The 56,382-nt window shown below is 65.3% G+C and carries 51 protein-coding genes, 1 other RNA gene and 1 pseudogene (1 of these 53 running past the window's edge); 33 read left to right on the plus strand and 20 right to left on the minus strand.

The window, feature by feature from the left end; genetic code table 11:
* The first annotated feature begins 261 nt into the window (after positions 1-261).
* Both FHT08_RS15165 and FHT08_RS15170 read left to right on the plus strand, forming a co-directional pair.
* Entirely contained in the window at positions 262-1,827 is a 1,566-nt protein-coding gene (locus FHT08_RS15165; RefSeq protein WP_065050423.1) for an oligopeptide:H+ symporter, read from the plus strand.
* Between the two features lie 7 nt (positions 1,828-1,834).
* The gene (locus tag FHT08_RS15170) at positions 1,835-2,443 is read left to right on the plus strand and encodes a rhomboid family intramembrane serine protease (RefSeq protein ID WP_039520379.1); all 609 of its coding nucleotides are present in this window, start codon (positions 1,835-1,837) and stop codon (positions 2,441-2,443) included.
* A 142-nt stretch (positions 2,444-2,585) separates the two neighbouring features.
* Here the strand turns inward: FHT08_RS15170 and FHT08_RS15175 are convergent, their stop codons facing one another.
* Positions 2,586-2,786: a hypothetical protein gene (locus FHT08_RS15175; protein WP_166775582.1), complete on the minus strand. Its 201-nt coding sequence runs from the start codon at positions 2,784-2,786 to the stop codon at positions 2,586-2,588.
* Between the two features lie 230 nt (positions 2,787-3,016).
* Here FHT08_RS15175 and FHT08_RS15180 point away from each other — a divergent pair, with 230 nt between their 5' ends.
* The 3 genes from FHT08_RS15180 (at position 3,017) to FHT08_RS15190 (ending at position 4,747) form a co-directional block, all read left to right on the plus strand.
* Positions 3,017-3,286 carry a GNAT family N-acetyltransferase gene (locus FHT08_RS15180; RefSeq protein WP_243849054.1) on the plus strand — a complete coding sequence of 90 codons (270 nt, stop codon included), beginning with the start codon at positions 3,017-3,019 and terminating at the stop codon, positions 3,284-3,286.
* Between the two features lie 48 nt (positions 3,287-3,334).
* Positions 3,335-4,180, plus strand: a complete 846-nt coding sequence (locus tag FHT08_RS15185) for a DUF3298 and DUF4163 domain-containing protein (RefSeq protein WP_166775583.1) — start codon at positions 3,335-3,337, stop codon at positions 4,178-4,180.
* Positions 4,181-4,246: 66 nt separating this feature from the next.
* Positions 4,247-4,747 (plus strand): MarR family transcriptional regulator, encoded by a 501-nt coding sequence (locus FHT08_RS15190; RefSeq protein ID WP_104605236.1) that lies wholly within the window; start codon positions 4,247-4,249, stop codon positions 4,745-4,747.
* Positions 4,748-4,844: 97 nt separating this feature from the next.
* Here the strand turns inward: FHT08_RS15190 and FHT08_RS15195 are convergent, their stop codons facing one another.
* Positions 4,845-7,043, minus strand: a complete 2,199-nt coding sequence (locus tag FHT08_RS15195; RefSeq protein WP_208409071.1) for a M3 family metallopeptidase — start codon at positions 7,041-7,043, stop codon at positions 4,845-4,847.
* A 440-nt stretch (positions 7,044-7,483) separates the two neighbouring features.
* On the opposite strand from FHT08_RS15195, the gene FHT08_RS15200 reads away from it, so the two are divergent.
* Positions 7,484-7,972 (plus strand): glutathione peroxidase, encoded by a 489-nt coding sequence (locus tag FHT08_RS15200; protein WP_166775584.1) that lies wholly within the window; start codon positions 7,484-7,486, stop codon positions 7,970-7,972.
* A 131-nt stretch (positions 7,973-8,103) separates the two neighbouring features.
* Here the strand turns inward: FHT08_RS15200 and FHT08_RS15205 are convergent, their stop codons facing one another.
* Together FHT08_RS15205 and FHT08_RS15210 are read right to left on the minus strand one after the other, a co-directional pair.
* Positions 8,104-8,883, minus strand: a complete 780-nt coding sequence (locus tag FHT08_RS15205; RefSeq protein WP_104538081.1) for a ferredoxin--NADP reductase — start codon at positions 8,881-8,883, stop codon at positions 8,104-8,106.
* 231 nt (positions 8,884-9,114) lie between these two features.
* Complete coding sequence (locus FHT08_RS15210) at positions 9,115-10,995, minus strand: ABC transporter ATP-binding protein (protein WP_166775585.1); 1,881 nt, start codon at positions 10,993-10,995, stop codon at positions 9,115-9,117.
* A gap of 265 nt (positions 10,996-11,260) precedes the next feature.
* Here FHT08_RS15210 and FHT08_RS15215 point away from each other — a divergent pair, with 265 nt between their 5' ends.
* Together FHT08_RS15215 and FHT08_RS15220 are read left to right on the plus strand one after the other, a co-directional pair.
* A complete protein-coding gene (locus FHT08_RS15215; RefSeq protein WP_166775586.1) occupies positions 11,261-12,778 on the plus strand; it encodes a fumarate hydratase in 1,518 nt (505 codons plus the stop codon).
* A gap of 387 nt (positions 12,779-13,165) precedes the next feature.
* Positions 13,166-13,801 carry a glutathione S-transferase family protein gene (locus FHT08_RS15220; protein ID WP_104538077.1) on the plus strand — a complete coding sequence of 212 codons (636 nt, stop codon included), beginning with the start codon at positions 13,166-13,168 and terminating at the stop codon, positions 13,799-13,801.
* A gap of 142 nt (positions 13,802-13,943) precedes the next feature.
* Here the strand turns inward: FHT08_RS15220 and FHT08_RS15225 are convergent, their stop codons facing one another.
* On the minus strand, positions 13,944-15,077 hold the full coding sequence (locus FHT08_RS15225) for a phospholipase A (RefSeq protein WP_166775587.1): 1,134 nt from the start codon (positions 15,075-15,077) through the stop codon (positions 13,944-13,946).
* Positions 15,078-15,317: 240 nt separating this feature from the next.
* Positions 15,318-15,803 (minus strand): DUF456 domain-containing protein, encoded by a 486-nt coding sequence (locus tag FHT08_RS15230; protein WP_104605250.1) that lies wholly within the window; start codon positions 15,801-15,803, stop codon positions 15,318-15,320.
* Between the two features lie 228 nt (positions 15,804-16,031).
* On the opposite strand from FHT08_RS15230, the gene FHT08_RS15235 reads away from it, so the two are divergent.
* On the plus strand, positions 16,032-16,247 hold the full coding sequence (locus FHT08_RS15235; RefSeq protein ID WP_003483561.1) for a cold-shock protein: 216 nt from the start codon (positions 16,032-16,034) through the stop codon (positions 16,245-16,247).
* A 224-nt stretch (positions 16,248-16,471) separates the two neighbouring features.
* Here FHT08_RS15235 and FHT08_RS15240 read toward each other — a convergent pair whose 3' ends face one another.
* Together FHT08_RS15240 and FHT08_RS15245 are read right to left on the minus strand one after the other, a co-directional pair.
* The gene (locus tag FHT08_RS15240; protein ID WP_016902706.1) at positions 16,472-16,954 is read right to left on the minus strand and encodes a glycine zipper 2TM domain-containing protein; all 483 of its coding nucleotides are present in this window, start codon (positions 16,952-16,954) and stop codon (positions 16,472-16,474) included.
* Between the two features lie 167 nt (positions 16,955-17,121).
* Positions 17,122-17,550 (minus strand): cytochrome c, encoded by a 429-nt coding sequence (locus FHT08_RS15245; RefSeq protein WP_166775588.1) that lies wholly within the window; start codon positions 17,548-17,550, stop codon positions 17,122-17,124.
* Between the two features lie 74 nt (positions 17,551-17,624).
* Here FHT08_RS15245 and FHT08_RS15250 point away from each other — a divergent pair, with 74 nt between their 5' ends.
* Positions 17,625-18,455, plus strand: a complete 831-nt coding sequence (locus FHT08_RS15250) for a tRNA threonylcarbamoyladenosine dehydratase (RefSeq protein ID WP_104538073.1) — start codon at positions 17,625-17,627, stop codon at positions 18,453-18,455.
* A 40-nt stretch (positions 18,456-18,495) separates the two neighbouring features.
* Here FHT08_RS15250 and FHT08_RS15255 read toward each other — a convergent pair whose 3' ends face one another.
* Together FHT08_RS15255 and FHT08_RS15260 are read right to left on the minus strand one after the other, a co-directional pair.
* The gene (locus FHT08_RS15255; RefSeq protein WP_166775589.1) at positions 18,496-19,263 is read right to left on the minus strand and encodes a TatD family hydrolase; all 768 of its coding nucleotides are present in this window, start codon (positions 19,261-19,263) and stop codon (positions 18,496-18,498) included.
* Positions 19,263-19,478: a DUF6116 family protein gene (locus tag FHT08_RS15260; protein ID WP_104538071.1), complete on the minus strand. Its 216-nt coding sequence runs from the start codon at positions 19,476-19,478 to the stop codon at positions 19,263-19,265. The genes FHT08_RS15255 and FHT08_RS15260 overlap by 1 nt, the downstream gene beginning before the upstream one ends.
* Before the next feature lie 145 nt (positions 19,479-19,623).
* Here FHT08_RS15260 and FHT08_RS15265 point away from each other — a divergent pair, with 145 nt between their 5' ends.
* From FHT08_RS15265 to FHT08_RS15305, 9 genes are all read left to right on the plus strand, one after another.
* A complete protein-coding gene (locus FHT08_RS15265; RefSeq protein WP_166775590.1) occupies positions 19,624-20,415 on the plus strand; it encodes a glycine zipper 2TM domain-containing protein in 792 nt (263 codons plus the stop codon).
* 160 nt (positions 20,416-20,575) lie between these two features.
* Positions 20,576-21,751: an acyl-CoA dehydrogenase family protein gene (locus tag FHT08_RS15270; RefSeq protein ID WP_181126400.1), complete on the plus strand. Its 1,176-nt coding sequence runs from the start codon at positions 20,576-20,578 to the stop codon at positions 21,749-21,751.
* A gap of 58 nt (positions 21,752-21,809) precedes the next feature.
* On the plus strand, positions 21,810-24,380 hold the full coding sequence (locus FHT08_RS15275) for a DUF3857 domain-containing protein (RefSeq protein WP_208409083.1): 2,571 nt from the start codon (positions 21,810-21,812) through the stop codon (positions 24,378-24,380).
* A gap of 124 nt (positions 24,381-24,504) precedes the next feature.
* Positions 24,505-25,149, plus strand: a complete 645-nt coding sequence (locus FHT08_RS15280; protein WP_166775591.1) for a glutathione S-transferase family protein — start codon at positions 24,505-24,507, stop codon at positions 25,147-25,149.
* A 31-nt stretch (positions 25,150-25,180) separates the two neighbouring features.
* Positions 25,181-27,121, plus strand: coding sequence for an asparagine synthase (glutamine-hydrolyzing) (gene asnB / locus FHT08_RS15285; RefSeq protein ID WP_104538070.1), 1,941 nt, complete (start codon positions 25,181-25,183; stop codon positions 27,119-27,121).
* 75 nt (positions 27,122-27,196) lie between these two features.
* Positions 27,197-27,751 carry an NADPH-dependent FMN reductase gene (locus FHT08_RS15290; RefSeq protein ID WP_104538069.1) on the plus strand — a complete coding sequence of 185 codons (555 nt, stop codon included), beginning with the start codon at positions 27,197-27,199 and terminating at the stop codon, positions 27,749-27,751.
* A gap of 222 nt (positions 27,752-27,973) precedes the next feature.
* Positions 27,974-29,404, plus strand: a complete 1,431-nt coding sequence (locus FHT08_RS15295) for a replicative DNA helicase (protein ID WP_047130779.1) — start codon at positions 27,974-27,976, stop codon at positions 29,402-29,404.
* Between the two features lie 102 nt (positions 29,405-29,506).
* Positions 29,507-30,925, plus strand: a complete 1,419-nt coding sequence (locus FHT08_RS15300; protein ID WP_166775592.1) for a deoxyribodipyrimidine photo-lyase — start codon at positions 29,507-29,509, stop codon at positions 30,923-30,925.
* Positions 30,926-31,217: 292 nt separating this feature from the next.
* On the plus strand, positions 31,218-31,943 hold the full coding sequence (locus FHT08_RS15305) for an OmpA family protein (RefSeq protein WP_016902719.1): 726 nt from the start codon (positions 31,218-31,220) through the stop codon (positions 31,941-31,943).
* Between the two features lie 1,130 nt (positions 31,944-33,073).
* On the opposite strand, the gene FHT08_RS15310 is transcribed toward FHT08_RS15305, so the two are convergent.
* Entirely contained in the window at positions 33,074-34,108 is a 1,035-nt protein-coding gene (locus FHT08_RS15310; RefSeq protein ID WP_102596357.1) for a LysR family transcriptional regulator, read from the minus strand.
* 129 nt (positions 34,109-34,237) lie between these two features.
* Here FHT08_RS15310 and FHT08_RS15315 point away from each other — a divergent pair, with 129 nt between their 5' ends.
* The 6 genes from FHT08_RS15315 to FHT08_RS15340 all read left to right on the plus strand — a co-directional run bounded on the left by FHT08_RS15315 (position 34,238) and on the right by FHT08_RS15340 (position 41,892).
* The gene (locus FHT08_RS15315) at positions 34,238-34,465 is read left to right on the plus strand and encodes a hypothetical protein (RefSeq protein WP_104605266.1); all 228 of its coding nucleotides are present in this window, start codon (positions 34,238-34,240) and stop codon (positions 34,463-34,465) included.
* Complete coding sequence (locus FHT08_RS15320; protein WP_166775593.1) at positions 34,462-35,235, plus strand: SDR family NAD(P)-dependent oxidoreductase; 774 nt, start codon at positions 34,462-34,464, stop codon at positions 35,233-35,235. Before FHT08_RS15315 ends, FHT08_RS15320 begins: the two co-directional genes overlap by 4 nt.
* Positions 35,232-36,422 (plus strand): efflux RND transporter periplasmic adaptor subunit, encoded by a 1,191-nt coding sequence (locus FHT08_RS15325; protein WP_166775594.1) that lies wholly within the window; start codon positions 35,232-35,234, stop codon positions 36,420-36,422. The genes FHT08_RS15320 and FHT08_RS15325 overlap by 4 nt, the downstream gene beginning before the upstream one ends.
* Before the next feature lie 105 nt (positions 36,423-36,527).
* Positions 36,528-39,698 carry an efflux RND transporter permease subunit gene (locus tag FHT08_RS15330; RefSeq protein ID WP_166775595.1) on the plus strand — a complete coding sequence of 1,057 codons (3,171 nt, stop codon included), beginning with the start codon at positions 36,528-36,530 and terminating at the stop codon, positions 39,696-39,698.
* A gap of 44 nt (positions 39,699-39,742) precedes the next feature.
* Positions 39,743-40,474 (plus strand): SDR family oxidoreductase, encoded by a 732-nt coding sequence (locus tag FHT08_RS15335; protein WP_047128481.1) that lies wholly within the window; start codon positions 39,743-39,745, stop codon positions 40,472-40,474.
* Complete coding sequence (locus tag FHT08_RS15340; RefSeq protein ID WP_166775596.1) at positions 40,468-41,892, plus strand: efflux transporter outer membrane subunit; 1,425 nt, start codon at positions 40,468-40,470, stop codon at positions 41,890-41,892. The genes FHT08_RS15335 and FHT08_RS15340 overlap by 7 nt, the downstream gene beginning before the upstream one ends.
* A 138-nt stretch (positions 41,893-42,030) precedes the next feature.
* On the opposite strand, the gene FHT08_RS15345 is transcribed toward FHT08_RS15340, so the two are convergent.
* Positions 42,031-43,005 carry a GGDEF domain-containing protein gene (locus tag FHT08_RS15345; protein WP_104538061.1) on the minus strand — a complete coding sequence of 325 codons (975 nt, stop codon included), beginning with the start codon at positions 43,003-43,005 and terminating at the stop codon, positions 42,031-42,033.
* A gap of 166 nt (positions 43,006-43,171) precedes the next feature.
* On the opposite strand from FHT08_RS15345, the gene FHT08_RS15350 reads away from it, so the two are divergent.
* Entirely contained in the window at positions 43,172-43,405 is a 234-nt protein-coding gene (locus FHT08_RS15350; RefSeq protein WP_104538060.1) for a hypothetical protein, read from the plus strand.
* 102 nt (positions 43,406-43,507) lie between these two features.
* On the opposite strand, the gene FHT08_RS15355 is transcribed toward FHT08_RS15350, so the two are convergent.
* The gene (locus tag FHT08_RS15355; protein ID WP_104538059.1) at positions 43,508-45,205 is read right to left on the minus strand and encodes a GGDEF domain-containing protein; all 1,698 of its coding nucleotides are present in this window, start codon (positions 45,203-45,205) and stop codon (positions 43,508-43,510) included.
* A gap of 154 nt (positions 45,206-45,359) precedes the next feature.
* On the opposite strand from FHT08_RS15355, the gene FHT08_RS15360 reads away from it, so the two are divergent.
* Together FHT08_RS15360 and FHT08_RS15365 are read left to right on the plus strand one after the other, a co-directional pair.
* Positions 45,360-45,608, plus strand: coding sequence for a hypothetical protein (locus tag FHT08_RS15360; protein ID WP_104538058.1), 249 nt, complete (start codon positions 45,360-45,362; stop codon positions 45,606-45,608).
* 123 nt (positions 45,609-45,731) lie between these two features.
* A complete protein-coding gene (locus FHT08_RS15365) occupies positions 45,732-45,902 on the plus strand; it encodes a hypothetical protein (protein ID WP_166775597.1) in 171 nt (56 codons plus the stop codon).
* A gap of 388 nt (positions 45,903-46,290) precedes the next feature.
* Here the strand turns inward: FHT08_RS15365 and FHT08_RS15370 are convergent, their stop codons facing one another.
* The 4 genes and pseudogenes from FHT08_RS15370 to ssrA all read right to left on the minus strand — a co-directional run bounded on the left by FHT08_RS15370 (position 46,291) and on the right by ssrA (position 48,741).
* Entirely contained in the window at positions 46,291-47,217 is a 927-nt protein-coding gene (locus tag FHT08_RS15370) for a type II CAAX endopeptidase family protein (RefSeq protein WP_104538057.1), read from the minus strand.
* A 22-nt stretch (positions 47,218-47,239) separates the two neighbouring features.
* A complete protein-coding gene (locus tag FHT08_RS15375) occupies positions 47,240-47,680 on the minus strand; it encodes a helix-turn-helix domain-containing protein (RefSeq protein WP_243849056.1) in 441 nt (146 codons plus the stop codon).
* A gap of 375 nt (positions 47,681-48,055) precedes the next feature.
* A pseudogene (locus FHT08_RS20070) lies at positions 48,056-48,238 on the minus strand (integrase); the annotation flags it as partial.
* Between the two features lie 106 nt (positions 48,239-48,344).
* Positions 48,345-48,741, minus strand: a transfer-messenger RNA (tmRNA) gene (gene ssrA, locus FHT08_RS15385).
* Between the two features lie 133 nt (positions 48,742-48,874).
* Here ssrA and FHT08_RS15390 point away from each other — a divergent pair.
* Complete coding sequence (locus tag FHT08_RS15390; RefSeq protein ID WP_166775598.1) at positions 48,875-51,331, plus strand: S8 family peptidase; 2,457 nt, start codon at positions 48,875-48,877, stop codon at positions 51,329-51,331.
* Positions 51,332-51,478: 147 nt separating this feature from the next.
* Here the strand turns inward: FHT08_RS15390 and smpB are convergent, their stop codons facing one another.
* Positions 51,479-51,982, minus strand: coding sequence for an SsrA-binding protein SmpB (gene smpB / locus FHT08_RS15395; protein WP_104538055.1), 504 nt, complete (start codon positions 51,980-51,982; stop codon positions 51,479-51,481).
* A gap of 60 nt (positions 51,983-52,042) precedes the next feature.
* On the opposite strand from smpB, the gene FHT08_RS15400 reads away from it, so the two are divergent.
* On the plus strand, positions 52,043-52,474 hold the full coding sequence (locus FHT08_RS15400; protein WP_104538054.1) for a type II toxin-antitoxin system RatA family toxin: 432 nt from the start codon (positions 52,043-52,045) through the stop codon (positions 52,472-52,474).
* A gap of 2 nt (positions 52,475-52,476) precedes the next feature.
* Complete coding sequence (locus FHT08_RS15405; protein ID WP_166775599.1) at positions 52,477-52,752, plus strand: RnfH family protein; 276 nt, start codon at positions 52,477-52,479, stop codon at positions 52,750-52,752.
* Between the two features lie 271 nt (positions 52,753-53,023).
* On the opposite strand, the gene bamE is transcribed toward FHT08_RS15405, so the two are convergent.
* Complete coding sequence (gene bamE, locus FHT08_RS15410; protein ID WP_104538052.1) at positions 53,024-53,419, minus strand: outer membrane protein assembly factor BamE; 396 nt, start codon at positions 53,417-53,419, stop codon at positions 53,024-53,026.
* 105 nt (positions 53,420-53,524) lie between these two features.
* On the opposite strand from bamE, the gene fur reads away from it, so the two are divergent.
* Positions 53,525-53,935, plus strand: a complete 411-nt coding sequence (fur, locus tag FHT08_RS15415) for a ferric iron uptake transcriptional regulator (RefSeq protein WP_166775600.1) — start codon at positions 53,525-53,527, stop codon at positions 53,933-53,935.
* A gap of 113 nt (positions 53,936-54,048) precedes the next feature.
* Here fur and recN read toward each other — a convergent pair whose 3' ends face one another.
* A complete protein-coding gene (gene recN / locus FHT08_RS15420; RefSeq protein WP_166775601.1) occupies positions 54,049-55,713 on the minus strand; it encodes a DNA repair protein RecN in 1,665 nt (554 codons plus the stop codon).
* Positions 55,714-55,829: 116 nt separating this feature from the next.
* Between recN and hrcA the strand changes: the two genes are divergently transcribed.
* Positions 55,830-56,382, plus strand: partial view of a heat-inducible transcriptional repressor HrcA gene (hrcA, locus tag FHT08_RS15425; RefSeq protein WP_104538049.1) — the 5' portion only. Its footprint extends 500 nt past the window's final position; the window shows 553 of its 1,053 coding nt (coding positions 1-553); it begins with the start codon at positions 55,830-55,832; its stop codon lies off the right edge, out of view.

Here is a 56,382-nt window from a genome sequence, read left to right on the forward strand (position 1 = left end):
CAATGTAGCCGAGCCGGCGCAGCAGGCCAATCTGCACTGCGTCATAACTTGCGCGCGATCGGCGTGGTTGTGGCGTACCGACAGCGGTTTTAGGCACGCCTGGGCCGAACGACGTGTCGGGTACACCGCAATGGCGGCCATAAGCGCAGCGGCGTCGCTGCATGCAGCGGCGCATCCTGGGCCTTATCCCATGGTCGCGATGGCGGCCAACCGGCGGCCGCCGGTACGATAGCGCGTGTTTTCTGCTCGACCGGACTGTCCTTGACCACTTCCACCTTGCCGGGCCCCACTGCCGGTGCGCGGCTGCCGCGCCAGATACCCTTCATCATCGGCAACGAAGCCTGCGAGCGTTTCAGCTTCTACGGGATGCGCAACATCCTGGTGCAGTTCCTGATCACCTCGCTGCTGTTGCAGGAGGTCAGCGGACCCGGCCGCGAGGCCGAGGCCAAGCACATCCTGCACAGCTTCATGATCGGGGTGTTTTTCTTCCCGCTGCTCGGCGGTTGGCTGGCCGATCGCTTCTTCGGCAAATACAACACCATTCTGTGGTTCAGCCTGGTGTATTGCGCCGGGCATGCCTGCCTGGCGCTGTTCGAAGGCAGCCGCAACGGATTCTTCCTCGGGCTGGGTCTGATTGCGCTGGGTGCGGGCGGCATCAAGCCGCTGGTGGCCTCGTTCATGGGCGACCAGTTCGACCAGTCCAACAAGCACCTGGCCAAGGTGGTGTTCGACGGCTTCTACTGGATCATCAACTTCGGCTCGTTGTTCGCCTCGTTGTTGATCCCGCTGGCGCTGAAGAATCTGGGCCCGGCGTGGGCATTCGGCATTCCGGGCATCCTGATGTTCGTGGCCACGCTGGTGTTCTGGCTGGGCCGCAGGCGCTATGTGCGGGTGCCGTTGCCGCCGAAGGACCCGCACGGCTTCGGTGCGGTGGTGCGCACCGCATTGCTGACACAGGCGCCGGGGCAGGGCCGTCCGGGACTGATGCTGGCAGTGGTCTCGGTGCTGCTGGCGCTGGCCTGCTTCGCGCTGGTCGACCAGCTCGGCATCGTCATCTGCCTGTGCATGGCGCTGGTGCTGTTGCTGGCCGGCATCGGCGGCGGCACCTGGTGGCAGCTGGAGCGTGCGCGCGGCATCCATCCCGATACCGCGGTCGAAGGCGTGCGCGCGCTGCTGCGGGTGTTGGTGATCTTCGCGCTCGTCACGCCATTCTTCTCGCTGTTTGACCAGAAAGCCTCGACCTGGGTCCTGCAGGGGCGCGAGATGACGATGCCGGCCTGGTTCACTGCCTCGCAGATGCAGGCGCTCAATCCGCTGCTGGTGATGCTGCTGATCCCGTTCAACAATCTGGTGCTGTATCCGCTGCTGCGACGTGGCGGCTGGGAGCCGACAGCGCTGCGCCGCATGACCTGCGGCATCGCCTTCGGCGGCCTGGCCTGGATTGCGGTCGGTGCCATCCAGATCAGCATGGACGGCGGCGAGCCGATGCATATCGCCTGGCAGATCCTGCCCTATGCGCTGCTGACCTTCGGCGAGGTGCTGGTGTCGGCCACCGGGATCGAGTTCGCCTACAGCCAGGCACCGCCGTCGATGAAGGGCGTGGTGATGAGCTTCTGGTATCTGACCACCACGGTGGGCAATCTATGGGTGCTGCTGTCGAACGTGGCGGTGCGCAACGCCACGGTGACCTCCCACATCGCCGATACTGGGCTCAGCGAAGCGGCATTTCTGATGTTCTTCTTCGCGGCCTTCGCGTTCCTGGCGGCACTGGCCTTCGGCCTGTACGCGCGCGGGTATCGCATGGTCGACAATTACCGTTCTGCCTGAGGTCCGCATGATTACCCTGATCCTGATCGCCATCACCGGCATCGTCTCGTGGATGGCGTTCAACAACCGCAAGCTGGCTGACCGCCTGATCCTGTGGCCGCCGGCGCTGGACAAGCACAAGCAGTACGACCGCCTGGTCACCTACGGTTTCATCCATGCCGATCTGGGCCACCTGGTCTTCAACATGATCACGCTGTTCTTCTTCGGCCGGGTGATCGAAAACGTGATGACCCAGCTGACCGGCAGCGTGCTGACCTACCCGCTGTTCTATCTGGCGGCGCTGGTGGTCTCGATCCTGCCCAGCTATCTGAAGAACCAGAAGAACCCGAACTATCTCAGCCTGGGCGCCTCCGGTGCGGTGTCGGCGGTGTTGTTCGCCTTCATCCTGCTGCAGCCGTGGACCATCATCCTGGTGCTGTTCATTCCGGCGCCGGCGATCATCTACGCGGTGTTCTATGTCGGCTACAGCCTGTGGATGGACCGCCGCGGCGGCGATCGCATCAACCACAGCGCGCACCTGGCCGGTGCCGCGTTCGGCGTGATGTTCATGCTGATCATGGAGCCGCGCGTGCTGCAGGTCTTCCTGGAGCAGCTATCCAATCCGCGTTTCGGCTGATCCCGGTTGGCAAACCGACCGCTGGCCGCCGGTGGGCACGCGCGGTAGGTCGAAAATGTCGGGAACAGCGGGTCGCCCCAGGCGACCGGACCAGGACCATCGCGCGTGCGCGAGCGGTCCTGGCGATGGACGCGATGCTGGCTCAGGCCGCGTCGCGTTTGTGGTCGCTACCGACGCTGCTGGTGGACACCGAACCGTAGGCCTGCTGCAGGCGCTGGTACACCGTGTCGTTGAGCTGCGCGAAGTCGGGGTTGTGGGTGTCGCCCTTGATGGCGAACTGGAACAGGCCTTCCAGCAGCGAGCTATCGCTGTCTGCGCTGTGTCCTGCCGAATCGTTGTTCATGCGGTGACTCCTCGTAGGTAAGGCGAAGGCATCGGCGGTCGCACAGGCCCGGGATGCAACGGGCGCCTTCGGCTGAGCTATCGGCGCGACACGAGCGAACTTAAGTGCCGGTTCGCAGGCTGCGCGCGCGGTCACCGCATCGATTCATTTTCACGCAGGCGCGGCGCTGCGCTGGTCACACTGATCGCCATCGTCACTGCCTCGTGCAGACCACCATGGAGGCAGCGACAATGCAGGCAGACCACGATTCCACGCAGCAGCTCTTCAGCGTAGACACCGATGGACAACGCGCCCAGCTGGCATACCGTGTGGAAGGTGAGCGCATGACCATCACCCACACGCACGTGCCCGACGCGATCGGTGGACGCGGCATCGCTGCGGTGCTGGTCGAGGCTGCCTTGGCCCATGCACGCCAGCAGGGCTACAGGGTCGTGCCTGCCTGCAGTTACGCCGAGGCGTATATCCGGCGGCACCAACAGTTTCAGGATCTGCTGGCCTGATCGCCGGCAGCGTGTCTTTGCGGATGTATCGATGGGGAGCAGGTGGGAATGGGGCGGTCGTCAGGAGTGAATGCAGTCCGGGGTTTGCTGATGTTGGCCGTATTGGCAGGATGTACGCAGCGCGAGCCGACGACGGCCCAATCGGCACAGCCGGCAGCTGACGCCAACGCTGCCGCGGCACCGCCGGCGGAGCCTGCGCCTGTGCAAAGCGGCCCGCTGGAGGATGTGATCGAGCAGGCGCCTGCCTATATGGTGGGTATCAGCTATCCGCGCGGGCTGGACGCGCTTCCCGAGCTGAGCGCGCTGATCCGCAGCTATGCGCAGGCAGCGCGTGCCGAGCTCATGGAAGCGGTGTCCGGGCTCGGCAACGACAGGCCCGCTGCCCCCTATGAATTATCGCTGGCGTTCGAGACCGTGGTGCAGACCCCGGACCTGATCGTCGTGTCCGCTGACGGCAGCCGCTATACCGGTGGTGCGCATGGCGAGCCGTTGGTGGCGCGCTTCGTCTGGCTGGTCAAGGAGCGCAGGCAATTGACCGCGCAGGCCTTGATTCCTGACCCGGCAGGCTGGGAAAAGATCGGGCGCGAGGTGGCCGTGCAATTGCACAATGCCGCCACCCAGCGCGTGGAAGCCGATCGTGTGCCGATCGAGGAGCGGGCCGACCAGGTGGCCTCGGCCGATCGCATGATTGCCGAAGGTACCGCTGCGCAGGTCGACAACTTTGCCCAGTTCGTGCCGGTGCTCAATCCGGCCGGGCAGATCACCGCGCTTCGGTTCGTGTTTCCGCCGTATCAGGTGGGGCCGTATTCGGATGGCACGCAAACGGCCGAGGTCGCCGCCTCGACATTGGTGGCGTGGGTCGCGCCGGATTATGTACATCTCTTCGCTCGCTGATGTGTCACCCCGCAGATGATGTGATTGAATGGCCCGGCCATTCAGTAATGTAATCAAACGGGTGATATGAGTAGTTTCGATCCGACCGCAAGTCGCGTGGACCACACCTGTGTGCGCTATCCGGCATTTCCGCGGGAGCCGGCCGTGCTGGTGCGGCTGATCAAGCATCTCTACAAGCGACTGCATACGCAGGGGTGTGCGCGATTGAAGCCATACGGCATCAGCCCGCCGGAGTACGAGATTCTGATGATGCTCTACGGCACCCCGGAGCAGGCGATCACGCCTACCGAGGTGGCCGAAGCCGCCAGCGAGAAGCCGGCCAACATCACCCGGCTCACCGACCAATTGTGCGAAAAGGGGTTGATTGCGCGTGGCAGCAGCCCGGACGATCGGCGCAAGATCATGCTGACCTTGCAGCCGGCAGGCCTGGCGTTGATCAACAGCCTGCTCCCCGACGCCTGCGCGCTGCTCAATGCAGAAACGTCCAGCCTCAGCGATGCCGAGCAGGTGCGGCTGGAAAAGTTGTTGCGGAAACTACTCGACGGCGTGGATTCGGTCGAACTCTGAGTGCGGTGTCTGCGGCTGCTGCAGCACGCTTCGTCGCGGTCATCAAGAACGCCGCCCGGATCGCTCCGGGCGGCGTCTTGGTTTCAACGCGTTGCGATTACGGCTTGGACTGCGGCGCTTCCGGCGTGGCGCCATCGCCCCCTTGCGCGCTCAGGCCGCGCTTCTCGAGCAGGGGCTCGATCTGCGGCGCATGGCCGGCAAAGTTCTGGAACAGTTCCATCGCATCGACACTGCCGCCGCGCGAGAGCAGGGTCTGACGGAAGCGGTCGCCGTTGGCGCGGCTCAGCCCGCCGTGCTGCTTGAACCACTGCTGGGTGTTGGCGTCGAGCACTTCCGACCAGATGTAGGCGTAATAGCCGGCCGCGTAACCGCCCATGATGTGGCTGAAATACGGGGTCTTGTAGCGCGGCGGCACCGGCGCGTAGGCGATGCCGTCCTGCTGCAGCGCCTTGGCTTCGAACGCCATCACGCCGGCGGCGTCGGGCACCTGGCTGGCGCTGATCTGGTGCCAGTTCTGATCGAGCATGGCCGCACCCAGATACTCGGTGGTGGCAAAGCCCTGGTTGAACTTGGAGGCGGCAATCACCTTGTCCAGCAGCGCCTGCGGCATCGGCGTGCCGTTCTGGTAGTGCTTGGCGTAGTTCTTCAGGATCGACGGCTCGTCGGCCCACATCTCGTTGACCTGCGAGGGGAACTCGACGAAGTCGCGCGGCACGCTGGTGCCTGAGAAATACGGGTACTTCACGTCCGAGAACATGCCGTGCAGCGCATGGCCGAATTCATGGAACATGGTGGTCACTTCATCCCAGGTCAGCAGCGTCGGCTGGCCGGCCGGCGGCTTGGGGATGTTGAGGTGGTTGGCGACCACCGGCTTGAAACCGGTCAGCGCCGACTGCGACACGTAGGAGTTCATCCAGGCGCCGCCACGCTTGGACTCGCGTGCGTACATGTCGGCGATGAAGATCGCCAGCTGCTTGCCGTCGGCGTCGAACACGTCATAGACGGTGATGTCGTCGCGATAGGTCGGCAGGTCGGTACGCTGCTTGAAGGTCAGGCCGTATTCCTGATTGGCCGCGTAGAACACGCCGTTTTCCAGCACGTTCTTCAGCTCGAAGTACGGCTTGAGCTGGGACTCGTCGAAGTTGTACTTGGCCTGGCGCACCTTCTCGCTGTAGTAGGCCCAGTCCCAGGCTTCGAGCTTGAAGCTCGGCTTGCGCGCGGCCTTCTGTTCCTTGTCGATCATCGCCTGCAGATCGGCCGCTTCGCGCTTGGCATTGGCCACTGCCGCTGGCGCCAGCTTGCCCAGCATCGCGTTGACTGCTTCCGGCGTCTTGGCGGTCTGGTTTTCCAGCGAATAGGCAGCGTAGGTCGGGAAGCCGAGCAGCTTGGCCTTGTCGGCGCGCAGCTTCATGATGCGCGCCACCAGTGCGGTGTTGTCGTACTGGCCGCCGTGGCTGCCACGCGACACCGAGGCGTCGTAGATCTTCTTGCGCAGTTCGCGATTCTTCAGCTGCGTCAGCGGCGGCTGGCCGGTCGTGTTGAGCAGCGCAATCACGTACTTGCCGTCGAGCTTGCGCGCCTTGGCCGCTTCGGCGGCAGCGGCGATCTGCTCGTCGGACAGGCCATCGAGCTGCTTGACGTCATCGACGACAACGGCGGCGGCATTCACTTCGGCCAGCACGTTCTGGCTGAAGGTGGTGCCCAGGTTGGCCAGCTCGGCATTCATCGCCTTGAGCGTGGTCTTGTCGGCCTCGGAGAGCTTGGCGCCGTCGCGTACGAAATCGCTGTAGTACTTCTCGACCAGGCGCACGCCCTGGGCGTCCAGGCCCAGCTTGCTGCGCTGGTCGTACAGGGTCTGGAGACGCGCGAACAGCTTGCCATTGAGCGAGATCGCGTCGCGGTGCGCGGCGAACTTGGCCGAATAGTCGGCCTGCAGTTTCTTGCGCGCGTCGTTGGTGTCGGCACCGACCAGGTTGAAGAACACCGTGGTGGCGCGATCCAGCGTGGCGCCGCTTTTTTCCAGCGCGATGAGGGTGTTGTCGAAGCTCGGCTTGGCCTTCTGGTTGGCGATCTTTTCCACTTCCTTCAACTGCTCGGTCATGCCGGCGTCGAAGGCGGGTGCGAAATCGCTGTCGGTGATCTTGTCGAACTGCGGGTAGTGCAGCGGCAGCGTGCTGTCGGCAAAGAAGGGGTTGGCTTGGGTGGCGGCGTGGGTCGTGGCGGGTGCGGCGATGCTGTAGGACGGCATGGCAAGTCCCAGGGAAGCGGCCAGGGCAAAGGCGAGACGGGTGGTCAAGAGGGTTGCTCCAGAGTGCGAACCGCCGAGGCTACCCCAGCCGGGCCGGACAGGCGTGTGACAAAAGGCATGGCTGCAGGGTCATTACGATGCCATCAGGCGGGCACGAGCGGTGCTGGTCTTGTGGGCACACGACCGATGACACCATGCGCGTGCCGCCGCCGGGCGGGCGCTGCCTGTATACGGTGCGGCGTGTTCCACCCGGCTGCATTCCGGCTGCTCGGCGGGCAGCGAGGTCTCGATCAGTCCGCCTGACGGATGCTGGCCGGTAGCGCGCCGTGTCAGCGGCCGGCAACGGGCGGACCAGCGGAAAGGGCCAGATGTCTGCGGCGACGCATCCGTTCAAAAACCGTCTTTCCTGGCTGGCGCGCTCGGCGACCGCGATGCGACGCTGCCGGCTGCTGGGTTACGCTGCCCGTCTCGCACACATCAGGGCAGCCATGAGCGACATCTCCACGTTCGAATTCACCGACCTGGAAGGTCGTCCCCAGTCGATGCGCGATTACGCCGGCAAGGTGGTGCTGGTGGTCAACGTCGCTTCGAAATGCGGCTTTACCCCGCAATACGCAGGCCTGCAGGCACTGTGGCAGCGCTATCGCGAGCGTGGTCTGGTGGTGATCGGGTTTCCCTGCGACCAGTTCGGTCATCAGGAGCCGGGCGATGCCGCACAGATCCGCCAGTTCTGCTCGCTCGACTACGCGGTGGATTTTCCGCTGGCCGAGAAGGTCGAGGTCAATGGCAGCGGCACGCATCCGCTATGGCAATGGCTCAAGCACCAACAGCGCGGCGTGCTGGGATCGGAAGCGATCAAGTGGAATTTCACCAAGTTCCTGATCGGCCGCGATGGCACGGTGCTGGAGCGTTACGCCCCGACCACCAAACCGGACGCCCTGGCTGCGGATATCGAGCGCGCGTTAGTTGAATCGTAGGAGCGCACCTGGGCGCGATGAGGCATTCCCGGGAACGCTTCATCGCGCCCAGGTGCGCTCCTACGACGGTGCATGCCGGCGTCGCGGTCTGCGTAAACGCCGCATCGCGCTGATGTCTCACGCGCGCCGTATCACTTCTCGACGAAGGCGCGCTCGAACACGTAATGCCCCGGCGTGCCGATGCGTGGCGAGGTTTGGAAGCCACGTGCATCCAGCAAGGTGCGCAGGTCGGCCAGCATTTGCGGGCTGCCGCAGATCATGAAGCGGTCGTTGGCCGGATCCAGCGGCGGCAACCCGAGCGTCTGTTGCATGCGGCCATCGGCCATCAGCTCGGTCAGGCGGCCCTGATTGGCGAATGCCTCACGCGTCACCGCCGGGTAGTACAGCAACTTCTCGCGCAGGAGGTCGCCGAGGAATTCGTGCTGCGGCAGCTCGCGCTCGAAGTAGTCGCGATAGGCCAGATCCTGCACGAAGCGCACGCCCTGGGTCAGGATCACCTTGTCGAAACGCTCGTAGGTTTCCGGGTCCTTGATCACCGACAGCCACGGCGCCAGACCGGTACCGGTGCCCAGCAGATACAGGTTGCGGCCCGGGTGCAGGTCGCTGATCAGCAGCGTGCCGGTGGGTTTCTTGCCGACCAGCACCTTGTCGCCCGGCTGGATGTGCTGCAGCCGTGAGGTCAGCGGACCGTCCGGCACCTTGATGCTGAAGAACTCCAGATGTTCTTCCCAATTGGCGCTGGCGATCGAGTACGCACGCAGCAGCGGACGCGTTTCGGTCTCCAGACCGATCATCACGAACTGCCCGTTCTCGAAGCGGAAACCGGCATCGCGGGTGGTGGTGAAGCTGAAGTAGGCATCGGTCCAGTGACGGACCTCAAGCACCGTTTCGGCGCCGAAAGCGGAAGACATACCAGTAAGTGTCGTGGGAAGAGTACCCGGCAATTCTACCTCAAGCCGGCCAAATGAGAGAGGCTCTCATTTGGCCGGGAATGGTGAATGGGGAATGGGGAATGGGGAATAGGGAATCGGTTCAGCTGCATAAGGATCCCGGATGCCCCCGGGGCAAGACGCTCAGCACCGATTAGACGCCGGGAACGCCGCCTTTAACGATTCCAGAATCCCTATTCCCGAATCCCAGCCTCATCGATACCCCGCCGCCTGCAACTCGAACAGCTCCGCGTACCGCCCGCCCTGGGCCATCAGCTCCGCATGCGTGCCGTTGGCCTCGATGCGGCCCGCGGCCAGCACCAGGATGCGGTCGGCCATGCGCACGCTGGAGAAGCGGTGCGAGATCAGCACCGCGGTACGGTTGTCCGACAGCTCCTTGAAGCGCTGGAACACCTCGAACTCGCTACGCGCATCCAGTGCGGCGGTGGGTTCGTCCAGGATCATCAGCTGCGCATCGCGCATGTAGGCGCGCGCGATGGCGACCTTCTGCCATTGCCCGCCGGACAGGTCCACGCTGTTCTTGAAGCGGCGCCCGACCAGCTGGTCGTAGCCGTCGGGCAGGCTGTCGATCAGCTCGCCGGCCATGGCACGCTGCGCAGCGGCACGGATGCGCGGCGCATTATCCATCGCATCCACCTGGCCGACGCCGATGTTCTCGCCCACGCTCAGGTGGTAGCGCACGAAGTCCTGAAAGATCACGCCCAGGTTGGCGCGCACATCGTCCAGATCGTAATCGCGCAGGTCGTGGCCATCGAGCAGGATGCGGCCCTCGTCCGGGTCGTACAGCCGCGCCAGCAGCTTGACCAGGGTGGTCTTGCCGGCACCGTTTTCGCCGACTAGGGCCAGCACTTCGCCGGCACGCAGTTCGAAATCCAGATGCCGCACCGTCCACTGCTCGGCATCCGGGTAGCGGAAGCCCACGTCCTCGAACACGAAGCCTTGGCGGATCGGTCGCGGCACCGGCAGCGCGTTCGGGCGCGAGCGGATCTCCGGCACAATGTTGAAGAACGAATACAGATCGTCCAGATACAAGGCCTGGCCGGCGACCTGCGAGAACCCGATCAGCAGGCCTTCGAGCAACTGGCGCAGGCGCAGGAAGCTGCCGGCCAGAAAGGTCAGGTCGCCGATGCTGAAATCGCCGCGCACGGTGCGCCAGGCGATGTAGCCATAGGCCGTGTAGTAGCCCAGGGTGCCCAGCGCAGCCAGCAGCGCGCCCCACAACGCACGCTTGCGCGCGAGTGCGCGATTGGCCTGGAAGAACTTGTCGGCCAGCCGCCGGTAACGCGCGATCAGGAAGCGGTGCAGGTTGAGGATCTTGACTTCCTTTGCGGTCTCGACGCTTGCGCCGACCTGGCGCAGGTAATCGAGCTGGCGCCGCTCCGGCGTCCACTGGAAGTTGAGCGAGTAGCCCAGCGCATTGAAATGCGCCTCGCCGATGAAGGCCGGGATCAGGGCGATCGCCAGCAGCAGGATCAACCACGGCGCATACACCACCAGGCCCACCGCCAGGCTGACCACGGTGATGGCGTCCTGCACCTGGCCGAACAGCTGGCTCATCAGGTTCATGCGGTTCATGGTCTGGCGCCGCGCACGATCCAGCTTGTCCTGCCGATCGGGATCTTCGAAGTCCTCCAGATCCAGCTGCGCGGCGTGCTCCATCAGGCGCACGCTGGCGGCGTTGTTGAACAGTTCCGACAACAACGCATCGGCGTAGCCGACCAGCCGGCCGAGCAGGTCCGAACCGATCGCCAGGGCCAGCTCCAGCGCCAGCAATTCCAGCAACCGGTTCAGTCGGCCGCTGCCCAGCGCCTGCGCCAGCGAGTCGAAGGCTGGCGGTTGACCGACCAGGTGGATCGCCTCGTCGATGATCAGCTTGCCGATATACAACGAGGCCACCGGCATCAACGCGCGCAGCACGCGCAAGCCGATGCTGCTGGCGCTCAGCCAGCGGCTGGTCTGCCAGATCTGGCGCAGGAACGGCGGGAGGTTGCGCAGCGCATCCAGGCGCTCGCGCAGGGTAGGGCCGGTACGGGGAGCGGCAGGCGCAGAAGCGCCGGAACGGGAGGCTGACATCGCCTCAGTGTGCAGCGCCACGCGTGGGCGTGGGGTGTTGGAGGCGCACCGGCGGGTCCTGCGGCATTGGCACGCGGTCGCCGTGGCACCGCCGACTGCACGCTTGCACGGCTGTGCGGCCGACGTCCTGCAGCACACCCGTCCCGTAGACCCGACCCGGCGCGATCGGCGGCCCGATCAATCGCGTCGATTGATGCAACGTCCGGGTGCGCCGGAAGTTTCGACTAAAATGGCCGGATTGCCCCCGCCAGCCTTAGAGCCAGCCGTGACCTCGATCAAGCAGGAAGACCTCATCCAGTCCGTCGCCGACGCGCTGCAGTACATCAGCTACTACCACCCGGTCGACTACATCAGGAATCTGTCCGCTGCCTACGAGCGCGAAGAGTCGCCGGCGGCCAAGGACGCCATTGCCCAGATCCTGATCAACTCGCGCATGTGCGCCGAAGGCCATCGCCCGATCTGCCAGGACACCGGCATCGTCACCGTGTTCCTGGAGATCGGCATGCAGGTGCGTTGGGACGACGCCACGATGGGTGTGGAAGACATGGTCAACGAAGGCGTGCGCCGCGCCTACAACCACCCCGACAACAAGCTGCGCGCCAGCGTGCTGGCCGACCCGGCCGGCAAGCGCACCAACACCCGCGACAACACCCCGGCGGTGGTCAACACCAAGATCGTGCCCGGCCACCATGTCGACGTGATCGTTGCGGCCAAGGGCGGCGGCTCGGAAGCCAAGAGCAAGTTCGCCATGCTCAACCCGTCCGACTCCATCGTCGACTGGGTGCTCAAGACCGTGCCGACCATGGGCGCCGGCTGGTGCCCGCCGGGCATGCTCGGCATCGGCATCGGCGGCACGGCCGAAAAGGCCATGCTGCTGGCCAAGGAAGCGTTGATGGAGCCGATCGACATCGTCGACCTGCAGGCACGCGGCGCGTCCAACCGCGCCGAAGAGCTGCGGCTGGAACTCTACGAAAAGGTCAACGCGCTCGGCATCGGTGCGCAAGGCCTGGGCGGCCTGACCACGGTGCTGGACATCAAGGTCAAGGATTACCCGACCCATGCCGCCAACCTGCCGGTGGCGTTGATTCCCAACTGCGCGGCCACCCGCCATGCGCACTTCACCCTGGACGGCAGCGGCCCGGTGATGCTGGACCCGCCCTCGCTGGAAGACTGGCCCAAGCTCACCTACAACCCGACCAACGCGCGTCGGGTCAACCTGGATACGATCTCCCGCGAGGAAGTCGCCAGCTTCAAGCCGGGCGAGGTGGTGCTGCTCAACGGCAAGCTGCTGACCGGCCGCGACGCCGCGCACAAGCGCATGATCGACATGCTCAACAAGGGCGAGACATTGCCGGTCGACTTCACCAACCGATTCATCTACTACGTCGGCCCGGTCGATCCGGTGCGCGATGAAGTGGTCGGCCCGGCCGGCCCGACCACCGCCACGCGCATGGACAAGTTCACCCGCCAGATGCTGGAGCAGACCGGCCTGCTGGGCATGGTCGGCAAGTCCGAGCGCGGCGATGCGGCGATCGAGGCGATCCGCGACAACAAGGCGGTGTACCTGATGGCGGTCGGCGGCTCGGCCTATCTGGTGTCCAAGGCGATCAAGGCCGCACGCGTGCTCGCATTCGAAGACCTGGGCATGGAGGCGATCTACGAGTTCGAGGTCAAGGACATGCCGGTCACCGTGGCGGTGGATTGCACCGGCGAATCGGTGCACAAGACCGGTCCGCGGCAGTGGCAATCGCGCATCGGCAAGATTCCGGTCGTGGTGGAATAAGTCACCCTGGAACGGCGACGCACTTGCACTGCGTCGCCGTTTTCAGTTTGGGCGCTGCGCGTGCCCGCCGTTCGCACGCGCTGCCTATGTACTGGAAAAAACGCCTGCATGCGTGTCTCACCTAGGGTGGCGGGACGGCCCAACAGGAACGGGCTATGCTCGGTGCGTCCATGCCGGCACCCTCAGGAGAACAGGAATGCTCCGTCTCATTTGCCTCGCCGTCCTGGTGTGCGCCGGCCTGCCTTTGGCAGCGCAACAAAAGACCGGCGCAGCGGGCCAATTGCATGGCCCAGGTGTTCGATTGCACGCAGCAGAGCGATGTCAATCGCTGTGAACCCCACAAGCTCGCCTGCTTGCGTTCCTGTACCAACTGACGAAGGAATTTGCATGACCACGACGCTGTACCACGCCCCCAGCACTGCCGCACTGGTCGTGCATTGGCTGCTGATCGAACTCGATGTGCCGCACGTACTGCATCCGCTGGATTTCGAGCGCGCCGAGCAGAAATCGCCGCAGTATCTGGCGCTCAATCCGGCCGGCGTGGTGCCGACGCTGGTGTTCGACGGACACGTGCTGACCGAGGCGGCCGCAATCGTGCTGCATCTGGCCGACCTGCATCCGCAGGCCGGGCTGGCACCACCGCTCGGCAGCCCCGAACGGGCGGCGTACTACCAGTGGATGTTCTTCTGCGCCAACACCTTGCAGCCGGCATACCGGGCCTGGTTCTATCCAGACGAGCCGGCCGGCGCCGCACACGGCGATGCCGCGCAATCCCAGGCGCGCGCCAGACTGGAGGCGGCCTGGGCACGGGTCGATGCGCATCTGCAGGCCAATGGTCCGTATTTGCTGGGCCAGACCCTGTCGGCGGCCGATTTCATGCTGACCATGATGATGCGTTGGTCGCGCAACATGCCCCGGCCCAGTGATGCCTGGCCGGCGCTGCAGGCGCATGCGCAGCGAATGAAAGCCCGCCCGGCATTTCAGGAAACCTATCGCCGCGAAGGCCTGACGGACTGGACCTGAACCCAGGGGCGCAAACCGACCCACAAGGGCTGCTTGCTAGGTTTTGCTGCTCAAGGCTATAAGCCCACGAAAAAAGCCGGCATACGCACATGCCGGCTTTTTTATGGGTTTCGACGTTACTCAATGCGCTGGCGCGATGTACTTAGAACCACTCCAGCAACGACACGCCCAGGCCGATGTAGGTGGCCTTGTGGTTGTAGTCGATCAGGCTTTCGCCATAGCCGTCGAACACCTGCACGTGGCCGCGCAGCAGGTTGGTGATCGGGAAGCCGTAATCCAGCTGCACCGAGCCGTGGGAGCGGTCGCCGCCGCGCAACGAATGCCGCGCGATCAATGCCACTTCGTGCCCGTCCTTGTTGTAGACCAGGGTGGCGTCGCCACGGCCCATGTAATCCTCGATATCGGGATTATTGTCGTCGGCACGATCTTCCTTGATGCGGAACCACGGGCGTAGCGTCAGTGCCCAGTTCTCGCGATCCAGCCCGATGTTGAGAATGACCCGGTTCCAGGAGCGCGACAGCGGATCTTCGCGGCCATTGGACATGTGGTTGATGCTGATGCCGCTCATGCGGCCCTTCCAGCCGAACAGGCTGTAGTTGTTGCGGAACACCAGCATCGCTTCCGGTTCGTAATTGGTTTCGCGGAACGGACGCGAGGCATCGGTGTTGTAGGCCTGCCAGCGCGAACTCTGGGTGTAGCCCATCCAGATGTCGCCGTTGTCGCCGAACAGATCCTCGACCACCTTGGTCTTGAAGCTGAGCTGGAACTTCAGTTCGGTGCTGTCCAGTTGCTGCGGGGTGGACACCGAGTTGGCCGGATTCGGCGACTGCGGGGTGCGGTTGGAGTCGCTGGTCCAGAACGCCGGCAACAGATAGACCGGCTTGTAGCCGCGCAACTGGAAGGTGCCGAGCTTGGAATCCTTGGCCAGCTCCCAGCGGCGGTCCAGCAGCGAGCCGCGGCCGGCATTGGCGACCGCCTCGGCCTTGGGCTGATCCTGGCCATCGGCGCGGAAGAAGTCGCCGACACGGCTGATGGCACGCTCGTCCTGCGGCTTGGACTCTGTCTGCTTGGCGATCTGCGCGGCGGCATCGGCCTCGGCGGTGACCTGCGGGGTATAGCCCAGCGCCTGGTCGTAGCACGCCAGCCGGGCCGCATCCGAGGTGACGGAGGTACAGGCCTGCGGCGAAGCGGGGGTAGGAGCGATTTCCTGTGCGTGCGCCAGCGGCGCAGCCGCCAGGGCAATCAGTAGCAAGGGACGAGTGCAGTGCTTGGACATGGGCAGTCTGGCCGAATGAAGGCGCCAGGCAGGCGCGTCGGATGCGAAGCTTAACGGTCGCGCCTGCATGCGCGGTGTGTACACGGTGGCATAACATCCAAGCAGTGCCCTGCAATCCGCGTCCCGACCGTTACCGGCCGACGACACGTCGACATTCGCCAGCGGCCGAGTGTGTGCTTGGCGCTGTCAGCGTCCTGCCGGGCAGCCCACCCAATCAACCTCAGTGAGCGCTGGAATCCGCTAGAACAACCAGGCGATGGCAAACACGCCCAACATGCACAGGCCGAGTGCCAGCTTGGTCGCGGTGCCGAACACGATGCCCAGCCAGGTGCCGAAGCCGACCTTGGTGGCCTGGTCGGACTTGCGGGTCTGCCAGTATTCGCCGATCCACGCGCCGGCGAACGGGCCGACGAACAAGCCGATCGGCATGAAGAAGATGCCGACGACCGAGCCGATCACCGAGCCCCACAGTGCCGCCTTGCTGGCACCGACCCGCTGGGCGCCGTACACGGTGGCGAAGAAGTCGATCGCAAACGACAACGCCGTCATCAGGCCCAGGATCAGCAGCGCCACCCAGCCGACGTGGGCAAAGCCATCGGCCCAGGCGGCCACCAGCAGTCCCGCAAACACCAGCGGCAGACCCGGCAGCGCCGGCAGGACGACCCCCGCAAGGCCGATCAGTACCAGCACGCCAGCCAGGATGTAATAGAGGACGTTGGTATCCATGATCGTTGAAAATATCCCGTTTCAGGTTTGACAAAATTGCGCAAGGCTTGCTTGAAAATTCGTTTGGCGCGGGTTAAGTTGCCAACGCTGCTGTTTGCAACGGTCACCGTGAATCGTGGCCTGATGCGGCAGATCGTTCGATCCGCTACATCCTTGTACCTCGCTTCCTCCTTGCAAATCACAGCCACCACCGTCAGTCCATCACAGTGTCGTAGGGAGTCAGTCGAGATGTCCAATATCGAACGCGAGAATGGTGTCGTGAAGTGGTTCAACGATGCCAAGGGCTTTGGCTTCATCAGTCGCGAAAACGGCGAGGACGTCTTCGTCCATTTCCGTGCGATCCAGATCCAGGGCTTCAAGAGCCTCAAGGAAGGCCAGAAGGTCAGCTTCACCGTCGTGCAAGGACAAAAAGGCCTGCAGGCCGATGCGGTGCAGGTGGTCTGAGCGCGGCGCAACACGGCGGGCCATCGTGCAGACAGCAGAAAGGCCCGTCGCCGGGCCTTTCTGTCATCTCGCCAACACTGGCGAATCGAACGTAGCGAGCAGTCGCAGGCGGGCCTGGAAGCGTTGGAAGGCATGCGTGATACATGCCGATTCCGGTTACCGATTGCGCCGGCCTGACGGCAGGCACAGTGGTTTTTATTGGCCGCTGCTGGTGCGTGCGCCGATCAGCGCAGCACGACCTTGCCGTTGACCACGCGCACGTAGGCATTTTCGCGCACGCCGGCCAGATCGCGCTGGTTCACCACGATGACACGGCCGTCGTCCATGCGCACCTGCACATCGAAGCTGTCGCTGGTGACGTTGTTCTGGATCGCATTGCCCGCGAGTGCGCCGGCGGCGGCACCGGCTACGGCCGAGACATTCTTGTTGCCCTTGCTGCCACCGGTCTCCTTGGAGATCTGGCGCCCGGCCACTGCGCCGACGATGCCGCCGAGCACCGCACCGGTGCCGGTGGGAGCGCTGCGGGTCGGGCCGACTTCATCGATGCGGGTCACAATGCCGCAATCCACGCAGCGTGCCTGCGGCTGCGAATAGCCCTGGTCGTAACCGCGGTCGCCGCGATAGCTGCCGTACTGGGGCTGGGAGGTGGCGCAGCCAACCAGTGTCGCGGTTGCAGCCAGGCCAATGACGAGCAGTCGGGTCTTCATGAAGTCTCTCCGGGGTGGTTCGAAAAAGCGGTCAGGGCCGCGGCGACGTCATCCTGTGTTGGTCCGGGTGAACGGTCTGCCAACTGGATCACTCCAGGCTTAACGAAACCCGAGCGTCCTGTTCACCACCACTGTCGTGCGCATCGATGCAGCGGCGCGCTGCCAGGTCACCGGAAGTCGCGATGGCAGGCCTCGCAGGCGTCGTTGATCTGGGTCCTGACTGCAGCAAGCGCGGCGCAATCGGCTGGGGGCGTGTGCCGTGCCTGGTCCAGGACGGTGCGCAGGTCGCTGGCGTGCTCGCCGAAGCGGCGGTCTTCGCCGATGTCCCGAAAGGCCGGCTCCAGTTCGTCGGCCAGCAGGCGCAACGATTGCAGTCGCGCTCGCTGCCGTACGGGGTTGCAGCCGCCATCGGCATCGGGTTGCAGGGCGCGTAGATGGTAAGCCATTACCTGCATCAAGCTGTCCGGCACCGGGTTGCGTCTGGCCTGCAGCACGCGCGCCACCATCACCGTGCACACCAGCCCGATCAGGATGCCCAGCACCAGGAGGAAGGCATAGCGGGACGCGCGCGATTGTTCTGTGGGCGGGGCGGGCATGGACGGAATTCCGGTGGACGCAGGCATCAATACGTCGGTGGGCGCGCGCTGAGCGGCGCGCGTAAAATAGGCCGATGAGAGCACAATGGCGTGAACGCTTTGCCGGTATCGACCGGCTGTACGGAGCCGGCACGGTGGAGCGGCTGGCGGCCTGCCGCGTGGCGGTGGTCGGGATGGGCGGCGTGGGCTCGTGGGTGGTCGAGGCGCTGGCGCGTACCGGCGTCGGGCACATCCGCCTGATCGATGCCGACGACCTGTGCGTGTCCAACACCAACCGGCAGCTGCCGGCGCTGGCCGGGCAGTACGGACGCAACAAGGCGCGCGCGATGGCCGAACGCTGCCTGGCGATCAACCCGGAGATCCAGGCCGATGCGGTGGAGGCGTTTCTCACCGCCGGCAATATCGAACAACTGCTCGGTGATGCGTTCGACCTGGTGATCGATGCCTGCGACAGCTTCCGGGTGAAAGTGGAAACCATCGCCTGGTGCCGCCGACGCAAGCTGCCGCTGCTCACCGTAGGTGCCGCTGGCGGACGCACCGATCCCACCCTGGTGCGAGTACGCGATGTCTCGCGCACCGAACACGACGCGATGCTGGCGCTGATCCGCAAGAAGCTGCGCAGCGAGTTCAACTTCCCCAAGAATCCGCAGCGCTATTTCGGCGTGCCGGCGGTGTACTCGCTGGAGAACGTCAAATATCCGCAGGCCGATGGCAGCGTCTGCGGCATCCGCCCGCAGCTGGATGCCGACGCCACGCTCAAGCTGGATTGCGGGGCCGGGCTGGGCGCAGCCACGCATATCACCGGCACCTTCGCGTTTGTCGCGGTGGGCAAGGCGCTGGAGATGTTGCTCAAGCCGAAGGTGGCCGCAGCCAAGCCTGTTGCCGAGGCTGCCTCGGCGGCGTGAGTGCGCGTGTCGCTGCGTCATGTGGCAACAGGCAATCCGATCAGCCAGGCAAGCCGAACAACCGCCGCGCATTGGCGGTGGTCTGCGCGGCGATGTGCTCGGCCGCCTCGTCGCGTAGCTGTGCAATGCAGTCCAGCACCGTGCACAAGTAGGCCGGCTCGTTGCGTTGGCCGCGGATGCTGGCATCGGGCTGGTCCGGCGCATCGGTTTCCAGCAGCAGCCACTCCAGCGGCATCGTTGCTGCAAGGCCGCGCAGGCGGTTGGCACGCGGGTAGGTCACCGGGCCGCCCAGGCCGATCATGAAATCTAGCTTCCACAATTGCTGCGCCTGTTCGGGGCTGCCGGCGAAGCTGTGCACCACACCGCGCAGGCCGCCCACGGCCTTGATGCGGGCGATGACTTCTTCGGTGGCGCGCCGCGCATGCACGATCAGCGGCAGCTCGAAGCGCTTGGCCAGTTGCAGTTGTCCGTCGAAATAATCGCGCTGTGCGCGCGCGTCCAGCCCGTCCAGATAGAAGTCCAGCCCGCACTCGCCGATGGCGCAGGGCCGCTCGCGCTCGATCCAGTCGGCCAGCAGCTCCAGATGTTCGGGGCGGTGCTGATCCAGAAAGATCGGGTGCAGTCCGTAGGCGGGGTGCAACCCGGGTGCCTGGGTGCAGACGCTGCGCAGATCCGGCCAGCTGGCGGCGGTGATCGCCGGGATCACCTGTTGCACGACACCGGCTGCCTGCGCGCGCGCGATCACCTCGGCGCGGTCGTGGTCGAACTCGCCGGCATCCAGATGGCAGTGGCTATCGACCAGCTGCATCAATCGCGGCGGACCGGGGCAGGCAGCGGCGCCTTGCGCGTCTTCCAGTTGGCGAGCAGCAATGTGGTCAGGCCGAACAGCAGCTCGTCCAGGAACGGGATCGGATCCGGGATCACCAGGTCGACCAGAAACAACGCGGCCGCCAGCTTGAACAAGGTGGGGTAGCGCAGCTTGCTGGCCCACTGCAGGGCGCGCGAGGTGACGGGATTGCGCATGCGAATGCTCCGGCTGTTAGAAGTGCATGAAATAACCGCTAGCTGAACTTAACTGCGGCGTTCATGAGCGAGCGCGTTTTTGTTCAGGGTTCGCGTGCTGGAATCACGCCGTCAACAACGCGGCGTGTCCGCACGGAGCTGGATCATGAAGAGCAATACGACAACTATACTGGTCGCTGCGGGTGCGTTGCTGGTCGGAGGCGTGGCCACTGCCGCCTTCATGAACAATCGCCCGTCGTCCGGCGATTTCGTCGCCAACGGCGAGCCGGCACCGCGTGGTCTGGAATACGCCGACGTGGTCAAGGTCGCACCGATCACCGAGCGCGAGCCGCAGTACGCGCAGGTCGTCAACAGCGCGGCCATCCGCGAAACCACCACCAGCCCCTCGCCGCGCGAAGTCTGCCGCGACGTGGTGGTGCAGGAACGTCTGCCCGAGCGCGATGGCAACGTCGGCGGCACCGTTGCCGGTGCGGTGATCGGCGGTCTGCTCGGCAACCAGGTCGGCGGCGGCAACGGGCGCAAGCTGGCCACCGTGGCCGGTGCGGTCGGTGGCGGCATGGTCGGTAACCGTGTGGACCGCAATCATGTCGGCGGCCGCGTGGTGGATCGCACCGAGCGCCAGTGCCACACCGAAAATGCCAATTCGCAGTCCTCGCGCGTGGTCGGCTACGACGTGACCTACCGCAATGCCGACGGCACCACCGGCACCATGCGCATGGACAGCAAGCCGGGCGAGCGCATCTCGCTTGGCGATGCCGACAACGTGGTGGCCTACGACGTGACCTACCGCTACGACGGTTTCGAGAAGACCGTGCGCATGAACGACAAGCCGGCCAGCGATCGCCTGCCGGTGGTGGACGGTCAGCTGGTGACCCAGACCGCTTCGACGGCTGGCGACAGGAGCGTTCGTGTGGATGCGGGCAGCACGCGCCAGTAAGTCACTTGCGGCGATCCGCCCAGGATCGCTGCGTTAGCGCGAAAGGAGCCGGCATTGCCGGCTCTTTTCGTTTCCAGGCGCTGGGGACGGCCTCCGCGCGTTGAACACCTCGCCGCCATGTTCGGCCGGCAACTGGCTGATAATCATCGCTTCTCCTGGAGTGGAAGCCGACATGCCGGTGCGCACCGATGATCTGTTCGATGTACGCGGGCTGCTGACCGACGAAGAGCGGGCAGTCCAGGATGCGGTGGCGCGCTTTACCGATACGCGGGTACTCCCGGCGATCGGCGATGCCTTCGACGCAGGGCGCTTCCCGCGCGAATGGGTGCCGGAACTGGCGGATCTCGGCCTGCTCGGCGCCAGTCTGCCGGTCCGCGATGGCGGCGCGGGCCTGGGCGCGGTGGCGTACGGATTGATCTGCCAGGAACTGGAGCGTGGCGACAGCGGCCTGCGCAGCTTCGTCAGCGTGCAGTCCTCGCTGTGCATGTACCCGATCTATGCCTACGGCAGCGACGAGCAACGCCAGCGCTGGTTGCCGGCGATGGCAGCCGGCCGTCTGATCGGCTGTTTCGGGCTGAGCGAAGCGCAGGGCGGCTCGGATCCGGCCGCGATGACCACGCGCGCGGTACGGCAGGGCGACGGCTGGCGCTTGAACGGGGCCAAGATGTGGATCACCAACGGCAGCATTGCCGGCCTGGCGATCATCTGGGCGCATACCGACGACGGCGTATGCGGCTTTCTGGTGGAGACCGGCAGCGCCGGCTTCAGTGCGCAGGACATCGCGCACAAGATGAGCCTGCGCGCATCGGTGACCTCGGGCTTGTTCCTGGACAACGTCTACGTGCCGGAGCAGATGCGCCTGCCGAACGCGGCCGGTCTGAAGGCGCCGCTGGGGTGCCTCAACCAGGCGCGCTACGGCATCGCCTGGGGCGCGATCGGCGCGGCGGTGGCCTGTCTGCGCGAGGCGCTGGCCTATAGCGGGCAGCGCATCCTGTTCGGCCGGCCGCTGGCGGCCACGCAGAGCGCGCAGATCAAGCTGGCCGACATGGCGCGGCGGATTTCCACCGCGCAGCTGCTGGCGCTGCAGCTCGGGCGGCTGAAGCAGGCCGGCCAGCTGCGGCCGGAACAGATCTCGCTGGCAAAGTGGAATAATTGCCGCATGGCCCTGGATGTGGCGCGCGAGTGCCGCGATCTGCTGGGCGCGGCCGGCATCACCACCGAACATGTGGCGATCCGGCATGCGCTGAACCTGGAATCGGTGATCACCTACGAGGGCACCGAGACCGTGCATCAGTTGGTGGTCGGGCGTGCGCTGACGGGACTCAATGCGTTTTGACGAGGAGTGGGTGTTGATCGACAGGGATGGGAGGCGACGCCTGCGTGGCGTGTTCTGGATGCGCTGCGTGCTGGCCGTGGTTGCGAGCGTGATCGCACCGGCACAGGCCAGCGAGGCGCCGCGCATGGCGCCGCCACCGGCCTGGGTCATCGCCGATGCAGTGCCCGACAAGGTGCCCGGTGCCAGCGGGCTGCGCTATGAGCTGGTCTCCGATCAGGTCGATCTGACCGGCGCGGCGCCGCAGGCGTATCGCCGCCTCAGTTACACCGTGCAGCGTGCGAAAAGTCTGGACGAAGCCGGACAGATCTCCATCGATTACCAGCCGCAGTATCAGCAGCTGGCGCTCAACAGCCTGGAGGTGTGGCGCGACGGCAAGCGCATCGACATGCGCAAGCAGGCGCACTACGCCCGGTTGCGCCGCGAAAGCGGACTGGAAGACGGTTTGATCGATGGCGCGCTGACGCTGTCGATCACCTTGCCGGATCTGCGCGTGGGCGACCGGGTCGATTACGGCGTGACCATCACCGGCAGCAATCCGGTGTTCGGCAAGGGCTATTACGACGTGTTCGATGCGCGCTACGGCGTGCCGCTGGGCGAGCGCCGGGTGCGCGTGCGGCATCCGGCCGGCATGGCATTGCAGTGGCGGGTGACTGCGCCCGGCTTCAGCCGCGATATCAGCCGCACCGGCGATGTGGCGACACTGGACATCGCCGCACGCGACCTTGCCGCCGTGCAGGAGGAAAAGGACACCCCGGAGGATGTCGATCCGTATGGCCGGATCGAAGTCTCCACTGCCGGCAACTGGGCGACGGTGGCGGCGTGGGCAGCGCAGCTGTATCCGCGCGCGTTCAAGGACGCGCGTGTTGCCGACGGGATGGCGCAGAACCTGCAGTTGCGCCGCGACGACCCGCTGGGCGCACTGCTGCGTGCAGTGGCCTTCGTGCAGGGCGAGATCCGCTACGTCGGCCTGGACATGGGCGAGAATTCGCACGCGCCGCATACGCCGGAAGTAACGCTGCGCAACCGCTACGGCGACTGCAAGGACAAGGCGACGCTGTTGATCGCGCTGCTGCAGCTGGCCGGCATCCGCGCCGAGCCGGTGCTGGTCAACAGCGACAAGGGCCATGGGCTGGAGCTGCGCTTGCCCAGTCCCTATGCGTTCGACCATGTGGTGGTGCGCGCGCACCTGCCGCAGGGCGAGGTATGGGTGGATGCCACGCGCGATCGCGAAGACGGCCCGCTTGCGCAACGCCGGCCGTTGCCGTTCGTGCGCGGTCTGCCGGTCGTGGCCGGGCAGCGCGATCTGGTGGCTGTGCCATCGCCGATGCCGACGCTGCCGCAGATCGAGGTGGACGAGGAGATCGTGATCTCGCTGCGCAAACCGCAGCGCGTGGCGACCTTCACCGTGGACACGACGTACCGCCAGGGACGCGGCGAGCGCGTGGCGACCAGCTTCGAGGACAACGGTGCGCAGGCGGTCGGCGAGCACTACCTGGAATTCATGCAGCAGTACTACACCGCGCTGACGCAGGGCGGGGCGCCGACCATCGACGCGACCGATGGGTTGAACGTGCGCACGCACGAGGCCTACCGCTTGGAGTGGCCGACCGAGGAGGGCGACGAGCTTGGCTTCCCGCTGTTCCAGCTCGGCGAATGGATGGACGCCTTGCCCACTGCGACGCGCAAGAGCCCGCTGGCGCTCGGCGGCCCGCGGCTGGCGCGGCAGACCGTGCGGGTGCGGGTCGACCCGGTGGTGCGAGTGGAAGCCGATACGCAGGTGGTCGCCAACCCGTGGTTCCGGTTCTCGCGCACGGTCTCCATGCATGAGGGACGCACCGTCATCGTGGGCGAGTGGCAGCGCCTGTCCGACCGCATTCCCGCCAGCGGCGTGAAGCGTGCAGCCGCCGACATGCAGCGTGCCCGCGACCTCTTGTATTTCAATCACGACCTCAAGCCGCAACCGCGCAAGCAGCCGCTGGACGTCCATGCATTGGCCTATCCGCTGGCCGCGCTGCTGGCGCTGATCGTGCTGGTGCTGGCATGCCTGGCCTGGTGGCGCGGCGGTGGCTTGGGCGGGATGTTGTTCGATCCGCATACCGTTGCGCAGCGCCTGCACACGCAGGCCGGCGCGCGCTGGAGCGCGTGGTGCGTGTTCGGCCTGATCCTGGTGCTCTCGAGCTGGATGTGGGTGTCTGCGCAGCCGCTGTGGGTGCACGCCATCGCCGTGGCGATCATGCTGGCCATCGCGCTGGTGGGCTGCGTACTGTTGCAACGGATGCTGCGCTGGATGGGCGGCGCTGCGCAGTTCGGTCCGTTGCTGCCGGCGTTGTTGGGCAGCACCTTGCCATGGCTGGTCTGCCTGCTGGCGGCGCTGGCCGCACTCGGGGGCGATATCGTCCTGTTGGGGACCGGTGTGCATGATCAAGCCGGACTGGCGCAAGTGGCCATGGCAGTGCTGCTGACGCTGCTGGGCGGGCTGTGGTGGTCGATCGCTGCGGTGCAGGCGGTTGCCGGTGCGACCGGCTGCACACGGGCGCGTGCCTTCGGTGCGCTGGCATTGACGTTGTCGCTGCTGGGCATGCTGGTCGCCGTGCTGGGTGTGCCGGTGGCGCTGGTGGTGATGCGCTGAGGCGTGCTGGCCGCAGCGTACGCAATTGCGGCCACGCCTTGCGGCAGAATCGGTGCAGGGCTTTGCAAAGACCCGCGGGGCTGTGACACTGCCAGCCCCTCGTTGCTGCCGCGGAGCCAGCTTGATGTCGACCGTGCGTCCCCCGTTGACCGTCCATGGCATGTCCAGTTCCGGCAACTGCTACAAGGTGCGCCTGCTGCTGGAGCAATTGGGCAGCCGCTATCACTGGGTCGAGGTCGACAGTGCCGCGGGCGAAACCCGCACGCCCGCGTACCTTGCCAAGAATCCCAACGGCAAGGTGCCGATGGTGGAGCGCGACGACGGCCGCGTGCTGACCGAATCCAACGCGATCCTGTTCTGGCTGTCCGAAGGTACCCCGTATCTGCCCACCGACGCGTGGCATCGCGCGCAGGCCTTGAGCTGGATGTTCTTCGAGCAGTACAGCCATGAGCCGTATGTCGCGGTGGCGCGTTTCATCAGCCTGTGGACGCCGCGCGATGCCGCGCGCCGCGCCGACCTGCCGCAGCTGCGCGCCCGCGGCGAGCAGGCGCTGGCCGTGATGGAACAGCATCTGCAGCAGCACCGCTGGTTTACCGGCAGCGACTACGGCATCGCCGATATCGCGCTGTTTGCCTACACCCATTGCGCCGAGGACGGCGGCTTCGATCTGGAGCGCTGGCCGGCGATCGGTGCCTGGCTGCAGCGCGTGCAGGCAGTACCCGGTTTTATCGCAATGCCGGCGCCTGCAGCCGGCGCGGTGACGGCATGAGCGGCATGCGCTGCCGGCAGGAGCACTGACGATGTGCGGATTGGCTGGACTGCTGCTGGCCTCGCCCCGCATGCATGGCGAACAACTCGATGCGCTGGTGCGGCCGATGGGCGCCGCCTTGCGTCATCGCGGCCCCGACGATGCCGGCAGCTGGTGCGATGCGCAGGCCGGCGTGGCGCTGGCGCATCAGCGCTTGAGCATTCTGGATCTGTCGCCGCTGGGTCATCAGCCGATGCGCTCGGCCGATGGCCGTTATGTGCTGGCCTACAACGGCGAGATCTACAACTTCGCGCAGCTGCGCGCGGCGCTGTCCGCACTCGGGCACCGCTTCCGTGGTCATTCCGATACCGAAGTGCTGTTGGCGGCGGTGGTGGAGTGGGGGCTGGACGACACCTTGACCCGCTGCAACGGCATGTTCGCGCTGGCGTTGTGGGACGAGCGCGACAATTGCCTGTATCTTGCCCGCGACCGCGTCGGCAAGAAGCCGCTGTACTACGGCTGGGCCGGCGACACCCTGGTGTTCGGCTCCGAACTCAAGGCGCTGTGGCAGCATCCGGACTTCGATAACGGGGTCGATCGCAATGCGCTGACCTTGCTGCTGCGGCTGGGCTACATCCCGGCGCCGGCCTGCATCCACGAGCGCACCTTCAAGTTGATGCCCGGGCGGGTGCTGCGGCTGGATGCGCAGATGGTGGCGGCCGGCGCGGCGGCACATCGGCCGGACCAGGCGCAGCAGCCGTTCTGGAACGCGCGCGAGGCGATGCAGCGCGCGCTGGCGGCGCCGTTCACCGGCAGCGATGCACAGGCCGAGGAACAGCTCGATGCAGTGCTGCGCGATGCGGTGGCGCTGCGCATGGTGGCCGACGTGCCGGTGGGCGTGTTCCTGTCCGGCGGCACCGATTCGTCAATCGTCACCGCGATGATGCAGGCGCAGAGTGCCCAGCCGGTGCATACCTTCAGTATCGGCTTCGACGGTTCGCATCACGACGAAGCGCCGCTGGCGCGCGAGGTGGCCACGCACCTGCACACCGACCACACCGAGCTGTATGTCAGCGGCGCCGACGCGCTGGCGGTGGTGCCGACCCTGCCGGACATGTTCGACGAGCCCTTCGCCGATGCCTCGCAGGTGCCGACCGCGCTGGTTGCCCGGCTGGCGCGTGGCGGGGTGACGGTGGCGCTGTCCGGCGATGGCGGCGACGAGTTGTTCTTCGGCTACGGTCGCTACCAGCGTGCGCTGCGCAACTGGCGCATGCATGGGCTGGTGCCGGGGCCGCTGCGGCGGTTGATGGCGCTGGCGGCGCGCCGTAACGGCGAATCCTCGCGCACCGGCGGCCTGGCCGCGCTGGTGGCCGAGGCCGGCGCACGCGGTGTCGGCGACATCTACCGCAACCGCATTTCGCGCTGGCGCGATCCGGCCGCGGTGGTGCTGGGCGCGACCGAGCCCGACAGTTTCTACAGCCTTGCCGACCCGCTGCACGGTTCCGGCACGCCGGCCGACGCGATGATGCTGGCCGACTTTGCCGCCTATCTGCCCGACGATCTGCTGTGCAAGGTGGACCGCACCACCATGGCGGTGGGGCTGGAAGCGCGCGCGCCGTTGCTGGACTGGCGGGTGGCCGAGTTCGCCTGGTCGCTGCCGCTGTCGCTGAAGTACCGCGACGGGGTCAGCAAGTACCTGCTCAAGCGCGTGCTGTGCCGCTATCTGCCCGACCCGATGGTCTACCGCGGCAAGCGCGGCTTTGGCGCGCCGGTCAGCGCCTGGCTGCGTGGCGACCTGCACGGCTGGGCAGACGATCTGCTGGCGCACGCCACGCTGGAGCGCGACGGCGTGTTCGCCGCCGACACCGTGGCCGGGCTGTGGCGGGACTTCAACGGCGGCGAGCGCAAATGGCATACGCACCTGTGGACGGTGCTGATGTTCCAGGCCTGGCAGGTGCATTGGCGTGCCCAACGCGCCGCGATCGGCCGCTGAGGCAGCCGCGCTTCACCGGGTCTGAGCGCCGAGCTGACTAGAGTCGGGCGCTGATTCCCCAATGGAGCGTTCCCCATGAGCAAGATCACCATCGCCGTGCTGGTCGGCAGCCTGCGTGCAGCGTCCTACAACCGCCAACTGGCGCGGGCGCTGGAGCATCTGGCCGGCGACAAGGCGGTGTTCGAGTATGTGGAGATCGGCGACATCCCCTTGTACAACCAGGACCGCGACGGCGATTACCCGGCAGAGGGCACGCGGCTGAAGCAGCAGATCCGGTCGGCCGACGCGGTGCTGTTCGTCACCCCCGAGTACAACCGCTCGATTCCCGGCGTGCTCAAGAACGCCCTCGATACCGGCTCGCGCCCCTACGGCGACAGCGCGTTTGCGGGCAAGCCGGCCGCCGTGGTCGGCATCTCGGTCGGGGCGATCGGCACCGCCACCGCGCAGCAGCACCTGCGCAATGTGCTGTCGTATCTGGACATGCGGGTGCTCGGCCAGCCGGAAGTCTTCCTGCAGTACAAGGACGGCCTGTTCGGTGCCGACGACCAGGTCGCCAACGCCGACAGCCGCAAGTTTCTGCAGGGCTTTGTCGATGCCTTCCTGGGCCTGGTCGAACAGTCCAAACGTTGAGTTGACCACAGCAGCGTCGGGCCTGAAGACCGCTGCCAGCCGGTGCCGGTGATGCGGCGCAAACCCAGTGTCAGCGGGCGTCTCGGCGGTTGCGACGGCCGGCGCGTAGAACGGTGATGCACCGGCTGTCCACCAGTTATCCACAGAGTTGTGCATGGTCGTCGGCGCCGCCGATGACTATGCTTCCTGCCCTCGTCTCCCTCGTGTCAGGTCCGTTTGTCCATGTCCGCTCGTCCTGGTTTCCGTTCCAAGCGCAATCGCGATCGCGACGACGACGATTACGATCGTCCCGAGCCGCGGCTTGACCAGTTGCGGGTACCGCCGCATTCGGTCGAGGCCGAGCAGGCCGTGCTGGGCGGGTTGATGCTGGCGCCGGACGCGTTCGATCGGGTCAACGACCAGCTGACCGAAAACGACTTTTACCGCCGCGATCATCGGCTGATCTACCGCGCGATCCGCGAACTGAACGAGAAGGACCGCCCCTTCGATGCGGTGACCCTGGGCGAGTGGTTCGAATCGCAGGGCAAGCTGGAGCAGGTCGGCGATGGCGCGTACCTGATCGAGCTGGCCAGCACCACGCCCTCGGCAGCCAATATCGCCGCGTACGCGGAGATCGTGCGCGACAAGGCGGTGTTGCGGCAGCTGATCGAAGTGGGCACCACCATCGTCAACGACGGCTTCCAGCCCGAGGGCCGCGACAGCGTGGAGTTGCTGTCGTCGGCGGAAAAGGCGGTGTTCAAGATCGCCGAGGCCGGCGCGCGCGGGCGTACCGACTTCGTGGCGATGCCGGGCGCATTGAAGGACGCCTTCGAGGAATTGCGCAGCCGTTTCGAAAACGGCGGCAACATCACCGGCCTGCCGACCGGCTACAACGATTTCGACGCGATGACCTCGGGCCTGCAGCCGACCGACCTGATCATCCTGGCCGCGCGTCCGGCCATGGGCAAGACCACGTTTGCGCTGAATATCGCCGAGTACGCCGCGATCAAATCCAAGAAGGGCGTGGCGGTGTTCTCGATGGAAATGTCGGCATCGCAGCTGGCGATGCGCCTGATCTCGTCCAATGGCCGCATCAACGCGCAACGCTTGCGTACCGGCGCGCTGGAAGACGAGGACTGGGCGCGCGTGACCGGCGCGATCAAGATGCTGAAGGAAACCAAGATCTTCATCGACGACACGCCGGGCGTGTCGCCGGAAGTGCTGCGCTCCAAGTGCCGCCGACTCAAGCGCGAGCACGACCTGGGCCTGATCGTCATCGACTACCTGCAGCTGATGTCGGTGCCGGGCAACAGCGAAAACCGCGCGACCGAAATCTCGGAAATCTCGCGTTCGCTCAAGGGCCTGGCCAAGGAGCTCAACGTGCCGGTGATCGCGTTGTCCCAGCTCAACCGCTCGCTGGAAACGCGTACCGACAAGCGCCCGGTGATGGCCGACTTGCGCGAATCGGGCGCGATCGAGCAGGACGCGGACATGATCGTGTTCATTTACCGCGACGACTATTACAACAAGGAAAACTCGCCGGACAAGGGCCTGGCCGAGATCATCATCGGCAAGCACCGCGGTGGGCCGACCGGTTCGTGCAAACTCAAGTTCTTCGGCGAATACACCCGTTTCGACAATCTGGCCCACGATTCGGTGGGAAGTTTCGAATAAACCTCCTGTGTGATGCCGCGCGGCAATCCGTCGCCGCGGCATCGCGCCATCCTTGCATCTGCTGGCTTATGCTGCGCGCCTCATCGTCGCTGCCGAGCTTGTATGTCCTACGCCATCGTCTGGTTCCGTCGCGATCTGCGCCTGGAAGACAATCCGGCCTTGCAGGCTGCGCTGGATGCGGGGCACCAGCCGATTCCGCTGTATATCGATGCGCCGCACGAAGAGGGCGAGTGGACGCCGGGCGCTGCCTCGCGGAGCTGGCGGCATCGCTCGCTCGCGGCGCTGGATGCGGCCCTGCGCGCGCTGGGCAGCGGCCTGGTGATGCGCGCCGGTAACAGCGCGCAGGTGCTGGATGAGGTGATCGCGCAGACCAAGGCGGTGGCGGTGTACTGGAACCGCAAGTACGAGCCGGCCACGCAGCCGCGCGATGCGCAGATCAAGCGCAGCCTGCGCGAGCGCGGGATCGAAGTGCAGAGCTGCAACTCCGCGCTGATGTTCGAACCATGGCAGTTGACGACGCAGCAGGGCGGCCCGTACAAGGTGTTCACCCCGTTCTGGCGCAATGCGCTCACGCAGCTGCAATTGCCGGCTGCCGTGCCGGCACCGCGCAGCCTGCCGCCGCTGCCTGCGCAATTGAAGAGCGCTGCGCTGGACACGCTCGGTCTGCTGCCGGCGCTGGATTGGGATCGAGGCTTCTGGGAGCACTGGCAGCCTGGCGAGGCCGGCGCGCACGAGATGCTGGAGATCTTCATCGATGGCGCGCTGTCCGGTTATCGCGAAAACCGCGACCGGCCCGACCGGGTCGGCACCTCGCAACTGTCGCCGCATCTGCACTTCGGCGAGATCGCGCCGTGGCGGATCGCCAGCACGCTGGAAGCCAATCGCAACGCACGCAACGGTGCCGAGATCGACGGCTATATCCGCCAGCTGGGTTGGCGCGATTTTGCGTACCACCTGTTGCACCATTTTCCCGACACCACCAACCAGAATCTCAACCCGCGCTTTGCAGGCTTCGACTGGGCCGAGGTGGACCCGGTCGCATTGCAGGCCTGGCAGCGGGGCCGTACCGGCATTCCGATCGTCGATGCGGGCATGCGCCAGCTCTGGCACACCGGCTGGATGCACAACCGCGTGCGCATGATCGTGGCGAGCCTGCTGTGCAAGCATCTGCGCGTGCACTGGATCGAAGGCGCGCGCTGGTTCTGGGACACCTTGGTGGATGCGGATCTGGCCAACAACACGCTTGGCTGGCAGTGGGTGGCCGGTACCGGCGCTGATGCGGCGCCGTATTTCCGCGTGTTCAATCCGGTCACGCAGGCAGAGAAGTTCGATCCACAGGCCGCCTACATCACGCGTTGGGTACCGGAGCTCGGCAAGCTTGCGGTCAAGGAACGCTTCGCGCCGTGGCTGCATCCGTTGTCGCTGGCGCGCCTGGCACCGGAGTATCCGCGTACGCCGGTCATCGGCCTGGCCGAAGGCCGCGATGCGGCGCTGGCGGCGTATGCGAAGACGCGTGGCTAGACGCGCGCGCCAGCGCGAGCAACAGCTGGATTGCGTGGTCACCTGATGCGCGCTTCTGCGTGTTCTCTATTGCAGGCCTGAAGCGCTGCATGCGTGCGCTGCGACGCCTGGTTTGTCCATCAGTGAATGCATTACGCGCAAGCATGTGGCTGTGCCAGCAGAAAACGTTTTCCTGAATGCAGCAGTAGCTGCGTGCGATTGCAGGTCGGTTTCATCATGCGCCAGTCGCGTTGGCCTGTTTATCCTCGCCGACACGATTGAGTGCCGGATGGTCCGGCCATAGGAGAACACCATGTCCCCAGCAGCCACCAAGAGTCTTGCCGTTGCCCTGGCCAGCGCCATTGCGTTGTCCGCCTGCGCCACCGGCGGCTCGTATGTGCAGCGCGACCAGTACGGCGAGCAGACCCAGCAGCAGAACCGCACCGGCCGCAACGCGCTGATCGGCACCGCGATCGGCGTGGCCGCTGGTCTGCTGACCGGCGACAGCGCCACCGAGCGCCGTCAGCATGCGATGGTCGGTGCCGGCATCGGCGCGCTCAGTGGCGCGGCGGTTGGCCAGTATCAGGATCGCCAGGAGCGCGCACTGCGCGAGCGCACCGCCAACACCGGGATCGAAGTGCAGCGCCAGGGCGACAACATCACCCTGAACCTGCCCGACGGCATCACCTTCGACTTCGGCAAGTCTGCGTTGAAGCCGCAGTTCTACAGCGCGCTCAATGGTGTGGCATCCACGTTGCGCGAGTACAACCAGACCATGGTGGAAGTGGTCGGTCATACCGACAGCGTCGGCAGCGATGCGGTCAACCAGCGTCTGTCCGAAGAACGCGCCGGCGCAGTCGCGCAGTATCTGACCGCACAAGGCGTGCAGCGCGAGCGCATGGAAACCATGGGCGCCGGCAAGCGTTACCCGATCGCTGACAACAGCACCGATGCCGGCCGCGCGCAAAACCGCCGCGTCGAAATCCGCCTGATCCCGCTGCGCTCGGAGGGTGCCGGGAACAACACGGGCATGCGTTGAGTTTGCCGCATTGAATCGTGACGAGTCGATTGACGCGCCGCGATGAGTAACCAAAACGGGCCGCGAAAGCGGCCTGTTTTTTGCGCTGCGAATCGTTGTGATCACGAGCGGCGCTCAATCTCTTGAGTGCTGTCTTGGCAGGCGTAGTCCCTTGCGGTTTTGCGGAAGCCATGGGGCGCCATGGAGCCTTGCATGGATGGATTCATGGAGTGCAGGAAAAAAACGGGGGAGAGCTTCGCGACCTTGGTCAGCCGGCATCAAACATTCCATCACCGCAAAAGCTCGGGTTTTGGTCGCCTTTGTGGTGATTGAACGGTGGGGATGCGTCGGGTGCGAAGCTGCCGATCTGCGGGTTTTCTGCAGGGCCTTGCCCGCCCACCATCGCGGGACACGCCGCAAGTACGTCCCTGTAGGCTCTGGCGCGGCATCCATGCCGCTCAAGGTCCCGCGATGGTGGGCGGGCAAGGACCAGTCGAGATAGTCGGTGTGCATGTTTGCAAACAAGAGCATGAGGTGCGCTGGGCGGATCACTCTGGGTTCCACCAGCTTTTTATCGCCTTCCCATCGCGAGCGGAGTAGCCGACAGGCTTTCACCACGTCACCTGCAAACTTCTCATCTGCCTAGCGCAAGCCGAGCGACATGCCTTCAAGAAAGCAACCGACCAACTCTCTGGTGCGGTGTCCTTACCGGTTGCGGGACCCTTGGCGGCATGGATGCCGCCAAGGAGCCTCCACGGACGGATTCACGGCGTGTCCCACGAGCAGTGAGGGCACCGCGCACTCGACCAACCGAACTTCTGACTTACAGCTGGGCTTTATCGCTAGGCGTTGACCAACGCAGCTTCGGATCTCCTGACCACGCTAAAACCCACGCTCTCAGTCGCTTCAAGATTGCATCAGGCGACAGCGGTTTGCTGCCTTAGCCAAGACAAAAGTTACCGGCACCGGAAAATTACCGGCACCGGAAGGCATGGAAGCTCCTGGAGCGATTCAGGGGTCGGGAACCGAAAATGGAGGTGTGTAGCGGTCAACAAGTTTTCACCGGTAAGTGCAAACGTCTCCTCGTCCGCCATTCGGACATTCTCCCGAGGGGAGAAGCGTGCTCCGTTGGGCGAATACCAGAGTGCGGACTACGCCGTGACGTTTTCCAGGATGCGCTTGCCTTCTGCACGCAGTTTCGCGTCTGCGCCGACCTCGATCTTTGCATCGTTGTCGGCCTTTTGCGCGGCCAGACGCGCAGGGCACTGCGCCATCATGTAGTCCGCATCGAAGTTCATCCGCGTCACCAGGAAGTCCACGAAGGCGCGTACTTTCGGCGAGACCAGGCGGCCGCCGGCGAACACCGCATTGAAGTCGACCTCCGGCCCGGTCCAACCCGCGAGCACCCGGCGGACCAGACCCGATTGCACGAACGGCTTGGCCATCACATCGCCGGTCAGCAGCAAGCCTTCGCCGCACAACACCGCGCCATTGAGCGCGGCCGGATCGTTGGCCACCATCAATGGATTGACCGGGAAATCGCGCACATCGCTGCCGTCGCTGAGCGACCAGAAAAAGCGATTGTTGTGCACGTTGCGGTTCTTGCGCAGCGCCAGCGTGCGATGGAACTGCAGCTCGTCCGGATGCAGCGGCTCGCCATAGCGCTCGATGTAGGACGGGCTGGCGAAGACCTGCGTGCGCAGGCTGCCGAGCTTGCGCGCCACCAGATTGGAATCGGGCAGGGCGCCGACGCGCAGTGCCAGATCGGCTTCGCCGCCGATCAGGTCCAACTTCTCGTTGCCCAGGTGCATGTCCAGCTGGATTTCCGGGTACTGCGCATGGAACTCGCCCAGCAACGGCGCGATCCAGGTGATGCCCAGCGAGTAGGGCACCGTGAAGCGCAGCCAGCCGCGTGGGCCGGACTGCAATTGCCCGACGGCGCTCTCGGCCTCTTCCAGTTCGCGTGCGATGCGCTGGCAATGTTCGTGGTAGACCGAACCGGCTTCGGTCAGGCCGATGCGGCGCGTGGTCCGGTGCAGCAGGCGGGCGCCCAGGCGGGTTTCCAGTTCCTGCACCTTGCGGCTGACGGTGGTCTTGGGCAGGCCAAGCGCGTTGGCGGCGGCGATGAAGCTGCCTTGTTCGACCACCTTGACGAAGATCAGGGTGTCGTTGAGATCGTGAGTCATGGGACTGCCTTCCGAGGGTCAGGAGGGATTAGACCGCTTACGGGACGATTATTCCCCTAAATCCGGACTAATCAAGTGCTGGTTTGGGGCCTAACTTATGCGGCATCCCCTCCATCCAGGAGCACGGCCATGTGGTTGTGCAATGTTTTCGGCTTGTCGTCGACATCGCGTAGCGCCATCGAAGGTGCCTTCGATCCAGTGGTTTCCACGGCGAGAAGCCCACGTGCCGGCATTTCGCGCACATTTTCGGCATCGCCCTGGCGTCAGGCCGGCGGCGCACCGGCGCAGCGGACTGGACTGTCGGCGCGTCTGGCGCAGCGCGGAATTGTCCCGATGTCGGGAGTGAAAGTCCCATGACCGGGATGGTCCAACCCGAGACGGCCGTCATCGGCGGCGCGGGCAATGTCGGCGCCGGCATCGTCGCCGCCTTGCTCGATGCCGGGATGCCGGTGCTGGTGATTGGACGCGATGCCGCCAAGCTCGACACGCTGCGCGTGCAGCATGGCAATACACCGCTGCTGGAGACCTTGCAGGGGTCGGTGGCCGACGACGCTTCGGCGCAGGCGCTGGCCAGCGAACTGGCCCAGCGCCCGCGTCCGCTGGGGGCGGTGATCGCCAGCGTGGGCAGCCCGCTCAAGGCCGGCCGCCTGCTTGATCGCCCGGTCGCTGCGCTGCGTCGCCGCCTCGAGCGCGATGTGCTGCCGCACCTGGCGGCCGCGCGGCATCTGCTGCCGCTGCTGGCCGAAGCCGATGGCGGCGGGCGCTACCTGCTGCTGGGCAGCCCCTGCGCGCTGCGTGCCTGGGCCGCGCACGGCGACACCTCGATTGCCGCCGCCGCCACCCGCATGCTCGCCCAGGTCCTGCACGAGGAAGCCAAGCCGCTCGGTATCCGCGTGCACCTGCTGTCGGTCGAGCAGCCGGTGTGCACGCCGGGCCGTGCCAAGGACGCGTGTCCGGAATGGATCCGCGCCGTGGATGTCGGCCGTGCCGCGGTCTCGCTGATCGCCGGGCCTGGCCAGCCCGGGCAAGCCATCGTGACCGTCAGCCGTCGCCTGCACGCCGCTCCATCGGCCGACCGGCTCGCCGGTCTGCATTTCCCCATCCCCACCCGAGAGATTTCCCCATGACCCCGAACGCCACCCCGTTCCGTTTTCCCTTGCGTACTGTATTGACGGGCGCCGTACTCGCGGTTGTGCTGGCCGGTTGCGGCAGCAAGGCTGCCGAGACCGGCGCGCCGCCGCCGCCCAGCGTCAGCGTCGCCCCGGTGTTGCTGAAGGAGATCAGCCAGTGGGACGAATTCAGCGGCCGCATCGAGCCGGTGGAAAGCGTCGAACTGCGCCCGCGCGTGTCCGGCTACATCGACAAGGTCAACTACGTCGAAGGTGCCGAAGTGAAGAAGGGCGATGTGCTCTTCAGCATCGACGACCGCAGCTACCGTGCCGAATTCGCGCGCGCCAACGCAGCGCTGGTGCGTGCACGCACGCAGTCCACGCTGGCCCGCAGCGAAGCGGCACGCGCCCGCAAATTGTCCGACCAGCAGGCCATCTCGACCGAAACCTGGGAGCAGCGTCGCGCTGCCGCCGATCAGGCCGATGCCGATCTGCTGGCCGCGCAGGCCGCGCTGGATACCGCCAAGCTCAATCTGGACTGGACCCGCGTGCGTGCGCCGATCGATGGCCGCGCCGGACGTGCGATGGTCACCGCCGGTAATCTGGTCACCGCCAGCGACAGCGCCAGCGTGCTGACCACGCTGGTGTCGCTGGACAAGGTATTCGTGTACTTCGACGCCGACGAAGGCACCTTCCTGCGTTACGCGCAGATGGCGCGCAACGGCGAGCGCCCGGATGCGCGCGGCGGCGAGTTGCCGGTGCGCATCGGCCTGGTCGGCGAGCAGGGGTTCCCGCACACCGGGCGCGTGGATTTCCTGGATAACCAGGTGACCCGCAGCACCGGCACCATCCGCGTGCGCGCGGTGCTGGACAACGCGCAGCGCCGGTTCACGCCGGGCCTGTACGCGCATGTGCAGTTGCTGGGGAGCGGCCAGTTCAAGGCCATGCTGGTCGACGAAAAGGCCGTGCTGACCGATCAGGACCGCAAGTACGTGTACGTGGTCGACAAGGACGGCAAGGCGCAGCGGCGCGACATCGAGCTTGGCCGCAATGCCGACGGTCTGCGCATCGTGCGCAAGGGACTGGCCGCCGGCGACCGGGTGGTGGTCGATGGCGTGCAGAAGATCTTCATGCCAGGCATGCCGGTCGATGCCAAGCCCGTTGCCATGACCACGGCGCCGGACAAGCGCACCGCGTCGAACTGATTCATCGCTGCATCGCGCCCGTGACCACCGGCCTTGAAACAAGGCCGGTTCGGGGCCGCCGTGCCGCGCCGCCACCCGGCGGCAACCTCTTTCAGGACCATCCCAATGGACTTTTCCCGTTTTTTCATCGACCGGCCGATCTTTGCCGCGGTGCTGTCGATCATCATCTTCGCTGCCGGCCTGATCGCCATGCCGCTGCTGCCCATCAGCGAGTACCCGGAAGTGGTGCCGCCGAGCGTGCAGGTGCGTGCGGTGTATCCGGGCGCCAATCCCAAGGTCATCGCCGAGACCGTCGCCACGCCGCTTGAGGAAGCGATCAACGGCGTGGAAGACATGATGTACATGAAGTCGGTCGCCGGCTCCGATGGCGTGCTGGTGGTCACCGTGACCTTCAAGCCGGGCACCGATCCGGACCAGGCGCAGGTGCAGGTGCAGAACCGCGTCAGTCAGGCGCAGGCGCGCCTGCCCGAGGACGTGCGGCGCCAGGGCGTGACCACCCAGAAGCAGTCGCCGACGCTGACCATGGTGGTGCATCTGACCTCGCCCAAGGGCAAGTACGACTCGCTGTACCTGAGCAACTACGCCACCTTGAAGGTCAAGGACGAACTGTCGCGCCTGCCGGGCGTGGGCCAGATCCAGATCTTCGGTGCCGGCGATTACGCCATGCGCATCTGGCTGGATCCGGACAAGGTCGCCGCGCGCGGGCTGACCGCCAGCGACGTGGTCGCAGCCATCCGCGAGCAGAACGTGCAGGTTTCCGCCGGCCAGCTCGGTGCCGAGCCGATGCCCAACAAGAGCGACTTCCTGCTGTCGATCAATGCGCAGGGCCGCCTGACCACCGAAGAAGGATTCGGCAACATCGTGATCCGCAGCGGCAACAGCGGGGAGATCGTGCGGCTGTCGGATGTGGCGCGTCTGGAACTGGGCGCGGGCAACTACACCTTGCGCTCGCAGCTGGACAACAAGAACGCGGTCGGCATGGGCGTGTTCCAGTCGCCCGGCGCCAACGCGATCGAATTGTCCGATGCGGTGCGCGCCAAGATGGCCGAGCTGGAAAAGCAGTTTCCGCAGGACATGGCGTGGTCGGCTGCGTATGACCCCACCGTGTTCGTGCGCGACTCGATCAGCGCGGTGGTGCACACGCTGCTGGAAGCGGTGCTGCTGGTGGTGCTGGTGGTGATCCTGTTCCTGCAGACCTGGCGCGCCTCGATCATTCCGTTGCTGGCGGTGCCGGTGTCGGTGGTCGGTACGTTTGCCGCGCTCTACCTGCTGGGTTTTTCGATCAACACGCTGAGCCTGTTCGGGCTGGTGCTGGCGATCGGCATCGTGGTCGACGACGCGATCGTGGTGGTGGAAAACGTCGAGCGCAACATCGAAGAAGGGCTGGCCCCGTTGGCCGCGGCGCATCAGGCGATGCGCGAGGTGTCCGGGCCGATCATCGCCATTGCGCTGGTGCTGTGCGCGGTGTTCGTGCCGATGGCCTTCCTGTCGGGCGTGACCGGCCAGTTCTACAAGCAGTTCGCGGTGACCATCGCCATTTCCACGGTGATTTCGGCGATCAATTCGCTGACCTTGTCGCCGGCACTGGCCGCCATGCTGCTCAAGCCGCACGACGCACCGAAGGATGGCCCGTCGCGGTTGATCGATCGCTTGTTCGGCTGGCTGTTCCGTCCGTTCAATCGTTTCTTCAACACCAGTTCGAACAAGTACCAGGGTGCGGTATCGCGTGCGTTGGGCAAGCGCGGTGCGGTGTTCATGGTGTATGTGCTGCTGCTGGTGGTCACCGGTTTCATGTTCAAGGTGGTGCCGGGCGGCTTCATTCCGACCCAGGACAAGCTGTACCTGATTGCCGGTACCAAACTGCCGGAAGGGGCCTCGCTGGAACGCACCAACGACGTGATCCGTCAGATCACCCAGATCGCGTTGCAGACCGAAGGCGTGGACCACGCAATTGCGTTCCCGGGCCTGAACCCATTGCAGTTCACCAACACGCCCAATACCGGCACGGTGTTCCTGACGCTCAAACCGTTCAGCCAGCGCAGCCGCACTGCCGCGCAGATCAATGCGGAGATCAACGCGCGCATCAGCCAGATCCAGCAGGGCTTTGCGTTTGCGTTCATGCCGCCGCCGATCCTGGGCCTGGGGCAGGGCTCGGGCTACTCGCTGTACATCCAGGACCGCGCCGGCCTGGGCTATGGCCAGTTGCAGAGCGCGGTCAATGCGATGTCCGGTGCGATCTCGCAGACGCCGGGCATGCAGTTCCCGATCGGCACGTATCAGGCCAATGTGCCGCAGCTCGATGCCAAGGTCGATCGCGACAAGGCCAAGGCACAGGGCGTGCCGCTGACCAATCTGTTCGACACCTTGCAGACCTATCTGGGTTCGTCCTACATCAACGACTTCAATCGCTTCGGTCGCACCTATCAGGTGATCGCCCAGGCCGATGGACAGTTCCGCGACAGCGTCGAAGACATCGCCAACCTGCGCACCCGCAACGATCGTGGGCAGATGGTGCCGATCGGCAGCATGGTCACGCTGGGTCAGACCTACGGCCCGGATCCGGTGATCCGTTACAACGGCTACCCGGCCGCCGATCTGATCGGTGAAGCGGACCCGCGCGTGCTCTCCTCCACCCAGGCGATGCAGACGCTGGCCGGCATGGCGCCGCAGGTGCTGCCAAACGGCATGAACATCGAGTGGACCGATCTGAGCTATCAGCAATCCACCCAGGGCAATTCGGCGCTGATCGTGTTCCCGATGGCGGTGTTGCTGGCGTTCCTGGTGCTGGCTGCGCTGTACGAAAGCTGGACGCTGCCGCTGGCGGTGATCCTGATCGTGCCGATGACCTTGCTGTCGGCGTTGTTCGGCGTGTGGCTCACCGGCGGTGACAACAACGTGTTCGTGCAGGTGGGTCTGGTGGTGCTGATGGGCCTGGCGTGCAAGAACGCGATCCTGATCGTGGAATTCGCCCGCGAACTCGAAATGCATGGCAAGGGCATCGTCGACGCCGCGCTGGAAGCCTGCCGCCTGCGTCTGCGTCCGATCGTGATGACCTCCATCGCCTTCATCGCCGGCACCGTGCCGCTGGTGTTCGGTCACGGCGCCGGCGCCGAAGTGCGCTCGGTCACCGGTATCACCGTGTTCGCCGGCATGCTCGGTGTGACCCTGTTCGGCCTGTTCCTGACCCCGGTGTTCTACGTGGCGCTGCGCAAGTGGGTCACCCGTCGCGAACCCGCTGCACCGGCCACTGTTGCGCACGATCACGTCAAGGCGTGAGTGCGTCGTCCCCAATCCCCATTCGCAGTAGAAAGGACATTGAAATGAGCAACCACAAGATCGCATTGGTCACCGGCGCCACCCGCGGCATCGGCCTGGAAACCGTTCGGCAACTGGCCCAGGCCGGCGTGCATACGCTGCTGGCCGGGCGCAAGCGCGACGATGCCGTCGCCGCCGCACTCAAGCTCCAGGCCGACGGCCTGCCGGTGGAGGCCATCCAGCTCGACGTCAACGACGACATCAGCATCGCCGCGGCGGTCGGCACGGTGGAACAGCGCCATGGTCACCTGGACATCCTCATCAACAACGCCGGCATCATGATCGAGGACATGCAGCGCACGCCGTCGCAACAGAGCCTGGAGGTGTGGAAGCGCACCTTCGACACCAACCTGTTCGCGGTCGTCAGCGTCACCAAGGCATTCCTGCCGCTGCTGCGTCGCTCGCTGGCCGGGCGCATCGTCAATGTGTCCAGCATGCTCGGCTCGCTGACCCTGCATACCCAGCCCGGTTCGCCGATCTACGACTTCAAGATACCCGCCTACGACGCCTCCAAGAGCGCGGTCAACAGCTGGACGGTGCACCTGGCCCATGAGTTGCGCGACACCGCCATCAAGGTCAACACCGTGCATCCGGGCTACGTCAAAACCGACATGAACGGTGGCGGCGGCGAGATCGAGGTGGAGCAGGGCGCGCACAGCAGCGTGCAGATGGCACTGCTCGACGCGCACGGCGCCACCGGCAGTTTTACGCATCTGGGAGACGTGTTGCCATGGTGAGAAACCTTCTGAGCGTGGCACTGGCCGCGCTGGTGCTCAGCGGTTGCGCGGTCGGGCCGGATTACCGGCCCGACCCGCCGGCCGCGGTGACATTGCAGGGCGCGCAGGATGCGGCCTTCAGCAGCGACTCGCCGGTCGGTAACTGGTGGTCGCAGTTCGACGACCCGGTGCTGGAACAACTGGTGCGCGATGCCTTGTTCGCCAACCACGATCTGCGCATCGCCGTGTCGCGCGTCAAGCAGGCACGCGCGGTATTCGTCGAGCGTCGTCTCGACCAGGCCCCGCACATCACCGCGCAGGGCAGCTTCGATCGGCGCGAACAACAGCAGGTGATCGCCGGCAACCAGCGTTTCCTCACCGAGCAGACCACCCTGGGCCTGGATGCGGCCTGGGAGCTGGATCTGTTCGGCCGTCAGCGGCGCGCCTCGGAAGCGGCGCGTGCCGATCTGGAAGCCGAGCAGGCCGGCCTGCTCGACGTGCAGGTCACCGTCGCTGCCGAAGTGGCGCGCAACTACTTCGAGTTGCGCGGCACGCAAAAGCAGCTGGAGGTGTCCAAGCGCACGCTCGCCAACCTGCACGACACCCAGCGGCTGACGCAGACGCGTTGGGACCTGGGTGCCGGCAGCGAACTGGATGTGCAAAGCAGCCTGGCACGGTTGAAGGCGATCGAGGCGGACATTCCGTTGCTGGAAACCGCCGAAGCGCAGTACCGCCATCGCCTGGCGGTGCTGCTCGGCCAGGCGCCCGACGCGCTGGACGCCACCCTGGTGGCGCGCACCACGCCGGCGTTCGCACGTGCGTTGCCGCTGGGCGATACCGCCGGATTGCTGCGTCAGCGCCCGGATGTGCGCAGCGCCGAACGTCGCCTGGCAGCAGCCACCGCGCAGGTCGGCGTGGCCACCGCGGATCTGTTCCCGCGCATCAGCGTCAGCGGCTTTGTCGGCTTCCTGTCCGGCGACGCGGCCAGGCTGACCGAGGGCAGCGGCAAGGCCTGGTCGATCACCCCGTCGATCAGCTGGGCGGCATTCGACTTCGGCAGCGTGCGTGCACGCCTGCGTGCCAGCAAGGCGCAGGCCGACGGTGCGTTGGCGCAATACCAGCAAACCGTGTTGCTGGCGCTGGAAGACACCGAGAACGCCTTGATCGGTTACGGCCGCCAGCAGGCGCGGCTGGCGATCGTGGTGGAGCAGGCCAATGCGGCGCGGCGTGCCGAACAACTGGCGCAGATCCGTTACCGTGAGGGCTCGGAGGACTTCCTGACCCTGCTGGACGCACAGCGCACCCAGCTGGCCGCCGACGATGCATTGGCGCAGGCCGAAGCAGCAGTCAATGTCGGCGTGGTCGGTGTATACAAGGCGCTGGGCGGCTGGAAGCAGGGCGAAGCGCCTGCGGCACCGGTGGCAGTGCTCAATCGCTAAGCCTGGCCTGCGGGGCGGCGATCAGGTCGCCCCGCAGGCATCCGGCTGCGCCGAGGTGTCGTCAGCCGATACGGCACCTGGAGCTCAGGCACCGAGTCGGTGTGCCTGGGCGCCGGGCGATCACACGACGAACTGCGCTCAGTCGGCCACCCGCACGCTGTCGCGGCCACCGTTCTTGGCCAGGTACAACGCGGCATCGGCACGCGAAAACCAGTCCTGCCAATGCGTTTCGCCGTCATGGCGCGCTGCGCCCAGCGACACCGTGATCCGTCCCCCCGGGCCGCGTAGCCCGTTGCGGATCACCTTGCGCAGGCGTTCGGTGGCCGCTTCCAGTTCCTGCAGGGAGCCGGCACGCAACAGCACCACGAATTCTTCGCCGCCGAAGCGGAACACCTGGTGCGGCTCGCGCACTTCAAAGCGCAGGATGGTGGCCAGATCCGACAGCGCGGCATCGCCTGCGGCATGCCCGTAGAGATCATTGACCTCCTTGAAATGGTCCAGATCCAGAATGATCAGGCTGTTGAGCCGTTCGTGCGGCTGGCGCCGGTCGATCTGATGGGTGAGCGCCCGTTCGAGCATGCGCCGGTTGGGCAGGCCGGTCAGTGCATCCAGCGAGGCCAGCTCTTCCAGATGTACGCGGTCGTCCTGCATCCGCAGCGAAAACGCATACCCGACCGCCAGCGTCACCAACGTCACCACGATCGTCGACACGCCCTGGCCGGGACTGACGATCAGGCCTGGCAGCAGCAACAGCGCCGCCAGCAGCGGCAGGCTCAGCAGCACCGCGCGTTGCGGACCGCACAGAAAGTAATTGGTGGCCAGCACCGGAAACAACCAGGGCAGGGCGCCATCGCCGCCGGCCCAGCAGGCCACCAGGCAGCCGCCGACATTGATGGAGGCCAGCCACACGCCGCCGGCGCCGGTGCGTTCGGCATCGCGCATTTTCCAGCCGCGCCATATCGCAAGCGTACCGAGCGATGCGCTGATGAGACAGGCAAGCGCCTGACCGGTGATGGCCAGGTACACCGCATAAAGGCAAAGCAACAGCGCGGTGATCGGCCCCAGCATCTTGACGATGCCGAGGCGGAAATCCCGCCGCAGGTGGAGGATCACAGGGAAGGTTCTATAGGAGTCGGCATCATTATCGGCGCGGCTTCGCGAAAGTTGAGCGTGCACGGGCCGCGGCAACGGGTAGGAAAATGAAGCGTTGCCGGGCCGGGCTTCGCGCCTCCTTGACGGCTGTGCCGCAACCGTAGCGTCTTTGCCGTAGGAGTCTGTCATGCCCACACGCGAAGAACTCGACACGCGACTGGATGCGCTGCAGGACGAATTGCCGCAGCTGTCCGCCGATGAAGATGCGGATTTCGACTATCTTGATTTTCAGGCGCGTGCCCAAGCTCTGTTGAGCAGTGCCGCGGCCGAGGACGCGGCCTATGTGCGGACCCGCGTCGACGGCATGTTGGCGGGCGCTGGCCTGATTCCAACCGATGAGGATGGGCACAGTAGCGCTTGACTCCTGCTGTGCCGACACGACAGAACGCTTCCGGCGCAGTCGGTTGGGCGCGGGACGACGGTATGGCCGCAGGCACAGATGCAACGCTGCCGACGGCGTGGCTTAGCCTGCGGCTGGATTGCCAGCACTCATCACCTGATTGCGTCCTGCCTGCTTGGCACGGTAGAGCGCCTCGTCCGCGCGCCGCAGCAGCTGCGCCATATTGCCTGCATGCACGGGAAAGCTGGCCGCACCGAACGAGGCGCTGACCTTCGGCAACGAGACGCCATCGGCCATTACCTGCAACGTCTCGATGCCGGCACGCAGCTTCTCGGCCATCCTGCAGGCAGTTGCCAGATCCACTTCCGGCAGGATGATGGTCAGCTCTTCGCCACCGTAGCGACAGCAGATGTCCTCGCCGCGCGTCTGCGCCAGCAGGAATTCGCCGATCGCCGCCAGGACGCGATCGCCGCCACCATGGCCGTGCAGATCGTTGAACTGCTTGAAGTGGTCCACGTCCAGCATCAGCACCGACAAGGGTTGCACCCGTCGCGTGCAGCGCGCCAGTTCGTGATTGAGCGCTTCTTCGAGATAACGGCGGTTGTACAGACCGGTCAACGGATCGCGGATGGATTGTTGGCGCAGCGTTTCGCGCAGGCGCAGGTTATGCAGCGCCAGCGACAATTGCTCGGCCGCAGCCTCGGCCACGGTCAACGAGGCCAGATCGCGCGGATCCTCGCTGCGCAGCGCCAGCATCCCCAACTGCGTCCCCTGGGCAGATAGCGGGATGCAGGCGGTGCCCGCATGCGCCGGAAGATTGGCGCCGACGTGTTGGCAGAGCATGCCCTGGCTGGCGTCTTCCACCACATGCGTACGATCGCGGCGCAGGGCCCAGCACGTGTCCGGCGCGATGCTGGCGTTGTCGTCGTTGGCCATCGCGCCCCATGCCACCACCTGTTCGGCACGATCGCGCGAGGCGCGCAGCAGATAGACCGCGCCGGCTGCGCCCGGGATCAGCGGAGCGATCGTACGTGCGGTGATTTCCAGCGCTTCTTCGGCATTGCGACAGTTCTGCAGCAGCCCCGAGTAACGTGCCAGCGCCTCCAGCCCGGCCGACGTGCGTTCGAGCGTGGCGAACGATTCGATCAGGCGCTCGCTGGTCGTGCTGGCCGCGTCTTCGGCAAGCACACGCCGTTCCAATTCGCGCGACAGCAGTCGATAGGCCAGCAACATCACCAGCAACCCGCTGAAGATCCCGACCACCGTCACCCATAGCACCCACTGCGCGCTGCGCGTGTTGGTGTCGTTGCGCTTCACCAGTTGCTGACGCTCCAGTTCCGTCATGGTCTGCACCTGGCGGCGCAGCGAGGACGAGGTCTGGAATACGCCACGTGCGATCGAGGCGCGCGCGCCATCCAGTCCCTGCTTGCGATAGCTGTGCAACAGGTTGTTGATCTGCACAAGGCGCATGTCCACCAGGCGCCCAAGCTCCACGACGTTGCGCCGCTGCACCGGGTTGTCTTGCACCAAGGCGTCCAGCCGCACGATGCGCTCTGGCAGCCGCCCGATCGCATCGGCGTACACTCCCAGAAACGCTTCGTTGTCGGTCAAGACGTAGCCGCGCACCGACGACTCCGCCGACAGCATCCCGGCCTGGATCTCGTCGATGCTGGCGATCACTTCTTGCGTATGCGTCACCCAGCCGGCATCGGACAACGAACGCTGCGTGGCGAAATAGCCGCCCACGCCGATCAGGACGAAGATCATCCCGCCTAGCAACAAGGCGCCGGCAGCGTGGCGTTTTGCTTTCTTGGTTAACACCGTTCCCCCAACACCGATTGTCTGGTGGAGGCCGATGCAAGGCGCGTGCCTATGCTTCACTTCGCTTGCCCAGTCAGCTGCGGGACTGGCTTGAGGTCGCTCCGGCGCCGGCGCGGCGGTATCCTTCACGCTCGTCATCGAGCCGAGCAACAGATTGGTCATTTTTCTTGGTAGCTATCAATTGACCTGTCGCGCTATCCAGGGCGAGGGCCCCAGCCACGGCTGGGCTGCCGACTGGAAGATCGCCCAGATTGGTGCCGGCAGCGCCGGCAAACTGGCAGGCAGTGCCTTGTCTGCCACATTTCCCGACCACCGCAGCGCCATGGCCGCCGCCCGCGTCGCCGGCATGGTGACGCTGGAAGCCATGCACGCCGAGGCGCAGCGGCAGCTCGAACCCGCCTGAGGCGGATGCGCATGCGCGCATCGTTGCGTCAACCGAGCCAGCGCTCGCCGGCGCCAGACAAGCTGGCATATGGTTTGCTTTTATCCCCAAGCAACGCTGGGGAGCGTCTTTGACGGAAGCGACATGCAAGAGCCCAACAAAAGTGCCCTGGCCCTGCTGCAGCAGGAAGCCACCGAACTGCTCGCGCTATTTGACCAATTGCGTGGCGACGCGGCGCTGCCGCAGGACCAAGCCAATGTCGCCGCAGTCGCATCCGCGGTACGCACCGAACAGACCGCCCACGTCACTAACTGACGCAGCCCGTAAGCGTGCAGGTGTACGCGATGCGCTGGCTGCAGATTTACGGCGGCACACTGACGGGCCTTCGGCGAACCACGGTTGATGGCGCTGGAGATCCGCTCGCAGGAGTGATAGGCACCCGCGACAGGCATCCGACGCCTGCGCCAGCATCGACGAGGCCTTCGGCCTGCTCTTGTCTGTGATCGGAAAACAACGGTCTATCGGGCAACAACCGGTGCGGCAGCCCGTCAGAGCTGTCTCGCTGCCGGTCGTGCGTTTCCGGGACAGGGTGCCAACCCGCCGTAAAATTGATCCAGTCATAGCCACTTGTGCGGGCTAACGCCGATCCAGTTCCGCGATCAACATCAGCCCACTAGCAATGTGCACTGTTAGCCTGCGATCTTCATTGCTTGGCGAACTGCCCCCGACGCCATGCCAGCCAGACCGTCGTAAGCCCGACTGCGAGGCAAACCAACATGGCGGGAAGCGAAGCTTCCGGACCGAATGCACCGCCGGTGAGCCATTGTGGCAGCGAGGTATTGGGCGTGCTCCGTGCAAGGGCCGGTCCAATCGCCGTGCCCGACACCGCAGCGCCGAAAAGGTAGCCTTGGGTAAAATTCCACGCAATGTGTGCGCCAATCGAGACCCAGATACGCCCTGTGAGTGCGTAGAACGCGCCCAACATCACGCCGGCTTCCAGTGCAATGCAGATGGCGGCGAACACCGTTGCGTGCGCGTTGCCCAGATGGCTGAAGCCGAACACTGCGCACGACACCGCGAACGCGGTCCATGGGCCGAACGCGCGCCATATCAAACGCAGCAGTACCGCGCGCATCATCAGCTCTTCCACCACGCCCGCTTGTATTGCTTTGCGCAGTGGGGTCCATGCCGATGCCGGGCCAATTACCTGGATGTCGTAAAGCCCACACAGCGCCATGATGCCCATGACGCCGGAGAACATCGCTAAGCCAGCCAGCAGACCGAGGCAGAGCTGCGGCAGCATGGGGCGCAATGCAATTTCCGACGCCTTGCGTTTTTCGGCAAGCTTCACGGCCAGCGCATAGATTCCAAGCGCCACAAGCACACCGGACAAGCCGACGAAAAATTGCATGGGCTCGTTGGTTTTTGGCCAGAATCCGCCCAGAAAGCGTGTGAGCGCACCTGCCGGAATGGCAACTAGGAAGAACAGCGGAACTGCCCAGCCGCAGGCGCGCAACCAACGGAGCCTACCCGGCCGCAGTAAACCGCGCTCGCCAAGCGCGATCAGCTGTGCATTGTGAGTGGATGCTGGGGGGGCAAGCGGTGCACTGGATTGCGTCATTGCATGCATGTGCGATTCCTCGGTGCTGCGGCTATGGGGTGGTACGGATGGATGCGGCAGTTTCCGCGGCGATGCGGGATGCGAATGAACGCTGATTCAGTGCGGCAATGGCTTCGGCAAGCACGGCGGAGAGGGGGGCAGACAACTCCGTGTCAAGTTGCGCGGCCGCCGCGTTGGTCGCGGCCCATTGGCGCTGCAAGGCAGGAATCATGCGTCGGGCTTTGGGGCTGACTAGCACGATGCGCTCGCGCGCATCTGTACCCGGCTTCAACGCCACCAGGCGTTGTTTGGCCATTTGCGCAACGGTCTGGCTGGCAGCGGAGTGGGTGATGCCAATTTCCTGCGCCAGTACTTTGATGGACGCAGGACCAAGCCGCATGAGCACACGCAACACCGGTGTGTAGCGGGGCCGCCAAGCCAGCCCTGATGCGGCGTAGACGGCTTCAAGGTCGCCATCTAGCAACTCGATCAAGTGCCTGGCCAAGGTACCGAGTGTGGGAGGAGGCATGTTCATGGTTGAAATGTATAAGCGCTGTTGCAATTGCGCCATGTGCCGGAAGTATGGGGACTGGGAGTGAGCAGAGTTGCCAGCAGCGTATGCCTGGCGATAGCGGTGGGCCTTTTTGCCTGACCCTGCCAGGCCTACTTGCGTCGTTTGCAGATGTGCCGCCGGCACCGTGCTGGTGGAAGACAGTCCTGACCGATGGGGTGGCACCAAGCACGGCCACCGGGGTGAGCGGCATCATCCAGTCGCGTTGCCTGGCAATGCCTGATTCGTCTGCATGGACAGACGGCCTACAGCGGCTCTGGGCAGCTGCGGAAGCAGCAGATCGACGCCGCAGCATCACCGATCGAATGCTTCCGAGAGTGCCACAGCAGTTCGTGCCACGGCCAGACGGGCGGCATCACCCAGGGACAAGCGAACGGGACGGACAAGGTAGCGCGAGCCGATCAGGGCTTGCAGGTCGGTCGGGACGAAGAAGCGCACATACAGCCCGGCAGGGCGGCGCAAGAAATAAGGCTTCGGCACGGGGTTTGATACCTCGTTTGATACCTAACGCAGGCTCAAACTAAACATCAAACCCCAGGCCTAACCTTCGCGAAATCAAGCACTTACTGCTCTTTCCGCGATCAGATGGTGGAGGTGGGCGGAATCGAACCGCCGTCCGGAAGCACTCCATCCCCAGCACTACATGCTTAGCCCTCCGTTGGATCTCATTTCCAGGCAGCACGGTTGGCAAAGCGCACCTGGAAACCAGCCTGCTTTATCTAACCGGTAGCTGACAGGCGGCCACTACCGATGGTTCCGTGATAATGACCCTACACCTACGAGCACGGGCACAAGTAGGTTCGGGGGTTCGCCTTAGGCGGCTGTAGAACTACAACTAAAGCCAATTAAGCGGCGATAGCGAAGTCCGAACCGTAGTTGTCATCGTTGGCAACTAAAAGTTTGCTGCTGGATTAACGAGGAAAGCTGCCCCCTCGGCATGCGCCAAGCGACTTCGCGACCCCCGTCGAAACCAGTGCACCCCCGGGGAAAGCATCAAAACGCTGACCGGATCAGTGTAGGGATCGGAGCGCCTTGTCACAAGTGGTGAGACGTGCAGCGCTTACAGTGGCTTCAGTCCTATCGGACGTAAACGTCTGGTAATCAAGGAGCGAAGCGATGGCGACAGGCAAGCCCCCAGGTCCGCGGCAGTCACGCAGCGCGCCCCGCAAGATCGCACCGGGCGTCGACGTCCCCAAACCGCGACGCGCCACCCGGGCTGCGCAGCAGCAGGCGCAGGACACCGTACTGACGCGCGTGCAGGGCAAGGCGCGCACCGTGATCTACATCCATGGCATCGGCAACAAGCCGCCGGCCGAGGTGTTGCGCTGCCAGTGGGACAAGGCTTTGTTCGGGCGGCCGATGGGCGAGCGCACGCGCCTGGCGTACTGGGTCAATCGCGCGCGCTATCCGGTTGCCGAACCCGGTAACTGCGATGCGCGCGATGTCGGCCCGGCACTCAATCAGAGCGTGCAGCGCGCCTTAAGCACGCTTGGGCTGGTGCCAGGCGAGCAGGATCTGCACCTGCTCGCCGACGCCTTGGCGCAGAGCGAGCAGGAACGCAGCGATCTGCATCGATTACTGGACGAACTGGACGCCGCGCCGGCCATGCCGGGGCCAGGCGAGGTACAGGCCAAAGGCCCGCTCGATGCGATCAACCGCGTGCTGCTGCGGCTGATCTCCGCCGCGCTGCTGCAGGACGTGCACGATTTGTTCTTCGTGCCCGAGCGTGCGGCGTTGATGCGCGACAGCCTGATGCAGCGGTTGCGCGCGGGCGGCGGGCCGTTTGTGGTGGTGGCGCACAGCCAGGGCTCGATGATCGCCTTTGACGTGTTGCGTCAGCTCCAGGCGGCCGAGTGCGAGGTCAGCCTGTTCCTGACCCTGGGTTCGCCCTTGGGCCTGCCGCAGGTGCGCAGCATGTTCAAGCGCTGGACCGGCACGCGCAAGCTGCCGTTTCCTGCGTGCGTGCGGCGCTGGATCAACGTGGCCGATACGCGCGACCCGATCGCGCTGGACCCGGATCTCGGCGACGACATCGCCAATGCCAAGGGGCGCTTCGAGAACCTCGCGGGCGCGCGCTTGAATCCGGACTGGCAGCACAACGCGCATTCGGGTTCGGGCTATCTGTCGATTCCGCAGGTGCGCGCGGCGGTGCGCGAAGCGGTGGGCGTCGGCTTCGATCAACCGGTCTCCAACGCCGTGTTGATCAAGGATCTCAGCGAGCAACTGGAAGCGCATGGCGCCGAGCACCGGCACGAAGTGCTGATCGAGCTGGACCGACGGCTGTTGGGCAACGATCCGGCCGCCACGCGCGCGCTGCTGCTGGCGCAACTGCGCCAGACCGCTGCAGCGACCACCGGCTTGAGCGGCGATGCGCTGGACGAGGCGATCGAGCTGGAAGACGGCTTGCAGCGGTTTGTGTCGGCGCGGCTGACGCGGTTCGAGATCGAATCGCTGCAGGACCGCTACCGTGCACTGGGATTCAGACGCGTGTGGCGCGATGCCGGCAAGCGCGCGTTGATCAACGTGTCCGGCAACGTCCTGCATGCCGATGCGGCGCGCACTGCATATCGCGCGCGCGGGCAACAGATCGGCTGGGCGGTGCTGGACACCGGTATCGCGGCCAGTCATCCGCATTTCTTCGCGAAGGGAGAACACGACACGGTGGTGGCGCAGTGGGATTGCACGCGGCGGGGCGCAGCCAAGCGATTGACGCGCGCTGACGGCGATGCCTTCGCACGGCTGGATCGGCACGGGCACGGCACGCATATCGCCGGGATCATCGCCGGCCACAGCCGCGCGCTGATTCCCGACGCGCAGGGCAACCCGGGCAAACCGCTGGAGTTCGCCGGCATGGCGCCGGACACCCAGCTCTACGGTTTCAAGGTGCTGGACGATGCCGGCAACGGCCGCGATTCGTGGATGATCAAGGCGGTGCAGCAGGTGGCGGCGATCAACGAGCGCGCCGGCGAGTTGGTCATCCACGGCGTCAATCTGAGCCTGGGCGGTTACTTCGATCCGGAGAGCTACGGCTGCGGTTTTACGCCGCTGTGCAACGAGTTGCGGCGGCTATGGCGGCAAGGCGTGCTGGTGGTGGTGGCAGCCGGCAACGAGGGCCTGGCATGGTTGATGCGCAACGACGGCGATGCGTATCCGGCCAACATGGATCTGTCGATCAGCGATCCGGGCAATCTGGAAGACGCCATCGTGGTCGGCTCGGTGCACAAGAGCAGCCCGCACAATTACGGCGTGTCGTATTTTTCGTCGCGCGGACCGACCGCCGATGGTCGCGGCAAGCCGGACGTGGTCGCGCCGGGCGAAAAGATCCTCTCGGCCTATTACGACTTCGACCCGAAAGATCCGGCCAGCCTGATGGTGGAGATGAGCGGCACCAGCATGGCCGCACCGCACGTCTCCGGCGTGCTGGCCGGTTTCCTCTCCGCCCGCCGCGAGTTCATCGGCTTCCCGGATCGGGTCAAGCAACTGATGCTGGACACCAGCACCGACCTGCAACGCGATCGCTATGTGCAGGGCAGGGGGGTGCCGAATTTGATGCGGATGCTTGGGAGTACGTGAGGAATCGGGAATCGTGAAAGCACGATGCTTCTTGCGGATCCCGAAATACCCTCGTCGTGAACTAAAAATACCCTCGTCGTGAACTAACTTGAGATCAACGCAGCGAGCCTACCCAGCTCTTGCGATTCCCCACTCCCGATTCCCGATTCACGCATCCCGGTTATGCCGCCGCATCACGCGCTGCTTGTCGCGTTGCCAGTCGCGGTCCTTGGCGGCGTCGCGCTTGTCGTGATTCTGCTTGCCCTTGGCCAGCGCGATTTCCAGCTTGACCTTGTTGTTGCTCCAGTACAGCGCGGTGGGCACCAGGGTGTAGCCGTCGCGTTCAACGCTGCTCAGCACCTTGTCGATTTCCCGGCGGTGCAGCAGCAGCTTGCGGGTGCGGCGCTCTTCGGGAATCGTGTGGCTGGAGGCCTGGATCAGCGGGGTGATCTGCGCGCCGATCAGGAAGATCTCGCCTGATCGCACGTAGGCGTAGCCGTCGATGATGTTGGCGCGGCCGGCACGGATCGCCTTGACCTCCCAGCCCTGCAGGGCCAGGCCGGCCTCGTAGCGCTCTTCCAGATGATACTCGTGGCGTGCACGCTTGTTCAGCGCGATGGTTTTCGTGGCCGTCGCGCCGTTTGCTTTATCCTTGGCTGGTTTCTTGCTCATGCCGCCATTGTCGCCGATTCGGCGTCATCAAACGATCTTCTGTCTTTCACAAGTTAGCGAATGCCTACCATCCGTCGCAGCGCCCTGGTCGAACACAGCGCCACCCGCATGTTCGATCTGGTCAATGATGTTGCCGCCTATCCGCGCCGTTTCGGCTGGTGCGATGCTGCGCAGGTGCTTGAACAGGACCAGGCGCATATCGTGGCGCGGCTGGATCTGGGGCTGGGGTCGTTCCGCACCTGGTTCACCACCGAAAACATGCTCGAACGTCCGGAGCGGATCGTCATGCATCTGCGCGACGGGCCGTTCAAGCGGCTGGAAGGCTTGTGGGAGTTTCAGTCGCTGGGCGAGAACGCCTGCAAGGTCAGCCTGACCCTGGAAGTGGAAACCAGTTCGCGGCTGTTGGGTCCGGCGCTGGCGCTGGGGTTTCAAGGCCTGGCCGACCGCATGGTCAACGATTTCGTGCGGGTCGCCGATCGCGGCGAGGGCTGAGCATGCGGGTCGAAGTCGTGCTGGCCTGGCCGGACTGCTGCAGGTCGGTGTGGCTGGACCTGGCCGAGGGCGCCACTGTGGCCGCGGCGATTGCCGCCTCTGGTCTGGCGCCGGATCGACCACCCGCAGCGCAGGCGATTCATGGGCTGATCGCAGGCCCGGATCAGGTGCTACGCGACGGTGACCGGGTCGAATTGCTCAGGCCGCTGTTGCTGGATCCGAAGGAAGCGCGGCGGCGTCGTGCCGGACCAGGCAAAAAAGCCGGCCCCAACGGATAGCGGCTTGCCGGTGCCGCGACGCCCAGGCACCAGAGCGAACTCTTCCGGTCATTGCCATGAAGAGCCGGCTGTGTCCGTTGGGTTAGGACAAGCGCCGCATGTTGACGCGAGACGCCTGAAAAAAGCCTCAGATATCGGTATCTAGGTTAGCCCTATAGTCCCTGTTGAACAGGTCTTTGCGACCAGGCAAACGAAAAACGCACCCGTGCAGCAGGTGCGTTCACCGGACCGACCGCTACTCAAACGATCGCAAGATCGCCTGGCAAGCGCATCAGCGGCCGCGCTGCTTCTTCTTGTCGCGGGCCAGATTGCGACCAAACTGCTTGGGCGCCGACTTGGCCAGCTGCTCGTCCTGGGATGGGAAATAGTCGCCTTCCCAGCGAGCGACCTGCTCGTTTTCGAAGAACACGGTGAAGTTCTTGACCTCGGTACGCGCCAGACGGTCCACGCGCTGGGTGGAGGTGTAGTCCCAGCGCTGCGAATGGAACGGATCGGGGATCGAGGGGGTACCCAGCAACGCGCTGACCTGCTGCTTGCTCTGGCCTACCTGCAGTTGCTCCACGGCATTCTGTTTGATCAGATTGCCCTGGTAGATCGGCTGCTTGTAGATGATGCCGCAGCCAGCGGTGGAAAGAGCAACGGCGGCGACCAGCAGGAAATTACGCATCGGGGATTAAAGTGCTGAGGAAATCACGCCGATGATACACTCCCGCCGGTCGCCGCGACCCGTTTGAAGGCAGCTGGCGCTAAATCGCCAATGAACGGAGAACATATGGAAACCCACGACCTGCGCAAAGTTGGGCTCAAGGTGACCCATCCGCGGATGCGGATCCTGGAGTTGCTCGAGCAGAAGAGCAACCAGCACCACCTCAGCGCAGAAGACATCTATCGGCAGCTGCTTGATCACGGCGACGAAATCGGTCTGGCCACCGTGTATCGGGTGCTGACCCAGTTCGAGGCCGCCGGCCTGGTGCTGAAGCACAATTTCGAGGGCGGCCAGGCCGTGTACGAGCTGGATCGCGGCGGCCATCACGACCATATGGTGGACGTGGATACCGGCCATGTCATCGAGTTCGAAAGCGAAGAGATCGAGGCGCTGCAGCGGCAGATCGCCGCCCAGCATGGCTACGAGCTGGAAGAGCACTCGCTGGTGCTGTATGTGCGCAAGAAGCGTTCGCGCTGACGGCAAGCCAGCGGCACTGCGACAAACGCACAAGGCGGCTTCGGCCGCCTTGTGCGTTTGTCGCCATCGGCTGCTAGGCAATCCCGGTGGTGGCCGGCAATGCGCCCGGCAGCTCAGGCACTCTGCAGCAGCTTGCGTGCCGCCGCGCGGGCTTCCTTGCTGACTTCCACACCGCCCAGCATGCGTGCCAGTTCTTCCTGGCGCGCCTGCGGGCCGAGCAGTTCGACCGCGCTCTGGGTCATGCCGTCCACTGGCGCCTTGCTGACCCGATAGTGCGTGTGGCCCTTGGCGGCCACCTGCGGCAAGTGGGTCACGCACAGCACCTGGCGCTCTTCGCCCAGGGCGCGCAGCTTCTGCCCGACGATGTCGGCCACTGCGCCGCCGATGCCGGAATCGACTTCGTCGAAGACCATGGTCGGCACGCTGTCCATCCCGAGTGCGGCCACCTCGATCGCCAGCGAAATCCGCGACAGCTCGCCGCCGGAGGCGACCTTGCGCAATGCGCGCGGCGGTTGCCCGGCATTGGCGGCGACCAGGAATTCCACCCGCTCGGCGCCGTTGGGATCCGGACGCAATGCGTCTTGCGGCTGTAGCTGGATCAGGAACTGCCCGCCGCCCATGCCCAGTTCGCCAATCAGCGTGGTGGTGGCGGCCGACAACGCCTCGGCAGCGGTGGTGCGGCTGGCGCTGAGGGTGCTGGCTGCACTGCGCCAGTCGCCAGTCGCCGCGTCGATGTGCTTGTCCAGCTGCTGCAGGCGCTCGTCGGCGCCGCGCAGGTTTTCCACTTCCAGGCTCATGCGGTCGCGTTGGGCGGCCAGCTCGTCCGGGGCCACGCGGTGCTTGCGGGCCAGATCGTGCAGGCGGCCGAGCCGGCGCTCCATCGCCTCGAACTGGGCCGGGTCGGCCTCCAGGTCGTCGCGCACGCGGTCGAGCAGGGCCAGCGCCTCCTCTATCTGGATGACCGCGCTATCCAGCAGCGCATCCACCTCGCCCAGGCGCGGCTCGTGCTCGGCCACGCGCGCCAGGTCGTGGCGGCTGTCTTGCAGCAGGCCCAGCGCGGAGGCGCCGTCGTCGCCATTGAGCTGCAGGGCCACGCTGTCGCAGGCGCCGATCAATGCGGTGGCGTGCGCTTGGCGGCGATGATTGACGTCCAGCGCGGCGATCGCGGCCGGGTCCAGGTCCTCGCGTTCCAGTTCGCCGAGCTGGTGTTCGAGAAAGCCGATGCGGTCGGAGACATCGCCTTGCGCGGACAGCGCATCGCGCTCGTCCAGCAGGGCCTGCCAGCGCTGGCTGGCCTGGCGCACCTGTTCGCGCTGCGCGCCGTTGCGGGCGTAGGCGTCGAGCAGGGCGAGCTGGCTGTGGCGGGCCATCAGGGCCTGGTGTTCGTGCTGGCCGTGGATCTCCACCAGCCGCGAGGCCAGCTCCGCCAGTTGCGAAGAGGTGACCGGGCGGCCGTTGATCCAGGCGCGCGAGCCGCCATCGGCACGGATGATCCGGCGCAGTTGGCATTGCCCATCGTCGTCGAGCTCGTTGTCCGACAGCCAGGTCAGGCCCGAATGCCGGGGCGGCAGCTGGAATTCGGCCGACAGTTCGGCGCGGTCGGCGCCGTGGCGGACCACGCCGCTGTCGGCGCGCAGCCCGGACAGAAAGCCCAGCGCGTCCACCATCAGCGACTTGCCGGCGCCGGTTTCGCCGGAAACCACGGTCATGCCCGGCCCGAACTCCAGTTCGGTGGCGCGGACGACGGCGAAATCCTTGATGGAGAGGTGTCTGAGCATGGGGTCGAGTGTGAACGCTTTGGGGCAGCTTAGGGTGAGAGCGGCGGGCAGGGAATAAGACGCTTGCCAACCGCAGGGCCAGACATTATCTATGCCCAGTCTCACCGGATGATCCCATGCGCGCGTCACAGTCCCCAACGCTCGACCCCCGCGCACGCCAACTGCTGCGGACACTGATTGCCCGCTATATCCGCGACGGCGAGCCGGTGGGTTCCAAGACGTTGGCCCAGCACGCGGGGCTGGACGTCAGCCCGGCCACCATCCGCAACATCCTTGCCGATCTGGAGGATGTCGGGCTGCTCAGCTCTCCGCACACCTCGGCCGGGCGGGTGCCCACCGCGCATGGTTACCGGGTGTTCGTCGACAGCCTGGTGCAGATGCAGCCGCCCGGCGAGGAAGAAGTGCGGCGCCTGCGTACCGAGCTGGCCAGCGGTAACGGTACCCAGTCGCTGCTGGGCAGCGCCTCGCAGATGCTGTCGGCGATGAGCCATTTCGTCGGCGTGGTCAGCGCGCCGCGGCGCGAGCAGTTCGCCTTCCGGCATATCGATTTCGTGTCGCTGGACGCGCGTCGGGTGCTGGCGATCCTGGTGTTTGCCGACAACGAGGTGCAGAACCGGGTGATCGAACCGCGCCGGGCCTACGAGCCGGCCGAGCTGGAGCGGGTGGCCA

This window comes from Xanthomonas sp. CFBP 8151 (assembly GCF_011761885.1).
GTDB classification, from domain to species: Bacteria; Pseudomonadota; Gammaproteobacteria; order Xanthomonadales; family Xanthomonadaceae; genus Xanthomonas; species Xanthomonas arboricola_B.

Excerpts from the sequence above, each read along its gene's own strand:
- FHT08_RS15170 (WP_039520379.1), top strand. The coding sequence starts at position 1,835 with ATGATTACCCTGATCCTGATCGCCATCACCGGCATCGTCTCGTGGATG.
- FHT08_RS15175 (WP_166775582.1), bottom strand. The coding sequence starts at position 2,786 with ATGAACAACGATTCGGCAGGACACAGCGCAGACAGCGATAGCTCGCTG.
- FHT08_RS15180 (WP_243849054.1), top strand. The coding sequence starts at position 3,017 with ATGCAGGCAGACCACGATTCCACGCAGCAGCTCTTCAGCGTAGACACC.
- FHT08_RS15185 (WP_166775583.1), top strand. The coding sequence starts at position 3,335 with ATGGGGCGGTCGTCAGGAGTGAATGCAGTCCGGGGTTTGCTGATGTTG.
- FHT08_RS15190 (WP_104605236.1), top strand. The coding sequence starts at position 4,247 with ATGAGTAGTTTCGATCCGACCGCAAGTCGCGTGGACCACACCTGTGTG.
- FHT08_RS15200 (WP_166775584.1), top strand. The coding sequence starts at position 7,484 with ATGAGCGACATCTCCACGTTCGAATTCACCGACCTGGAAGGTCGTCCC.
- FHT08_RS15205 (WP_104538081.1), bottom strand. The coding sequence starts at position 8,883 with ATGTCTTCCGCTTTCGGCGCCGAAACGGTGCTTGAGGTCCGTCACTGG.
- FHT08_RS15210 (WP_166775585.1), bottom strand. The coding sequence starts at position 10,995 with ATGTCAGCCTCCCGTTCCGGCGCTTCTGCGCCTGCCGCTCCCCGTACC.
- FHT08_RS15220 (WP_104538077.1), top strand. The coding sequence starts at position 13,166 with ATGACCACGACGCTGTACCACGCCCCCAGCACTGCCGCACTGGTCGTG.
- FHT08_RS15225 (WP_166775587.1), bottom strand. The coding sequence starts at position 15,077 with ATGTCCAAGCACTGCACTCGTCCCTTGCTACTGATTGCCCTGGCGGCT.
- FHT08_RS15230 (WP_104605250.1), bottom strand. The coding sequence starts at position 15,803 with ATGGATACCAACGTCCTCTATTACATCCTGGCTGGCGTGCTGGTACTG.
- FHT08_RS15235 (WP_003483561.1), top strand. The coding sequence starts at position 16,032 with ATGTCCAATATCGAACGCGAGAATGGTGTCGTGAAGTGGTTCAACGAT.
- FHT08_RS15240 (WP_016902706.1), bottom strand. The coding sequence starts at position 16,954 with ATGAAGACCCGACTGCTCGTCATTGGCCTGGCTGCAACCGCGACACTG.
- FHT08_RS15245 (WP_166775588.1), bottom strand. The coding sequence starts at position 17,550 with ATGCCCGCCCCGCCCACAGAACAATCGCGCGCGTCCCGCTATGCCTTC.
- FHT08_RS15250 (WP_104538073.1), top strand. The coding sequence starts at position 17,625 with ATGAGAGCACAATGGCGTGAACGCTTTGCCGGTATCGACCGGCTGTAC.
- FHT08_RS15255 (WP_166775589.1), bottom strand. The coding sequence starts at position 19,263 with ATGCAGCTGGTCGATAGCCACTGCCATCTGGATGCCGGCGAGTTCGAC.
- FHT08_RS15260 (WP_104538071.1), bottom strand. The coding sequence starts at position 19,478 with ATGCGCAATCCCGTCACCTCGCGCGCCCTGCAGTGGGCCAGCAAGCTG.
- FHT08_RS15265 (WP_166775590.1), top strand. The coding sequence starts at position 19,624 with ATGAAGAGCAATACGACAACTATACTGGTCGCTGCGGGTGCGTTGCTG.
- FHT08_RS15275 (WP_208409083.1), top strand. The coding sequence starts at position 21,810 with ATGCGCTGCGTGCTGGCCGTGGTTGCGAGCGTGATCGCACCGGCACAG.
- FHT08_RS15280 (WP_166775591.1), top strand. The coding sequence starts at position 24,505 with ATGTCGACCGTGCGTCCCCCGTTGACCGTCCATGGCATGTCCAGTTCC.
- asnB (WP_104538070.1), top strand. The coding sequence starts at position 25,181 with ATGTGCGGATTGGCTGGACTGCTGCTGGCCTCGCCCCGCATGCATGGC.
- FHT08_RS15290 (WP_104538069.1), top strand. The coding sequence starts at position 27,197 with ATGAGCAAGATCACCATCGCCGTGCTGGTCGGCAGCCTGCGTGCAGCG.
- FHT08_RS15295 (WP_047130779.1), top strand. The coding sequence starts at position 27,974 with ATGTCCGCTCGTCCTGGTTTCCGTTCCAAGCGCAATCGCGATCGCGAC.
- FHT08_RS15300 (WP_166775592.1), top strand. The coding sequence starts at position 29,507 with ATGTCCTACGCCATCGTCTGGTTCCGTCGCGATCTGCGCCTGGAAGAC.
- FHT08_RS15305 (WP_016902719.1), top strand. The coding sequence starts at position 31,218 with ATGTCCCCAGCAGCCACCAAGAGTCTTGCCGTTGCCCTGGCCAGCGCC.
- FHT08_RS15310 (WP_102596357.1), bottom strand. The coding sequence starts at position 34,108 with ATGACTCACGATCTCAACGACACCCTGATCTTCGTCAAGGTGGTCGAA.
- FHT08_RS15315 (WP_104605266.1), top strand. The coding sequence starts at position 34,238 with ATGTGGTTGTGCAATGTTTTCGGCTTGTCGTCGACATCGCGTAGCGCC.
- FHT08_RS15320 (WP_166775593.1), top strand. The coding sequence starts at position 34,462 with ATGACCGGGATGGTCCAACCCGAGACGGCCGTCATCGGCGGCGCGGGC.
- FHT08_RS15325 (WP_166775594.1), top strand. The coding sequence starts at position 35,232 with ATGACCCCGAACGCCACCCCGTTCCGTTTTCCCTTGCGTACTGTATTG.
- FHT08_RS15330 (WP_166775595.1), top strand. The coding sequence starts at position 36,528 with ATGGACTTTTCCCGTTTTTTCATCGACCGGCCGATCTTTGCCGCGGTG.
- FHT08_RS15335 (WP_047128481.1), top strand. The coding sequence starts at position 39,743 with ATGAGCAACCACAAGATCGCATTGGTCACCGGCGCCACCCGCGGCATC.
- FHT08_RS15340 (WP_166775596.1), top strand. The coding sequence starts at position 40,468 with ATGGTGAGAAACCTTCTGAGCGTGGCACTGGCCGCGCTGGTGCTCAGC.
- FHT08_RS15350 (WP_104538060.1), top strand. The coding sequence starts at position 43,172 with ATGCCCACACGCGAAGAACTCGACACGCGACTGGATGCGCTGCAGGAC.
- FHT08_RS15365 (WP_166775597.1), top strand. The coding sequence starts at position 45,732 with ATGCAAGAGCCCAACAAAAGTGCCCTGGCCCTGCTGCAGCAGGAAGCC.
- FHT08_RS15370 (WP_104538057.1), bottom strand. The coding sequence starts at position 47,217 with ATGCATGCAATGACGCAATCCAGTGCACCGCTTGCCCCCCCAGCATCC.
- FHT08_RS15390 (WP_166775598.1), top strand. The coding sequence starts at position 48,875 with ATGGCGACAGGCAAGCCCCCAGGTCCGCGGCAGTCACGCAGCGCGCCC.
- smpB (WP_104538055.1), bottom strand. The coding sequence starts at position 51,982 with ATGAGCAAGAAACCAGCCAAGGATAAAGCAAACGGCGCGACGGCCACG.
- FHT08_RS15400 (WP_104538054.1), top strand. The coding sequence starts at position 52,043 with ATGCCTACCATCCGTCGCAGCGCCCTGGTCGAACACAGCGCCACCCGC.
- FHT08_RS15405 (WP_166775599.1), top strand. The coding sequence starts at position 52,477 with ATGCGGGTCGAAGTCGTGCTGGCCTGGCCGGACTGCTGCAGGTCGGTG.
- bamE (WP_104538052.1), bottom strand. The coding sequence starts at position 53,419 with ATGCGTAATTTCCTGCTGGTCGCCGCCGTTGCTCTTTCCACCGCTGGC.
- fur (WP_166775600.1), top strand. The coding sequence starts at position 53,525 with ATGGAAACCCACGACCTGCGCAAAGTTGGGCTCAAGGTGACCCATCCG.
- recN (WP_166775601.1), bottom strand. The coding sequence starts at position 55,713 with ATGCTCAGACACCTCTCCATCAAGGATTTCGCCGTCGTCCGCGCCACC.